General features: G+C 74.3%; 42 protein-coding genes and 2 riboswitches (2 of these 44 cut by a window edge). Of the genes, 20 read left to right on the forward strand and 22 right to left on the reverse strand.

What is annotated here, in order from left to right:
- The 3 genes in view from ACIBPC_RS11610 to ACIBPC_RS11620 are tightly spaced (at most 2 nt apart) and all read left to right on the forward strand, a layout consistent with a single transcriptional unit that may run on beyond the window.
- A protein-coding gene (locus ACIBPC_RS11610; protein WP_398843218.1) for an amino acid adenylation domain-containing protein crosses the window boundary here: on the forward strand, window positions 1–7,787 show its 3' portion. Its footprint begins 1,531 nt before the window's first position; the window shows 7,787 of its 9,318 coding nt (coding positions 1,532–9,318); its start codon lies off the left edge, out of view; the stop codon is at window positions 7,785–7,787.
- On the forward strand, window positions 7,777–9,567 hold the full coding sequence (locus ACIBPC_RS11615; protein ID WP_398843221.1) for a phytoene desaturase family protein: 1,791 nt from the start codon (window positions 7,777–7,779) through the stop codon (window positions 9,565–9,567). Before ACIBPC_RS11610 ends, ACIBPC_RS11615 begins: the two co-directional genes overlap by 11 nt.
- Before the next feature lie 2 nt (window positions 9,568–9,569).
- A complete protein-coding gene (locus ACIBPC_RS11620; RefSeq protein ID WP_398843224.1) occupies window positions 9,570–10,631 on the forward strand; it encodes a zinc-binding dehydrogenase in 1,062 nt (353 codons plus the stop codon).
- Between the two features lie 98 nt (window positions 10,632–10,729).
- Here ACIBPC_RS11620 and ACIBPC_RS11625 read toward each other — a convergent pair whose 3' ends face one another.
- Window positions 10,730–11,923, reverse strand: a complete 1,194-nt coding sequence (locus ACIBPC_RS11625; RefSeq protein WP_362959188.1) for a cytochrome P450 — start codon at window positions 11,921–11,923, stop codon at window positions 10,730–10,732.
- Window positions 11,924–12,144: 221 nt separating this feature from the next.
- Between ACIBPC_RS11625 and ACIBPC_RS11630 the strand changes: the two genes are divergently transcribed.
- Both ACIBPC_RS11630 and ACIBPC_RS11635 read left to right on the forward strand, forming a co-directional pair.
- Window positions 12,145–12,798, forward strand: a complete 654-nt coding sequence (locus tag ACIBPC_RS11630; RefSeq protein WP_398843228.1) for a bifunctional 4-hydroxy-2-oxoglutarate aldolase/2-dehydro-3-deoxy-phosphogluconate aldolase — start codon at window positions 12,145–12,147, stop codon at window positions 12,796–12,798.
- Entirely contained in the window at window positions 12,795–13,760 is a 966-nt protein-coding gene (locus tag ACIBPC_RS11635) for a sugar kinase (RefSeq protein WP_398843230.1), read from the forward strand. The genes ACIBPC_RS11630 and ACIBPC_RS11635 overlap by 4 nt, the downstream gene beginning before the upstream one ends.
- A gap of 617 nt (window positions 13,761–14,377) precedes the next feature.
- Here the strand turns inward: ACIBPC_RS11635 and ACIBPC_RS11640 are convergent.
- Window positions 14,378–14,752, reverse strand: a complete 375-nt coding sequence (locus ACIBPC_RS11640; RefSeq protein WP_398843233.1) for an ArsR/SmtB family transcription factor — start codon at window positions 14,750–14,752, stop codon at window positions 14,378–14,380.
- A gap of 147 nt (window positions 14,753–14,899) precedes the next feature.
- On the opposite strand from ACIBPC_RS11640, the gene ACIBPC_RS11645 reads away from it, so the two are divergent.
- On the forward strand, window positions 14,900–16,144 hold the full coding sequence (locus ACIBPC_RS11645) for an MFS transporter (RefSeq protein ID WP_398843236.1): 1,245 nt from the start codon (window positions 14,900–14,902) through the stop codon (window positions 16,142–16,144).
- 66 nt (window positions 16,145–16,210) lie between these two features.
- Here ACIBPC_RS11645 and ACIBPC_RS11650 read toward each other — a convergent pair whose 3' ends face one another.
- Together ACIBPC_RS11650 and ACIBPC_RS11655 are read right to left on the reverse strand one after the other, a co-directional pair.
- Window positions 16,211–17,494, reverse strand: coding sequence for an MFS transporter (locus tag ACIBPC_RS11650; RefSeq protein WP_398843239.1), 1,284 nt, complete (start codon window positions 17,492–17,494; stop codon window positions 16,211–16,213).
- The gene (locus ACIBPC_RS11655; protein WP_398843241.1) at window positions 17,491–18,030 is read right to left on the reverse strand and encodes an ArsR/SmtB family transcription factor; all 540 of its coding nucleotides are present in this window, start codon (window positions 18,028–18,030) and stop codon (window positions 17,491–17,493) included. Before ACIBPC_RS11655 ends, ACIBPC_RS11650 begins: the two co-directional genes overlap by 4 nt.
- 117 nt (window positions 18,031–18,147) lie before the next feature.
- Between ACIBPC_RS11655 and ACIBPC_RS11660 the strand changes: the two genes are divergently transcribed.
- Both ACIBPC_RS11660 and ACIBPC_RS11665 read left to right on the forward strand, forming a co-directional pair.
- Window positions 18,148–19,044: an ATP-grasp domain-containing protein gene (locus ACIBPC_RS11660; protein ID WP_398843244.1), complete on the forward strand. Its 897-nt coding sequence runs from the start codon at window positions 18,148–18,150 to the stop codon at window positions 19,042–19,044.
- Between the two features lie 244 nt (window positions 19,045–19,288).
- The gene (locus tag ACIBPC_RS11665; RefSeq protein WP_398843247.1) at window positions 19,289–19,768 is read left to right on the forward strand and encodes a hypothetical protein; all 480 of its coding nucleotides are present in this window, start codon (window positions 19,289–19,291) and stop codon (window positions 19,766–19,768) included.
- 240 nt (window positions 19,769–20,008) lie between these two features.
- On the opposite strand, the gene ACIBPC_RS11670 is transcribed toward ACIBPC_RS11665, so the two are convergent.
- The 3 genes from ACIBPC_RS11670 to ACIBPC_RS11680 all read right to left on the reverse strand — a co-directional run bounded on the left by ACIBPC_RS11670 (window position 20,009) and on the right by ACIBPC_RS11680 (window position 23,487).
- Window positions 20,009–20,674, reverse strand: a complete 666-nt coding sequence (locus ACIBPC_RS11670) for an SGNH/GDSL hydrolase family protein (RefSeq protein WP_362959167.1) — start codon at window positions 20,672–20,674, stop codon at window positions 20,009–20,011.
- A 74-nt stretch (window positions 20,675–20,748) separates the two neighbouring features.
- Window positions 20,749–21,366, reverse strand: coding sequence for a flavin reductase family protein (locus ACIBPC_RS11675; protein WP_398843250.1), 618 nt, complete (start codon window positions 21,364–21,366; stop codon window positions 20,749–20,751).
- 216 nt (window positions 21,367–21,582) lie between these two features.
- Window positions 21,583–23,487, reverse strand: a complete 1,905-nt coding sequence (locus ACIBPC_RS11680; RefSeq protein WP_398843252.1) for a glycosyl hydrolase family 28-related protein — start codon at window positions 23,485–23,487, stop codon at window positions 21,583–21,585.
- A gap of 525 nt (window positions 23,488–24,012) precedes the next feature.
- Between ACIBPC_RS11680 and ACIBPC_RS11685 the strand changes: the two genes are divergently transcribed.
- The 3 genes from ACIBPC_RS11685 (at window position 24,013) to ACIBPC_RS11695 (ending at window position 27,433) form a co-directional block, all read left to right on the forward strand.
- The gene (locus ACIBPC_RS11685) at window positions 24,013–24,636 is read left to right on the forward strand and encodes a TetR/AcrR family transcriptional regulator (protein ID WP_398843254.1); all 624 of its coding nucleotides are present in this window, start codon (window positions 24,013–24,015) and stop codon (window positions 24,634–24,636) included.
- The gene (locus tag ACIBPC_RS11690; protein WP_362959156.1) at window positions 24,633–25,232 is read left to right on the forward strand and encodes an SRPBCC domain-containing protein; all 600 of its coding nucleotides are present in this window, start codon (window positions 24,633–24,635) and stop codon (window positions 25,230–25,232) included. Before ACIBPC_RS11685 ends, ACIBPC_RS11690 begins: the two co-directional genes overlap by 4 nt.
- Before the next feature lie 89 nt (window positions 25,233–25,321).
- Complete coding sequence (locus ACIBPC_RS11695; protein ID WP_398843258.1) at window positions 25,322–27,433, forward strand: GMC family oxidoreductase; 2,112 nt, start codon at window positions 25,322–25,324, stop codon at window positions 27,431–27,433.
- Window positions 27,434–27,485: 52 nt separating this feature from the next.
- Here the strand turns inward: ACIBPC_RS11695 and ACIBPC_RS11700 are convergent, their stop codons facing one another.
- On the reverse strand, window positions 27,486–28,589 hold the full coding sequence (locus tag ACIBPC_RS11700) for a hypothetical protein (RefSeq protein ID WP_398843260.1): 1,104 nt from the start codon (window positions 28,587–28,589) through the stop codon (window positions 27,486–27,488).
- A gap of 68 nt (window positions 28,590–28,657) precedes the next feature.
- On the reverse strand, window positions 28,658–32,581 hold the full coding sequence (locus ACIBPC_RS11705; RefSeq protein ID WP_398843262.1) for a fibronectin type III domain-containing protein: 3,924 nt from the start codon (window positions 32,579–32,581) through the stop codon (window positions 28,658–28,660).
- A 108-nt stretch (window positions 32,582–32,689) separates the two neighbouring features.
- Window positions 32,690–32,819, reverse strand: a riboswitch (cobalamin riboswitch).
- Between the two features lie 239 nt (window positions 32,820–33,058).
- A riboswitch (cobalamin riboswitch) is annotated at window positions 33,059–33,206 on the forward strand.
- 190 nt (window positions 33,207–33,396) lie between these two features.
- Here ACIBPC_RS11705 and metE point away from each other — a divergent pair.
- The 3 genes from metE (at window position 33,397) to ACIBPC_RS11720 (ending at window position 38,668) form a co-directional block, all read left to right on the forward strand.
- Window positions 33,397–35,721, forward strand: a complete 2,325-nt coding sequence (gene metE, locus ACIBPC_RS11710; protein WP_398843265.1) for a 5-methyltetrahydropteroyltriglutamate--homocysteine S-methyltransferase — start codon at window positions 33,397–33,399, stop codon at window positions 35,719–35,721.
- Between the two features lie 357 nt (window positions 35,722–36,078).
- A complete protein-coding gene (locus tag ACIBPC_RS11715) occupies window positions 36,079–37,176 on the forward strand; it encodes a ferric reductase-like transmembrane domain-containing protein (RefSeq protein WP_398843267.1) in 1,098 nt (365 codons plus the stop codon).
- Window positions 37,177–37,462: 286 nt separating this feature from the next.
- On the forward strand, window positions 37,463–38,668 hold the full coding sequence (locus ACIBPC_RS11720; RefSeq protein ID WP_398843269.1) for an MFS transporter: 1,206 nt from the start codon (window positions 37,463–37,465) through the stop codon (window positions 38,666–38,668).
- Here ACIBPC_RS11720 and ACIBPC_RS11725 read toward each other — a convergent pair.
- The 7 genes from ACIBPC_RS11725 to ACIBPC_RS11755 form a co-directional block, all read right to left on the reverse strand.
- Window positions 38,635–39,393 (reverse strand): class I SAM-dependent DNA methyltransferase, encoded by a 759-nt coding sequence (locus ACIBPC_RS11725; protein WP_398843271.1) that lies wholly within the window; start codon window positions 39,391–39,393, stop codon window positions 38,635–38,637. The two genes, ACIBPC_RS11720 and ACIBPC_RS11725, sit on opposite strands and share 34 nt — an antisense overlap.
- Window positions 39,394–39,485: 92 nt before the next feature.
- A complete protein-coding gene (locus ACIBPC_RS11730; protein WP_398843273.1) occupies window positions 39,486–39,947 on the reverse strand; it encodes a PPC domain-containing DNA-binding protein in 462 nt (153 codons plus the stop codon).
- A gap of 111 nt (window positions 39,948–40,058) precedes the next feature.
- Window positions 40,059–42,077, reverse strand: coding sequence for a TIM-barrel domain-containing protein (locus ACIBPC_RS11735; RefSeq protein WP_398843276.1), 2,019 nt, complete (start codon window positions 42,075–42,077; stop codon window positions 40,059–40,061).
- Window positions 42,078–42,159: 82 nt separating this feature from the next.
- On the reverse strand, window positions 42,160–42,984 hold the full coding sequence (locus ACIBPC_RS11740; RefSeq protein ID WP_398843279.1) for a carbohydrate ABC transporter permease: 825 nt from the start codon (window positions 42,982–42,984) through the stop codon (window positions 42,160–42,162).
- Complete coding sequence (locus ACIBPC_RS11745; RefSeq protein ID WP_398843282.1) at window positions 42,978–43,844, reverse strand: carbohydrate ABC transporter permease; 867 nt, start codon at window positions 43,842–43,844, stop codon at window positions 42,978–42,980. Before ACIBPC_RS11745 ends, ACIBPC_RS11740 begins: the two co-directional genes overlap by 7 nt.
- A gap of 287 nt (window positions 43,845–44,131) precedes the next feature.
- Window positions 44,132–45,385, reverse strand: coding sequence for an extracellular solute-binding protein (locus ACIBPC_RS11750; protein ID WP_362959122.1), 1,254 nt, complete (start codon window positions 45,383–45,385; stop codon window positions 44,132–44,134).
- A 123-nt stretch (window positions 45,386–45,508) separates the two neighbouring features.
- Window positions 45,509–46,519: a LacI family DNA-binding transcriptional regulator gene (locus ACIBPC_RS11755; protein ID WP_398843285.1), complete on the reverse strand. Its 1,011-nt coding sequence runs from the start codon at window positions 46,517–46,519 to the stop codon at window positions 45,509–45,511.
- Window positions 46,520–46,869: 350 nt separating this feature from the next.
- Here ACIBPC_RS11755 and ACIBPC_RS11760 point away from each other — a divergent pair, with 350 nt between their 5' ends.
- Window positions 46,870–48,654 carry a beta-xylosidase gene (locus ACIBPC_RS11760; RefSeq protein WP_398843287.1) on the forward strand — a complete coding sequence of 595 codons (1,785 nt, stop codon included), beginning with the start codon at window positions 46,870–46,872 and terminating at the stop codon, window positions 48,652–48,654.
- A gap of 44 nt (window positions 48,655–48,698) precedes the next feature.
- Here the strand turns inward: ACIBPC_RS11760 and ACIBPC_RS11765 are convergent, their stop codons facing one another.
- Entirely contained in the window at window positions 48,699–50,027 is a 1,329-nt protein-coding gene (locus tag ACIBPC_RS11765) for a tetratricopeptide repeat protein (protein ID WP_398843290.1), read from the reverse strand.
- A gap of 119 nt (window positions 50,028–50,146) precedes the next feature.
- Between ACIBPC_RS11765 and ACIBPC_RS11770 the strand changes: the two genes are divergently transcribed.
- From ACIBPC_RS11770 to ACIBPC_RS11780, 3 genes are all read left to right on the forward strand, one after another.
- On the forward strand, window positions 50,147–50,308 hold the full coding sequence (locus tag ACIBPC_RS11770) for a hypothetical protein (protein ID WP_398843293.1): 162 nt from the start codon (window positions 50,147–50,149) through the stop codon (window positions 50,306–50,308).
- An 83-nt stretch (window positions 50,309–50,391) separates the two neighbouring features.
- A complete protein-coding gene (locus ACIBPC_RS11775; RefSeq protein ID WP_398843295.1) occupies window positions 50,392–50,670 on the forward strand; it encodes a hypothetical protein in 279 nt (92 codons plus the stop codon).
- A 376-nt stretch (window positions 50,671–51,046) separates the two neighbouring features.
- A complete protein-coding gene (locus ACIBPC_RS11780) occupies window positions 51,047–51,667 on the forward strand; it encodes a TetR/AcrR family transcriptional regulator (RefSeq protein ID WP_362959108.1) in 621 nt (206 codons plus the stop codon).
- A 10-nt stretch (window positions 51,668–51,677) separates the two neighbouring features.
- On the opposite strand, the gene ACIBPC_RS11785 is transcribed toward ACIBPC_RS11780, so the two are convergent.
- From ACIBPC_RS11785 to ACIBPC_RS11800, 4 genes are all read right to left on the reverse strand, one after another.
- On the reverse strand, window positions 51,678–53,018 hold the full coding sequence (locus ACIBPC_RS11785; protein ID WP_398843298.1) for an MATE family efflux transporter: 1,341 nt from the start codon (window positions 53,016–53,018) through the stop codon (window positions 51,678–51,680).
- The gene (locus ACIBPC_RS11790) at window positions 53,015–54,001 is read right to left on the reverse strand and encodes a phosphotransferase family protein (RefSeq protein ID WP_398843301.1); all 987 of its coding nucleotides are present in this window, start codon (window positions 53,999–54,001) and stop codon (window positions 53,015–53,017) included. Before ACIBPC_RS11790 ends, ACIBPC_RS11785 begins: the two co-directional genes overlap by 4 nt.
- Window positions 54,002–54,093: 92 nt before the next feature.
- Window positions 54,094–54,465, reverse strand: coding sequence for a hypothetical protein (locus ACIBPC_RS11795; protein WP_398843304.1), 372 nt, complete (start codon window positions 54,463–54,465; stop codon window positions 54,094–54,096).
- Window positions 54,465–54,593 carry a hypothetical protein gene (locus ACIBPC_RS11800; RefSeq protein WP_362959097.1) on the reverse strand — a complete coding sequence of 43 codons (129 nt, stop codon included), beginning with the start codon at window positions 54,591–54,593 and terminating at the stop codon, window positions 54,465–54,467. The genes ACIBPC_RS11795 and ACIBPC_RS11800 overlap by 1 nt, the downstream gene beginning before the upstream one ends.
- A gap of 252 nt (window positions 54,594–54,845) precedes the next feature.
- Between ACIBPC_RS11800 and ACIBPC_RS11805 the strand changes: the two genes are divergently transcribed.
- Both ACIBPC_RS11805 and ssuE read left to right on the forward strand, forming a co-directional pair.
- Window positions 54,846–56,054, forward strand: coding sequence for an MFS transporter (locus tag ACIBPC_RS11805; RefSeq protein WP_398843307.1), 1,209 nt, complete (start codon window positions 54,846–54,848; stop codon window positions 56,052–56,054).
- Between the two features lie 175 nt (window positions 56,055–56,229).
- On the forward strand, window positions 56,230–56,781 hold the full coding sequence (gene ssuE, locus ACIBPC_RS11810) for an NADPH-dependent FMN reductase (RefSeq protein WP_362959091.1): 552 nt from the start codon (window positions 56,230–56,232) through the stop codon (window positions 56,779–56,781).
- A gap of 77 nt (window positions 56,782–56,858) precedes the next feature.
- Here ssuE and ACIBPC_RS11815 read toward each other — a convergent pair whose 3' ends face one another.
- Window positions 56,859–57,671, reverse strand: partial view of an LLM class flavin-dependent oxidoreductase gene (locus ACIBPC_RS11815; RefSeq protein WP_398843310.1) — the 3' portion only. It continues 555 nt past the right edge of the window; the window shows 813 of its 1,368 coding nt (coding positions 556–1,368); its start codon lies off the right edge, out of view; it ends in the stop codon at window positions 56,859–56,861.

The following is a 57,671-nucleotide window of genomic DNA, read 5'->3' on the forward strand; positions in this document are numbered from 1 at the left end:
CGTCGCTGGACGAGGCACTGGCCGCCGCCGAGCGCGGCGCGCCGCACCCGCGCGTCCTGGCGGGCACGCGGCGCGACGGCCTGCGCGGCCGTCTCGTGTGGGTCTTCACCGGCATGGGCCCCCAGTGGTGGGGCATGGGCCGCGAGCTGTACGCGACCGAGCCGGTGTACCGCGACGTCGTGGACCGGTGCGACCGCGAGATCGCCGCGCTAACCGGCTGGTCCCTGGCCGCCGAGCTGGCGGCGGACGAGTCCGCGTCCCGGATGGGCGAGACATGGCTCGCGCAGCCCGCGAACTTCGCGCTCCAGATCGGCCTGGCGGCCCTGTGGCGCAGCCGGGGAGTCGTGCCCGACGCGATCGTGGGCCACAGCACCGGCGAGATCGCGGCGTTCTACGAGGCTGGCGTGTACAGCTTCGAGGACGCGGTGCGCATCGCCGTCCACCGCAGCCGCCTCCAGCACCGGCTGGCGGGCACGGGCACGATGCTCGCCGTCGACCTCAGCGAGGCCGAGGCGGCGCAGCGCGTCCGGGAGTTCAACGGGCGGGTGTCGCTCGCGGCGGTGAACGGCCCGCGTTCGCTGACCCTCGCCGGGGACCCCGACGACCTCGCCGCGCTGGCGGCCGAGCTGGAGGCGGAGGGCCTGTTCGCGCGGCAGCTGACCGTCGAGGTGCCCTACCACAGCGCGGCGATGGACCCGATCCGCGAGGAGCTGCTCAGCTCGCTGAAGGGCCTCAAGCCGCAGGAGCCGCGCGTGCCGCTGTACCTGACGGCGCGGCGGGGCGCGGTGGCGCTGGGGCCGGAGCTGGACGCCGACTACTGGTGGGAGAACGTCCGGGAGACCGTCTGGTTCCGCGCGGCCGTGGACCGGCTGGCCGACGACGGGTTCGAGCTGTTCCTGGAGATCGGCCCGCACCCGGTGCTGGGCCACTCCGTGCGCGAGTGCCTGGAGAGCCGGGAGGCGGAGGGCGTCGTGCTGCCGTCGCTGCGGCGCAAGGAGGACGAGCGGGAGCGGTTCGCGCTGTCGCTCGCGGCGCTGGCCTCGCTTGGCGTAGAGCCGGACTGGCACGTGCTCCAGCCGCAGGGCCGCCCGGTGGCGCTGCCGCGCTACCCCTGGCGGCGCGACCGCTACTGGACGGAGCCCGCGCCCGTGGAGCGGGTGCGTCTCGGCCGGGTGGACCATCCCCTGCTGGGCAGACGTCTCGACGGCGCCGAGCCCGCCTGGGAGGTGGCGCTCGACCCGGAGCGGCTGCCGTACCTCACGGACCACCGGATGCAGGGCAACGTGCTGTTCCCCGCGGCCGGTTACCTGGAGATGGCGGCGCAGGCGGTCCGCGCGCTGACCGGCGACGCGGCCTCGGCGGCGCTCGCCGACGTCGAGCTGCGCAAGGGCCTGTTCCTGCCGGAGGACGCGCCGAAGGCGGTGCAGCTGTCGTTCTCGACGGGGACGGCCGCGTTCCGCGTGGCGACCGTGCGGGAGGCGGGCGCGGCGCTGCCGGAGCCCGCGGTGCACGCGACGGGCGTGGTCCGCGCCGGCCAGCGCCGGAGCGGCGGCGCGCCGCTGGACGCGGACGCCGTACGGGCGCGGTGCGCGCGGCGGCTGTCGGGGCCCGAGTGCTACGCGGCGCTGGCCGGGCTCGGCTACCACTACGGGCCCGCGTTCCAGGGCATCGAGGAGGTGTGGATCGGTCCCGGTGAGGCGCTGGCGCGCATCCGGCCGCCGGAGGTGCTGGCCGGGGACGCGGCGGGGCACCACGTGCACCCCGTGCTGCTCGACTCCTGCTTCCAGGCGCTGCTGACCCCGGCGCTGCTGAAGGACGGGACGGCGGGCGACGGCATCCGGCTGCCGCTGTCCATCGGGGAGGTGCGGCTCGGGCCGGTGGGCGACCAGGAGATCTGGGCGCACGCGGTGGTGACCCGCGAGACCGGTGACGCGCTGACCGGCGACATCGCCCTGCACGGCGCCGACGGCCTGCCGCTCGGCCGGGTCGAGGGCTTCCGCGCGGGGGACGTCGAGCAGGCGTCCACGGCGGTCGGCCTCGCGACGGTCGACAGCTGGCTGACGGAGCCGGTGTGGCGCGAGCTGCCGGAGTCCGGCGAGGCGGCGCAGGACCCGCCGGGCTCGGTGCTCGTGCTGGCCGACCCGCCCGGCGGCGTCGGCGACGCGCTGGCGGCGCTGGTGCGGGAACGCGGCGGCCGCTGCCACCTGGTGCGCCCTGGCGCGGCGTACCGGACGGACGCGGCGGCGGGCGAGTCCGCGGTGGTGCCGGGCTCGGCCGACGACCTGCGGGCCGTCCTGGCGGACACCGGCGGCGGGTTCGACGCGGTGGCGCACCTGTGGAACCTGGGGCTCGGCCTGCCGGAGGCGGGCGCGGGCGGCACCGCGTTCCACACCGACACGGGCGCGTACTCGGTCGTCGCACTCGCCCAGGCGCTGCTGGACGGCGGGGGCGGGGCGCGGCTGCACCTGGCCACCCGTGGCACGCAGGCGGTCGCGCCCGGGGACGACGTGGCGCCGCTCGGCGCACGCGCCTGGGGCATCGGCCGGGTGCTGTGGCAGCAGGAGCTGACGCCGCACCGCGGCAAGCTGGTCGATCTCGACCCGGCGGCCTCCGGTGACCCGCGCGCCGACGCCGAGGCGCTGCTGCGGGAGATGTCCGGCCAGGCGGACGGGGACGAGCAGGAGATCGCGCTGCGCGCCGGACGGCGCCTGACGAGCCGGCTGGTGCCCGCCGAGGGGATGACGCGGCCGCTTCCGCTGCGGCTGCGCGCGGACGGCAGCTACCTGGTCACCGGCGCGTTCGGCGCGCTGGGCCGCCTGCTGTGCCGCACCCTCGTGCGGCGCGGGGCGCGGCGGCTGGTCCTGATGGGCCGCACGCCGCTGCCCGCCCGCGCCGGCTGGGGCGGCGAGCACGCGGACGACGGGCGGGTCGCGTTCGTGCGCGAGCTGGAGGAGCTGGGCGCGCAGGCGATCGTGGCGCCGGTGGACGTCACCGACGAGGCGGCGCTGCGGGGCTGGCTCGCGGCGTACCGCGCCGAGGCGGGGCCGCCGGTCCGCGGGGTGTTCCACCTCGCCGGGCAGGTGCGGGACACGATGGTGCCGCAGATGGACCGGGCGACGTTCGGCGCGGTGCACGACCCGAAGACGGTCGGCGCCTGGCTGCTGCACCGGGAGCTGGCGGACGAACCGCTGGAGCACTTCGTGCTGTTCGCGTCGGTCGCGGCCGTGCTGACGACGGCGGGGCAGACCAACTACGCGGCGGGCAACGCGTTCCTCGACGCGCTCGCGCACCACCGGCGCGCCCGGGGGCTGCCCGCGCTCAGCCTCGACTGGGGGCCCTGGGCCACCGGCATGATCGAGGAGTTGGGCCTGATCGAGCACTACCGGCGGCAGCGCGGCATGGGCTCGCTCACGCCGGAGGCGGGCATGGCGGTGCTGGAGCGCGTCATCGGCCAGGACAGGGCGCAGCTGCTGGTGGCGTCCATCGTGGACTGGCCGACGTTCCTCGCCTGGTACCCGGAGCCGCCGCCGCTGACGGCGGAGCTGGCCGTGGTGGGGGACGCGCCGGGGGCCGGGGCGGCGGACAGCTTCCTCGACACGTACCGGGCGGCGTCGGAGGGCGAGCGGCGGCGGCTGCTGACCGCGCGGTTCACGGCGCTGGTCGCGGCGGTGCTGCGGGTGGACGCCGAGCGGTTCGACCCGGCGGTCAGCCTGAGCAGGCTGGGGCTCGACTCGCTGCTGGCGATGGAGCTGCGCGCCCGGGTCCACAGTGACCTGGGGGTGTCGCTGCCGGTGGTGACGCTGCTGAGCGGCGCGCCCGCCGACGAGCTGATCGACCGGCTCGGGGAGGGGCTCGCCGCGCTGGTGGCGGCCGGGGCGGACGGCGGCGGCGAGGCGGCCGTCGAGGTCCACACCGACGAGACGCGCTTCCCGCTGACGCAGAACCAGAAGGCGCTGTGGTTCCTGCGGCACCTGCATCCGGACGGGTACGCGTACAACATCGGCGGCGCCGTCGAGGTGCGGACCGCGCTCCGGCCGGACCTGATGGCCGAGGCGTTCCGGCGGCTGCTGGGACGCCACCCGGTGCTGCGGGCGAACTTCGTGCTGGAGGACGGGCAGGCCGTCCAGCGGATCTCCGCCGAGGCCGTGCCGGACTTCGAGGTGTTCGACGTGGAGGGCAGGGCGTGGGAGGAGATCCACGCCATGATCATCCGGGAGTACCGCGAGCCGTACGACCTGGAGCGCGACCCGCTGGTCAGGTTCCGGCTGTTCCGGCGGGGCGAGGACCGGTGGGTGATCACCAAGGCGGTGCACCACATCGTCTCGGACGCCATCTCGACGTTCACGTTCATCGAGGAACTGCTGGCGCTGTACGAGGGGCTGCGGGCCGGTGAGGCGCCGGAGCTGCCGCCCGTCACCGCGCGGTACCTGGACTTCCTCAACTGGCAGAACAGGTTCCTGGCCGGTCCCGAGGCGCACGGCATGCTGGAGTACTGGCGCGGGCGGCTGCCCGACGAGGTGCCGGTGCTGACGCTGCCGACGGACAAGCCGCGTCCGGCGGTGCAGACGCACAACGGCGCGTCGGAGTTCTTCACGCTGGACGGCGACCTGAGCGCGCGGGTGCACGCGCTGGCGCGCGAGCACAACACGACCGTGTTCATGGTGCTGCTGTCGGCCTACTACCTGCTGCTGCACCGCTGGTCGGGGCAGGACGACATCGTCGTCGGCAGCCCGGTGACGGGCCGGACGCAGGAGGAGTTCGCCTCCGTCTACGGCTACTTCGTCAACCCGCTGCCGCTGCGCGTGGACCTGTCCGGCGGGCCGACGGTCGCGGAGCTGCTCGACCAGGTGCGCACGGTGGTGCTCGGCGGTCTCGACAACCAGGAGTACCCGTTCACGCTGCTGGTGGAGAAGCTGGGGCTCCAGCACGACCCGAGCCGGTCGGCGGTGTTCCAGGCGATGTTCATCCTGCTGCACCACAAGGTGGCCACCGAGAAGTACGGCTACCGGCTGGAGTACATCGAACTGCCGGAGGAGGAGGGTCAGTTCGACCTGACGCTGTCGGCGTACGAGGAGGCGGCCGACGGCCGGTTCCACTGCGTGTTCAAGTACAACACCGACCTGTTCGTGGCCGCGACGATGCGGCGCATGGCGGAGCACTACCGGCGGCTGCTCGACTCGCTGACGCGGGCCGGGGCGAGCCGGCCCGTGGCCGCGCTCGACATGCTGGGCGGGGCCGAGTACGACCGGCTGCTCGGCGAGTTCAGCGGCGCGGGGCGGCCGGTGGCGGCGGACGAGCCGGTGCACCGGCTGATCGCCGTGGCCGCCGCCGAGCGGCCGGAGGCGGTCGCCGTGACGGTCCCGGCGACGGGACGCGGCGCGGCCAGGCACCTCACCTACGGCGAACTGGACGCGCGGGCCAACGCGATGGCGCACCGGCTGCGGGAGCACGGCATCGGGAACGGCGCGGTCGTCGCGCTGTGCCTGGAGAAGTCGCCCGAGCTGATCGTGACGCTGCTCGCGGTCCTCAAGGCGGGCGGCGCCTACCTGCCGCTCGACCCGGGCCATCCGGCGGACCGGCTGGCGTACATGGTGGAGACGGCCGGCGCGGTGCTGACCGTCGTGGACGGCGACTACCCGGCGTGGCTGTCGGGCCCGGCGATCCCGCCCGCCCGGCTGGACACGCCGCGCGGCGCCGACCCGGGCGAGCCCGACGGCTTCCCCGGCATGGACTCCCCCGCGTACGTCGTGTTCACGTCGGGGTCCACGGGGCGGCCGAAGGGCGTGCGGGTCGCGCACCGCAACCTGGCGTCGGTGTACGAGGGATGGCGCCGCGAGTACCGGCTGGACACCGAGGTGCGGTGCCACGCGCAGCTGGCGGCGTTCCCGTTCGACGTGTTCACCGGCGACCTGGTGCGCGCGCTGTGCTCGGGCGGCCGCCTGGTGCTGATCGGGCGCGACCTGCTCTTCGACACGGCCGGGCTGTACGCGACGCTGCGCGACGAGCGCGTGGACTGCGGCGAGTTCGTGCCCGCCGTGGCGCGGGCGCTGATGGCGCACTGCGAACAGGAGGGCACCGGGCTCGGCTTCCTGCGGCTGCTGGTCGTCGGCTCGGACGCGTGGAAGGTCGCCGAGTACGAGCGGCTGCGCGCCCTGGCCGGTCCTGACACGCGCGTGGTGAACAGCTACGGGCTCACCGAGGCGGCCGTCGACAGCGCCTGGTTCGAGGGCCCGGCCGGGCACCTGGAGCCGAGCCGCATGGTGCCGATCGGGCGGCCGTTCCCCGGCAGCGAGCTGTACGTGCTGGACGCGCACGGCGTGCCCGTGCCGCCCGGTGTGACCGGCGAGCTGTGGATCGGCGGCGCGGGCGTGGCCCTCGGGTACGCGGCCGACCCCGCGCTGACCGCCGAGCGCTTCGTCACGCGCACGCTCGGCCGGGGCGGGGACGCCGCGCCCGTGCGGCTGTACCGCACCGGTGACCTGGCGCACTGGGACGACGAGGGCTGCGTGCACCTCATCGGCCGGGCGGACAACCAGGTGAAGGTGCGCGGGCACCGGATCGAGATCGGCGAGATCGAGACCCGGCTCGCCGCCTGGCCGGGGCTCGACCAGGCGGTGGTGACCGTGCGCGAGGACGCGGGCGGGGAGCGGGCGCTCGTCGCGTACTGCGTCCCGGCCGCCGGGACCGCGCTCGACAGCCGCGCGCTGCGCAACCGCCTGGAGGAGGAGCTGCCGACCTTCATGATCCCGGCGCGCTTCGTGGCGCTGCCGCGCCTGCCCCTGTCGCCGAGCGGCAAGGTGGACGTGGCGGCGCTGCCCGAGCCGGACCCGGACAGCGGCGGCACGGAGTTCGAGGAGCCGGTGACGCTGTACGAGGAGCGGATGGCCGCGCACTGGTGCGCGCTGCTCGGCCTCGAACGGGCCGGGCTGCGGCACGACTTCTTCGCCGAGGGCGGCAGTTCGATCCGGCTGATCGAGCTGATCCACCGGCTGCGGGGCGAGTTCAACGTGTCGGTGCCGGTGAGCGAGCTGTTCAAGGTGACCACGCTGCACGGCATGGCGCGGACCCTCGAGCACGTCATCACCGGGCGGCTCGACGGCGCGGAGCCGTTCCTGCGCTTCCACCAGGACCGCGAGCGGGTGCTGTTCGCCTTCCCCCCGGCGGGCGGGCACGGGCTGGTCTACCGGCGCTTCGCGCAGGGGCTCGCGGGGCGGCAGGTCGTGGCGTTCAACTATGTCGCGGGCCCGGGGAAGGTCGCGGCGTACGCGGACCTCGTCGGCACGCTCCAGCCCGAGGGGCCGTGCGACCTGCTCGGCTACTCGCTCGGCGGCAACCTGGCGTTCGAGGTCGCGCGGGAGCTGGAGCGGCGGGGCCGCGAGGTGCGGCACCTGGTGATCCTCGACACGTTCCGCACCCCGGAGGCGTACGACCTCGGGCCGGAGCACGTCGCGGCGTTCGAGGAGGAGCTGCGGGACCACCTGCGGCGGCACACCGGCAGTGACGAGCTGGCCGCCGAGACGATGGAACAGGCCCGCGAGTACCTGGAGTTCGCCGCCGCCACGCCCAACACCGGCACGGTCGCGGCGGCCCTGACGGTGATCGCCGACGAGGACAAGACGGATCTGTACGCGCCCGGCCTCGAACGCGGCTGGCACGGCAGTGCCACCGGCGGCACCGCGGTGCTGCGCGGCTCGGGCACCCACGCCGAACTGCTCGACGCCGACCACGCCGCGGCCAACGCCCGGCTGACCCTGGACATCCTGACGGACGGTGCGCATGACGACTGAGAAGACCGGGGGCGCCGCGCGGCGCCCGCGCGAGACGATGCTGATCATCGGCGGTGGCCTGGGCGGCCTCGCCACGGGCTGCTACGCCCGGATGAACGGCTACCGCACCCATGTGCTGGAGATGCACGAGATCCCCGGCGGGTCCTGCACCTCCTGGGACCGGGGCGACTTCACGTTCGACTGGTGCGTGAGCTGGCTGCTCGGCAGCGGCCCCGGCAACGAGATGCACCAGGTCTGGCTGGAGCTGGGGGCGCTGCAGGGCAAGGAGATGCGGCAGTTCGACGTGTTCAACGTCGTGCGGTCGCGCAGCGGGGAGTCGGTGTACTTCTACTCCGACCCGGACCGCCTGGAGGCCCACCTCCGGGAGATCTCGCCCCGCGACGGGCGGCGGATCAAGCACTTCTGCGACGGTCTGCGGACCTTCAAACGGGCGCTGGCCGTCTACCCGTTCCTGAAGCCGGTGGGGCTGATGGGGCGCCGGGAGCGGTGGCGGATGATGGCGTCGTTCACGCCGTACTTCAACACCATCCGCAAGTCCCTCACCGAGCTGATGACGGACTACTCGGCGAAGTTCGAACACCCGCTGCTGCGCGAGGCGTTCAACTACATGCTGTACGAGCGGCACGCCGACTTCCCGGTCCTGCCGTTCTACTTCCAGCTGGCGTCGCACGCGTGCGGCTCCGCCGGGGTGCCCGAGGGCGGGTCGATGGGCCTGGCGCGGTCCATCGAGCGCCGCTACCGGGACCTCGGCGGGGAGATCACGTACAACGCGCTGGTCGAGAAGATCCTCGTGGAGGACGACCACGCGGTCGGGGTGCGGCTGAGCGACGGGCGCGAACTGCGGGCCGACATCGTCGTGTCGGCGGCGGACGGGCGCGCCACCGTGCTGGAGATGCTGGACGGGCGCTACCTCAACGACACGTACCGCCGCCTGTACACGGAGACGATCGACGAGCCGGGCATGCTGTCGCCCGGGTACGTGAGCGTCTTCCTGGGGCTGCGGCGCCCGTTCCCCGAGGGTGATCCGTGCACCACGCACCTCCTCGACGAGGAGACGGCCGCGAAGATGGTGGGGATGCGGCACCCGAGCATGAACGTGCAGTTCCGCAGCATCCACTACCCGGAGCTGTCGCCGGAGGAGACCACGGTCATCTACGCGACGTACTTCTCGGAGGCCGCGCCGTGGCGGGAGCTGCGGGAGGGCCCCGAGCGGGCCAGCCGGCAGCGGCGCGGCGGGACGCTGCACACGCTGCCGGTGCGGCACGGCAAGGGGTACACGCTGGCGAAGCGGCAGGTCCGCATGACCGTCGAGAAGTTCCTCGACGAGCGGTATCCCGGGATGCGCGACGCGATCGCGGTGCGGGACGTGTCCACGCCGCTGACGCAGGTGCGCTACACGGGCGTGTACAACGGCGCGTTCCCGGGCTGGCAGCCGTTCATGGACGGCGGCGAGACCCTGGAGGTCGAGATCAAGAAGAACGGGCCGGTGCTGCCTGGCCTGTCCGACTTCTACATGTCGGGCGTGTGGGTCACGGTCGGCGGCCTCATCCGGGCCGTGGCCGCGGGGCGGCAGGTGATGCAGTTCGTCTGCCGCGACGACGGCAAGGAGTTCCGGGCGGAGATCGACGAGAGCCTGCCGCTCCCCACGCAGCGGATCATCGCGGTCGGTCCCAAGCCGCCGTCCGAGGACGCCACCCGGGTGCCGGGCGGCACCCCGTCCGCCGATGGCCCGCCCCCCACGAGCCCTGCCACCGTCGGCACCACATCGAGGAGCGCGTGACCATGAAGATCCAGAAGTGGGCCATCCGGGAGCGCGTCCCGGGCGTGCCGGACGTCGACCGGCTGTACGCGAAGGTCGCCGAGGACCTCGACACGTCGTCCCTCGCGGCGGACGAGATGCTGCTCGCGACGCGGTACGTGTCCATCGACCCGTACCTGGTGGGCCTCTCGCACGAGCTGCCGATCGGCTCCCACGCGGTGGGCGACTCGATCATGGAGGTCGTGACGGCCGGTCCCGACGCGGTGTTCCGGCCCGGGGACCTGGTGCGCGGCTTCGGCGGCTGGCGCACGCACCTGGTGAGCGACGGGAAGTCGTGGACGTGGGACGGCGGCGAGTTCCCGCTGCGGCTGCCCCCGCTGCGGAAGCTGGACCCGGCGCACTACGACGACCGGCTGCCGCTGTCCACGGCGCTGGGCATCATGGGCAGCCCGGGGATCACCGCGTGGGGCACGATGCGGCACTTCCTCGACGTGCGGCCGGGGGACACGGTGGTCATCAGCGGCGCCACGGGGATCGTCGGCACCCTGGCCGGGCAGCTGGCGAAGCGCGCGGGGGCGGCGCGGCTGATCGGGACGACCAGTTCGGAGGGCAAGGCGGCGTACCTGAAGCGCCTCGGCTTCGACGAGGTGGTGGTCTACCGGCACGGGGACGCGGTGGACGACGTGCACCGCGCGCTGGCGGCGGCCGCGCCCGACGGGGTGGACCGCTACCTGGACAACCTGGGCGGCGCGGTGACCGACGCGGTGTTCCGGATGCTGCGGGTGCACAGCAGGGTGGCGGTGTGCTGGCAGTGGTCCACGACGGTCAACGGCGACTGGACCGGGCCGCGGCTGCTGCCGTACGTGATGTTCCCGCGGACCACGATCCGGGGCGTGTTCGCCGAGGAGTGGTACACGGACGAGAACCTCGCGGCGCTGCACGAGGAGGTGGGCGGCCTGGTGCGTGCCGGGGAGATCGCCTTCGAGGAGACGGTCTACGAGGGCTTCGACAACCTGCCGGTGGCGTACCGCAACATCTACGTCAATCCGGCGGCGCACCGGGGGAAGGTGCTGGTGAAGCTGTGACGCCCTGACGGGCCGCGCCACGGGCGACGCCCCCGGTTCCCGCCGCTGCGGCGGGGACCGGGGGCGTTCCTCCTCGTGTCTCGGAGGGGGCGGGGCGTTCACCAGGCGATGGGCAGTTCCTCGGGGCAGTTGATGAGCCGGGAGGGCTGCCAGCGCAGGGTCTCGTCGGGGACGGCGAGGCGGATGCCGGGGAAGCGGGGGACGAGCAGTTCGAGCGTCACCTGCATCTCCATGCGCGCCAAGTGGGAGCCCATGCAGTAGTGCGCGCCGTGGCCGAACGTGAGGTGCGCGGGCCCTTCGCGGCGGATGTCGAAGCGGCCGGGGTCGTCGTACGCGTGGGGGTCGTGGTTGCCCGCCGAGATGGCGACCAGCACCGGGTCGCCGGCCGCCACGGTGACGCCGCCGAGTTCGACGTCCTCGGTCGCGTAGCGCGGCAGGGAGGTGGCGGTGAGGGCGGGGACGAACCGCATCAGCTCCTCGACGGCGCCGGGGACGAGTTCGGGCTTGTCCCGCAGCAGGCCGAACTGGTCGGGGTGGGTGAGGAGGACGTAGAGGAAGTCGGTCAGCTCGCTCGTCGTGGTGATGAACCCGGCGCCGAGCAGGTCGGCGGTGAGGCCGAGCAGTTCGCGCTCGGTGATCTGCCCGTCCTCGTCGCAGGCCTGGACGAGGGTGGTGAGCAGGTCGTCGCCGGGCGACCGCCTGCGCTGTTCGACGCCGTCCTTCATGTAGGCCATGAACGCGGCGAAGTGCGCGCCGACCTCCTCGGCCGTCGCGGTGTTGGACATGATGCTGTGGCCCCAGGCCCAGACCCGTTCGTGGTCCTCGGGCGGCATGCCGAGCAGGTCGCAGATCACCATGGTGGGCAGGGGGATCGTGTAGGCCGTCATGAAGTCGGCGGGCGGTCCCGCGGCGGCCATGGCGTCGAGGAGCCCCTCGGCCATCTCGCGGACGCGTTCGCGCAGCAGGTGGATGCGGCGGGCGGTGAAGTGCCGGGCGGCGGCGTGGCGTACTCGGGTGTGGTCCGGCGGGTCCATGGAGAACAGGCCGTCGCCGACGCGCGCCCCCGGGCGGGCGCGCGGCTGGTCCTGGCCGCGCGTCGCGACGATGCCGAAGCGCGGGTCGGAGAGCACCTGCCGGATGTCCGCGTGCCGGGTCGCGAGCCAGGCGTCGTCGCCGTACGGCATGCGCACGCGGACGAGGGGCTTGTCGTACAGCTCGGCGTAGCGCGGGTGGATGGCGATGCCGCCGGTCTCCTCGAACGGGAAGGAGAGGGGCTCGTTCTGCTCGGACATGGCGGTGGTGCCCTTCCGTGGGGGGAGCGCAGGCGTGCCTTGTCCCTTCAGGGTGTGCCGGGTCGGCGGACCGTACGAGACCCGGTCGTGAACATCACCCGATGGAGCGAAAACGCATCTCGTTGTCGATAAGCGCGGTGCGGCGGGGAACGGATCGTGGTTTTCCCCCGTTTCCCCCGTATCCTGCCCCGCGCGAACGCACCACTGGGAAGGAAGACCCCGTGAGCACCACCTATGACGGACAGTCACTCGGCGAGGCGCTGCGCCGCCACGGACTGATAGCCATCCTGCGCGCCCGCGCGGACGCTCCGCTCGTCGACGCCGTACGGGCGCTGGCGGAGGGCGGCGTGCGCCTGGTCGAGATCACCGTGCCGACGCCGGGCAGCCTGGCGGCGGTCCGCGCGCTGGCCGGGGAGTTCGGCGACCGGCTGTGGATCGGCACCGGGACGGTGACGACGGTGGACGAGGTACGGGCGACGGCGGAGGCGGGCGGGCGGTTCGTCGTCTCGCCGCACACCGACCCGGAGGTGATCGGCGCGGCGCGCGAGGCGGGCCTCGGGGCGTTCCCCGGCGCGATGACGCCGACGGAGATCCTGGCGGCCTGGCGGGCGGGGGCGACGGCGGTGAAGCTGTTCCCGGCGACGCGGCTCGGGCCCTCGTACGTGGCGGAGGTGCGGGCGCCGCTGCCGGACGTGCCGCTGGTGCCGACCGGCGGGGTGATGACGGCGGACGTCGCGGCGTACCGGGCGGCGGGCGCCGTCGCGGTCGGGGTCGGCTCGCCGCTGCTGGGGGACGCGCTGGCGGGCGGCCCGCTCGGGGCGCTGCGGGAGCGGGCGGCGGAGTTCGTCCGGCTCGCCGGGGAGGACGCGGCATGAGCGGCGGGAACGGCGTGGAGCTGACGGTCGTCGGGGAGACGATGGCGACGCTGTCGGCGGACCATGTGGGGCCGCTGCGGTACGCGCGGGGGCTCGGCCTGTCGGTGGCCGGTTCGGAGTCCACCGTGGCGGTGGGCGCGGCGCGGCTCGGGCACCGGGCGGCGTGGGTCGGCCGGGTCGGGGACGACGAGCTGGGGGCGCTCGTCAGGACGCGGCTGCGCGGGGAGGGCCTGGACGTGCGGGCGGTGACCGACGGGGAGGCGCCGACCGGGCTGATGCTGAAGGAGCAGCCGGTCGCGGGGCAGGCGCGGGTGCACTACTACCGTGCCGGATCGGCCGGTTCGCGGCTGTCCCCCGGCGACCTGCCGGACGACCTGCTGGACGGGACGCGCGTCCTGCACACCTCGGGCATCACGGCCGCGCTGTCCGCGACGGCGCTGGAGACCGTGCGGGAGGCGGCGCGCCGGGTGCGGGCGGCGGGCGGGATCGTCTCGTTCGACCTGAACCACCGGGCGCGGCTGTGGCCGCGCGAGCGGGCGCGGGAGACGCTGCTGTCGCTGGTGCCGCTGACGGACGTGCTGTTCGCCAGCGACGACGAGGCGGCCATGCTGACGGGGGACGACAGGGCGACGCCGGAGGAGGCGTGCCACGCGCTGCGGGCGATGGGTCCTGACACGGTGGTGGTCACCAGCGGGGCGGCGGGGGCCGTGTCGGTGTCGGCGGCGGGCACGGTGCGGACGGCGGCGCTGCGGGTGCGCGCGGTCGATCCGGTGGGGGCGGGCGACGCGTTCGTGGCGGGGTATCTGTCGGGGCTGCTGTCCGGTCTGGACGAGGCGGCGCGCATGGCGCGGGGGACGGCGGTCGGGGCGGTCTGCGTCGCGACGCAGGGCGACTGGGAGGGGCTGCCCGACCTGGCCGGTCTCGCGTCCGCCGAGGCGGAGGCGGGCACCGTGACGCGCTGAGGCGAAGGGGAGGGGCCGCCGCCGACGGGCGCATGCCCGGCCGGACACCGGGCCGGCCGGCGTCGGCTCCGGCCCGGGGCGGTGGGCGGTGGGTACGTCGTCCCCGGCGCCGTCCGCGTGACGGTCCGGGCGGTTCGCGCCCCTCCCCCGTCCGGCTGTTCACGCCCTCCGCCGACGGGTGGAGCGGACTCCGGAACCGGGGCATGCCTGGCGGCGGACGCACCGGCCGCCCGTCGGCGGCACGCCCATGCACCGGGGATCGGTCCGCCGTCTACGGCCGGACGCGGCCCGCAGCCCGCCTCGGGACGGCGGGCGGGCGGAACGCCGCCGCGCGCCGATGGGGCCGGTGCCGTCCCCCTGACGGCCCCCTGCCCGCTCCGTCGAGCCGGGCACCGGGCCGGAGCGGTTGGGGCGGTAGGCGGCCGGTGGCCGGGGACGGCCACGGCACGGTCCGCCAGGAACCGGAGCGCGGCGCGCTCCGGGCGCATGCCCGATGGCAGCCGGACCTGGCGTCCGTCAGGGGCGGGTCGTGCGGAACGTCCGCACGCCGGGGGGCGGTTCGGTGCGACAACCGCCGAGGCGGATGCCGGGCCCGGCTGCCGTGAGCGGCGCGCGGGTCAGGGGGTCCAGGCCGCGACGAGGGCGAGCAGGCCGGGGAAGCGTGCCTCCAGGTCGGCGATCCGCACCTCGCTGCGGCGTTCGAGCCCGTACTGCCGCTGCCGCAGGACGCCCGCGTCGCGCAGGGCGCGGAAGTGGTGCGTCAGCGACGACTTGGGGCGGTCGAGCCCGAACCAGCCGCAGGGGTGGTCGAATTCCTCGCGCTCCAGGAGCAGCGTCCGCACGATCCGCAGCCGCAGCGGATCGCTGAGCGCGCCCATGACGGTTTCGAGGCGCAGGTCGTCGACCACCGGTTCCGGGAGCGGGGCGGGCAGTCCCGCCGGTTCCGGCAGCACCTTGATGCGGCTGTCCTGCCGCGTCGTCGTGGACGGCATGGGATCTCCTCGCGCTGGCCCCCGACCCTGTCGGGTCGTCCGATCGTAGAGCCCCCATTGTACGACTCGACTCGTACTGCACGTGCTAAGTTCGACTTCACTCGTACAGGCCCCGACCTGGGCCGACCGTGAGTGAAGGGAACCGCCATGTCCTCGACCCGCCTGCCCCTGCCGCCCACCGGCACCCTGCGGACGCGGCCTGACGACCCGCCGCCACCCGACCGGTGGGTGTGGGCGGCGGCGTGGCCGGTGACCGCCGTCTTCACGCTGTCGAACGCCGCCACGCCGCTGTACGTCCTGTGGCAGCGGGACATCGGCTTCTCGAAGGGCACGCTCACCCTGGTCTTCGCCTGCTACATCGCCGGGCTGCTGGGCTCGCTGCTGGTGTCGGGCGTGCTGTCCGACCGGCTCGGCCGCAAGCCGGTGCTGCTCCCCGCGCTCGGGCTCGGCCTGGCCGCCTGCGCGATCTTCGCGACCGCGGGGTCGGTCGCGGCGCTGGCCGTGGCGCGGCTGTTCACGGGCGTCGCGGTCGGGGCGGTGGTGTCCGCCGGGATGGCGGCCGTGACGGATGTGGCGGGCGCGCCGCGCCGCAGGCTGGCCGCGCTGCTGGCGTCGTGCGCCATGGTGGTGGGGGCGGGGCTCGGTCCGCTGCTCGCGGGGGTGCTGTCCGACGTGGCGCCCGCGCCGACGGTGACCGTCTTCCTGGTGGAGGCGGTGGTGCTCGTGACGGCCGTGGTGACCGTGCTGCGGATGCCGCTGCCGCGGCCCGGGGGCGGCGGGGGCGGCGCGTGGGTGCGGCTGCCGCGTGTGCCGCGCGGCGCGGGGACGCCGCTGCTGCTCGGCGTCGCGGTGTTCGGTCCTGGGATCACCGCGACGTCGTTCGTGCTGTCGCTCGGGCCGACGCTGCTCGCCGACGTGCTGGGCACGAGCAGCAGGACGGTCGCGGGGGTGACGGCGTTCGTGATGTTCCTCGCGGCGACGGGGGCGCAGTCCGCCGTGCGCGGGCTGCGGCGGTCGGCCGTGCTGGCGGCGGGGGCGGGGGCGACCCTGCTGAGCATGGGCGCGCTGGCCGTCGCCGTGCAGGCCTCGTCCGCGCCCGCGCTCTACCTCTCGGCGGTCCTCGCGGGGGCGGGCCAGGGCATGGGCCAGCTCGGCGGTCTGTCGCTGCTCAACCAGGCGGTGCCGCCCACGCGGCTCGCCGAGGCCAACGCGGCGCTGAACGCGGGAGGTTACCTGCTGGCGGGCACGCTGCCCGTCGCCGCCGGCTACCTCAGCGACGCGGCCGGGACGGCGGTCGGGGCGACCGTCTTCGCCGCCGTCCTGGCGGCCCTCGCGCTGGCCGGGGGCGTCACGGTCGCCGCCGCGCGCCACCGGATCGCCGACCGGGCGTGACGCCCCCGCCGGGGCGCCCGTCGGGGGCAGGACATCCGACGTGCGGTGACGCCTTCGCGGCAGGCGTCACCGCACGTCGGCCGCTTCCTCGTGAACGGGGCTCCCGGGCGCCGGGGCCTCCGGGGCGGTGGCCCGCAGCGCCGCTTCGACCCGGCGGTTGCTGGTCATGGACGCGGTGACGGCCGTCATCGTCAGGAGGAGGCAACCGGCGGCGTACAGCGGGGTGCGCACGTCGTAGGCGGTCGCCAGCCAGCCGCCGAGGAAGGCTCCGAAGGGGGCGGCGCACATGGCCAGCATGCGGGAGGTGGAGGCGACCCGGCCCATCAGGTGGCCCGGGACGATCGCCTGCCTCAGGGACGGGCCGAGCACCATCGTGGCGCCCATCCCGGCCCCGCAGACGGCGAGCGCCAGCCCGGCCGCGTACGGGTTCGGGGCGGCGGCCAGGCCCAGGATGGCGAGCCCTTCGACGGCGGCCGTGCAGGTCAGCGCGGTGCCGGTGCCGAGCCGCCTGCCGAGGTGGGAGGCGATGGCCGCGCCGAGCAGGCCGCCGGTGGCCTCCGCCGTGAGCAGCAGGCCGAAGCCGGAGGTGCCGATGCCGAGGCGGTCGTGCGCGAAGAGGGCGAGGACGGTCTCCACGGCGAGGAAGGCGATGTTCCCGACCGCGGGGCGCAGCGCGAGCCCGAGCAGCAGCCGGTCCCGGAAGACGTACGAGGCGCCGGCCCGCGCCTGCCGGAGCAGCGGCTCGCGCGTCTCCGGCACGGGCCGGGGTACGGCGGGCAGCGACCGTACGAGCAGCGCGGAGAGTGCGAACGACACGGCGTCGGCGAGCAGCGGGACCGCCCGCCCGAGGGTGAGCAGCGCGCTGCCCGCGGGCGGCCCGGCGAAGCCGGACATGGCGGTCTGGGCGCCGCGCAGGCGGGAGTTGGCCCGTTCAAGAAGTGCCGGGTCGCGGTGGAGCAGGTCCGGCAGGTAGGCCGTGGCGGCCGTGTCGAAGAAGAGTCCGCCGAGGCCGAGGAGGAAGGCGACGGCCGCGAGCAGCGGGATGCTCAGGAGGTCGAGCAGGGCCGCCGCCGCGGGTATCGCGAGCAGCACGGCGCGCGCCATGTCGGCGGTCCACATCGTGCGCCTGCGGTCCCAGCGGTCCACCAGCGCCCCGCCGAGGACCCCGAAGAGCAGCCACGGCAGGGTCCCGGCGGCCGTGACGAGGGCGAGGGCCATCGGGTCCCGCGTCAGGGTCAGCGCGAGCAGCGGCAGCGCGGCGTGCGTCACGCCGTCGCCGAGGGAGGAGACCGTCTGCGCGGTCCACAGTCGTCCGAAGCCGGTCGGCAGCTTCCTGATGTCCGAGGTCATTCGGCGCCTCCCTGGGCCTGGTCGCGCGGTGCGGGGCGGAAGAGGGCGAAGGCCAGCGACACGTCGGGCAGGGACGGGTCGGAGAGTGCCTGGAACTCGTCGGCCAGCGCGTCCAGCCGCGCCCCCAGCTCGGTGAACTGCTCGTCGGTGAGTCGCAGATGCGCCATCCGCACGTGCCGCTCGGCGTCGGCCGGGGACGCCTCAAGGTCGGCCACCGCGTGCCGCATCAGCATGTCGGGGCCGCCCTCTCCGGGGTCGGGCAGCACGATCGACCGCGCGGCCATGGCGTAGTACCGCTCGGTGACGCCGCGCACCTTCCGCGTCCGCACGACCTTCACGAGGCCGGCGCGCTCCAGCAGCCGGACGTGGTAGCTGGAACTGCCTTTCGCGAGGCCGACGCGGTCGGCGATCTGCGTGATCGTCGCCGGTGCGAAGCGGAGGACGGCCATGATCCGGTGGCGCGTGAGGTTGGAGACGGCGCGCAGCTGCTCGTCGGTGGTGACGTGGAACGTCTCGGGAAGATCGTCGTCGGGCATGCGAGCAATGGTCAACGATTCTTGACCATTGCGCAAGGGGGTTCCCGCGCGGACTTCGGGACCTCACCCGTCCGGCCGCCCGACGGCGCGGGCGCGGGCCTCCGTACCGTGGGTCCCATGACTGTGCCGGTCCTCCACTGCGCCGACCCGCTCGCGCCCCGCCGTCCCGACCCGCATTTCGCGGCGGAGGCCGCCGCGTCCCGGGCGTGCGGCGCCCGGGTGGCGCTGATCGACCACGACGCCCTGCTCGCCGGAGACGCCGAACGCGCGGTCGCGCGGGTCCCCGCAGGGTTCGGCACCGCCTGGTACCGGGGCTGGATGATCCCCGCCGACCGGTACGCCGCGCTGGACGCGGCGCTCGCGGGGCGGGGCGCCGCGCTGCTCGTCGGCCCGGAGGCGTACCGCGCGGCGCATGAACTGCCGGGCTGGTACGCGGCGTTCGAGGGGCTGACGCCGCACGGCGTGTGGCTGCCCTCGGCGCCGGGCGAGGTGCCGTCCGCGGGGGCGCTGGCAGCGCTCGCGGCGGGTCTGCCGCCCGGGCCCGGCATCGTCAAGGACTACGTGAAGTCGCGCAAACACGAGTGGGACGAGGCCTGTTACCTGCCCGACCTGCGCGACACCCCGGGCGTGCTGCGCGTCGTGCGGCGGTTCGTGGAGTTGCAGGACGACTTCCTGGCGGGCGGGGTGGTGCTGCGCGCCTTCGAGTCCTTCACGCGGCCCGACGGCGCGGCGCACGAGGTGCGGGTGTGGTGGCTCGACGGCGAGCCGGTGCTCGTCACGCCGCATCCCGACAGCCCCGTGGAGGCGGTGCGCGCGCCCGCGCTCGACGCGGTGCGGGCCGCCGTACGAGCGCTCGGCCCGCGGTGGGTGACCACCGATCTGGCGCTGCGGGCGGACGGCGCATGGCGGGTGGTGGAGGTGGGCGACGGGCAGGTCAGCGACCTGCACCCGTCCGTCGCCCCGGAGTCCATGGCCGCCGTGCTGGCCGGCGCGCCGCCTGCGGTCCAGACCTGAACTTCGCTCGTCGTTGGATCGGTTGGGCTGGGCGTCGAGGCGGGATCCGAGGCGTGGACGCTGAGTGTGCCGCGTTGATCCGGGCTGTGTCGGCAGGCAGCGTCGGGGCCTCGCGGTCCGGCTCACCTCGCCGACGCCGCTGTTCCCTGCTGCTTTGATCTTGAGGTGAGCCCGGGGGCTCTTCCCCGCTGTACCCTGAGACCCCGTGTTGCCCCAGCGCTGAGCGAGCGCATGGAAGGCCGTGATGAGAGCGCCAGAGCTGCCGGGCGGCCAGCAGGCTGATGTGCTGGTGTACTTCGACGACGAGCTGCTCGCTGGAGTTGAACTCGATGCCGTGCAGGACACTTTCCCCTGGTACGGGGGGACGATCGTCGACGGGCCCGCTCTCGAGCGCTGGCGGGGCTTTGTCGAGATGTTCCACGAAGCCGACCTCGAGTTCGACTACTGTCCGCACCATCCGGACGAAGGACCCTACGAGGAGACAGACCTTGCCAGGTACGCCGAGGCGCTGACCAAGCTCGAGGGCCTTGAGGACGACATGTACGAGGGTGACCCCTGGCTCGCTCCGTGGAAGGCCGCCGATCCGGCGCGAGTAGAGAGCTATCTGCGGTTCCTCGACCATCGGCGCTGGCGGGCGGTGACCCGAGGCGGAGAGATTGTCGCCGGCATTCCGTTGCCGCCCAGTATCGATCTTCGGACCAGGCGCTTTTCCTTCCGGCCATGACCGGAGGTCACAGAACCTGCATCGACCGGCCCCCGGCTGCGGAATCCTCAGATCCTCAAGGCCGGGCCGGTGGAAACTCGGCACCGACAGGCAGAGCGCCCAGACGCTTCTCCACCACGGACGTCACCACGCACTCCGGACGCTGCCCCCCAGACCGTGGACGCGGAGACCGGGCATTCATCGACACACGCCCGCTACGACGACCAGATCATCCGAATCGATGACCTGCGACGTACGGGTCTAGACGCCGCCGACCGTGACCAGGCGGGCCCAGGCGTGTGCCAGGACCTCGTGGCCGTACGGCGTCGGGTGCACGCCGTCCGCCGCGACGCGCGCCGCGCCCCCGGCCGTGCGCGCCGCCTGGTTGAGCAGCCCGTCCGCCGCGAGCAGGCCCGCGCCGAACTCCTCGGCGAGCCGCCTGACGGCCTGGATGCGCGGATCGAGGTCCTCGCGCCATGTCCACTGCTCCGGCGTGACGGGCACGAGGAACGGTTCGACGAGCAGCAGGCGGGCGCCGGTCTCGTCGGCCGTCCTGGTGAGCAGGTGGCGGTAGTCGGCCTCGTACGCGGCGATGTCCGTGGTGAGGCCCGAGTCGTAGCGGCGCCACGTGTCGTTGACGCCGACGAGGACCGAGACGAGGGCGGGCTTGAGCGCCACGGCGTCGTCGGTCCAGCGTGCCCGCAGGTCGGCCACCCGGTCGCCGCCGACGCCGCGGTTGAGGAAGACGAGGCCGCTGCCGGGGTGGCGGTCGGTCAGCAGGCGGGCGGCGAGGGCGGCGTACCCGTCGCCGAGGCCGTCGCCCAGGCCGGTGCGGCGCCCCGCGTCGGTGATGCTGTCGCCCTGGAAGAGGACCGTGGAGCCGGGGGGAATGCTGAGCGTGCTGGCGCTGTGCGGGCTCTGCGGCATCGTGTGCTCCGGGGTTCGGTGGTCGTGTGCCGTCACATTGTGCGCCCGGTGCGCGCGCCCCCGGCTCCCGGCCGTCATATCGCCGTGCCGGAGCCTATGCGGTGGTAGGTGCGGTCGTGGAACACGAGGGGCATGGCGCCGTCCGGGCGGGTGCGGGTCTCCAGGACCCGCAGCGAGACGAGGTAGCTGCTGCCGACCGCCGTCCGCTGCTCGACGGCGCCGCGCAGCCAGGAGACGGCGCCGTCGATGACCGGCTCGCCGGTCGGCAGCGGCGTCCAGCCGCCCGCGGCGAAGCGGTCGATGCCGCTGGTGGCGAAGCGGGCGGAGACGTCGTCCTGGTGGTCGGCGAGGAAGCTGACGGCGACGGTGGGCGCGGCGGCGAGCGCGGGCCAGGACGAGGACGACGAGGCGATGGAGAACGCGAGGAGCGGCGGGTCGGCCGAGACGGATATGACCGACGTGGCGGTGAAGCCCGTGTGACCGCCCTCGTGGGCGAACGCGACGACGGCCACCCCGGCGGGGTGCCGGCGGAACACCGCCTTGTACGCCTCGGCGGTGACGGCCTGGCGGGCCGTCGCCTCCCGGGTCACCGGGCGGCTCCGGCGGGGCGGGGCGAACCGGTGCGCGGGGCGTGCGCGGGCGTGGGTCTGGGTGCGGTACGGGGCATGGGCTCCTTCTTCCTGGTGGTTCATCCGTTTCCTGTGCGTTCTACCGTGTTCGAGTGCGCGCCCGGTGGGCGGGGTACGGAAGGAGGATGCCCAGGGGAAGGGACCCGGCATTCGCCCGGCGGCGGTCCGTTGTGTGCGCGGGGGGACGGGGGCGTCCGGCGCGGGGGGCGGCGTACGCGCGGAGGGGGCCCGCCGGACGGCGGGCCCCCTCGTACGGTGCTGTGTGCCGGGCGGGTGCGGTCAGCGGGCCTGCTGCTGTGCCGGTCCGCCCGTGATGACGAACTGGGAGCCGGGCTCGACCACCACGTCGCCGTCGGCGGTGCCGCTGATGGTGACGTCAGTGAGCGTCGCGCTGCCGCGCGCGCCGCCGTGGGCGAGGATGCCCGCGCCGTTCAGCGACCCGTCGATGGTGACGTTGCTGATCTGCGCGCCGGGCACGGCGCCGCCGCCCGACTTGAACTGGATGCCGTCGTACGTCGAGTCGTGGATCTGCGTGTCGCGGATCACCACGCCGGGGATGTCCTGTCCGGCGGCGAACAGCGTGATGGCGCCGAACTCCTGTGCCTCGCCCCAGAACGCGCCGCCGGTGCGGTGCAGTTCGTTGCCCGCGATCAGGGTCTCGCCGGAGAAGGGCAGCGGGTCGTGGTCGGTGGCGAGCATGATGCCCGGGTAGTTCATGGTGTCGGAGATCAGGTTGTTCTCGATCGAGTTGCCGTAACCGCCGTAGACGGCGATGCCGTTGGCGCGCCAGGGCAGCTGGATGGTGTTGTCGCGGAAGGTGTTGTCGTGGCCGATGTCGGTGGAGGGGTCGCGCACGTAGCGGTTCGCCCAGACCGCGAGTGAGTCGTCGCCTGTGTTGCGGAACGACGAGTCGGAGACGGTCGAGTTGCGGGTGCCGTTGGTGAAGTTGATGCCGTCGGCGTAGGTGTTGCGGATGCGCATGCCGCTGAACTCGACGCCGTCGCCGGGGCCCCAGAGGTCGGGGATGTTGTCGAAGTCGCGCCCCGCCCAGACCGCCACGTTGGCGTGCTCGATCCACACGTTGGTGATCGCGGTGTTCTGCCCGAAGCGGCCGTTGAGGCCGACGCCGCCCTCCTGGTTGCCGTCGCCGCCCCTGATGGTGCCTGAGCCGAAGATGGCGATGTCGGAGATCTGGGTGTTGTCGTCGATGTCGAAGCCGAAGTTGCCCTCGTGCGGGTGGTTGATGCCACCGGCCTCGTGGGGCGGCGTGAGCGTGTAGAGCTGCGAGTGCCACATCCCGGCGCCGCGGATCGTGACGTCGCGGATGCCGACCTGGTTGTACTGGCCGCGGTCCAGCGGGTCGTCGGTCAGGATCTTCTGCTCCTGCCGCCACTGGCCCGCGGGGATCCAGACGCAGTCGATCTCGCCGTTCTGGTCGGCGGTCACCGCGGCCTGGAGGGCGTCGGTGTCGTCGTTCCCGTCGTCGGGGACCGCGCCGTACTCGGTGATGGACGTGCACTCGGCGGGCTGCTCGGCCGGGGGCGCGACCTCTTCGAGGTCGATGAGGTCGACGATGTAGAACTCCGCGCTGTCGTCGGCGTCCCGCTGGAGCCGGAACGTCGTGCCCGCCGGGTAGGTCTCCGCGAGCAGGGCGTGCGACTCGTCGAAGAGGCGCCGCGCGTCGCCGCCCGGGTTGTTGGTCAGGCCCTCGGGGTCGTCGGTGTTGCCGTACAGCCAGCTGTGCTTGGACGACAGGTCGAGCTTCCGCACGAACTCGCCGTCCGCGTACAGGCTGATCGTCGCCTCCTGGCCGCCGCCGCCCGGGGCGTCGGGGATGGAGTTGCGCACGACGATCGAGTTGGTGGCGTTCGTCGAGGTGAACTCCACGAACTGGCCGGTGCTGTCGAGGCGGACCGACTCGCGGCCCGAGGACTCGGTGGCGAAGTTGGTGTGCCCGAAGGTGCGCTCGGGGTCGCTCTGGAGCAGCGTGCCCTCGTAGTCGCCGTCCTCCGCCTCGTACTCGGTGTACGGCAGCGCCGCGCCGGTCGCCTCGGCGGCGGGGGCGGCGGTGGGCGCGGCACGGTCACCGGCGGATGCCGGGGCGGCGGGCACCAGGCCGAGGACGACCAGGCCGGCCAGGGGGACGGCGGCGGCGAGCCGCCGCCCGGGGTGGTGTCGTGTCATGTGGGGGTCCTCTTTCCGTGGGAGCGCCGTGTGGGGACGCCGCTCCGATCGGACCGGCCGCGCGCCGCGCGGTTGCCGCGGGGCGGTGGGCCGGGGCGCGGCCGCGGGACGACGGGACGCGGAGACGCCGGTGTGGGGGTGGTGGTGGTGCGGTTCGCCGTCTGTGGGGCTGACGGGGTGTGGGGGTGGACTGAGGTACCGACAGCCGGACTGCCGAAAAGTTGCGTTGCTTTGCGCAAGAATTTGAGTCGTCCAGTCGCTTCCTTGCGGTTCGGGTCAAGATTTCAAGCATGTCACGCACTTGTCAACGCTTCGCGCAGGGCGTGCACGAGATCCCCAGGACTCGCACGGACCCTCACGGCACGAGGCCGACAGGCCGCCCACATACGGGTCGGAGTTGTGCCCATGCGGTGCGGACGGCTCCGCGCCGCAGGCCTGGCGGCCATTTACGCTACGACAGTTGCGCAATGCGCGCGCCGGGCGTAGCCTCCTTTTCGAAACGGCAGTAGCGAAAAGGAGGCGGACGTGGCAGCGGCACAACCCGGCAGGCCCCGCGACGCGGACGCGGACGCGCGGATCCTCCGCGCCGCCCTCGACCAGCTGATGGCCCACGGATACGCGGGGTTCACCGTGGACAGGGTCGCGGAGCAGGCGGGCGTCGCGAAGACGACGCTCTACCGGCGCTGGCCCACCAGGGACCACCTGGCCATCGCGGTGGTCGCCCGTATGCAGGACGCGGTCGCCGTCCCCGACACCGGCGACATCGCCGCCGACCTCACCGACTACCTGGAGCAGATCGCCCTCGGTCTCCACCGCATGCGCCGCGCCGGACGGCACGGCGACGAGGACCCCCTCTCGTCCGGAGTGGTGGGCGAACTCGTCGCCGCCGCCGCGCGGCACCCCGACACGGGAGAGCTGGTACGCGACCTGTTCGCCCGCCGCAACGGACTCGCCATCGGCCTGCTCGAACGGGCCAGGCGGCGCGGCGCCCTGCGCCCGGACACCGACCCGGAACTGCTCTTCGACCAGCTCGCCGGAGCGCTCTACTACCGGCTGCTGATCACCGGCCGGCCCATCGACCGCGCCTACGCCGAACGCCTCGTCAGAAGCGCGCTCGACGGCGCCCTTCCCCACCAGGAGAACAGATGACCACGCTTCAGGTGACCGACACCGCGCACACCCCCGCGCAGGACATCCCGGCGGACGGTCCGCCCCGCCGGGGCCGCGGACGCCGGCGGCTGCTCACCGGACTCGGCGCCGCACTCGCCGTCCTCACCGCGTACACCGTCTGGACCAATACGGACGCCTACGAGCTGTCCGCCTCGCTGGAGATCGACGCCACCCCCGAGGAGGTCTGGGCGGTCCTCGCCGACCTGTCCGCGTACCCCGAGTGGAACCCCTACATCACGGAGGCCGAGGGTGTGATCGAGGAGGACGCGGGCCTGCGGCTGCTGATGCACGGCGAGAGCGGCGACGGCACCATGACCCCCACCGTGGTCACCGCCGACCCCGGCCGGGAACTCCTCTGGCGGGGAAGCATCGGCCCCGGCCTGCTGTTCGACGCGGAACACCGCTTCACCATCGAGCCCCTGGAGGGCGGCGGTGTGCGGCTCACGCAGAGCGAGGACTTCACGGGCGTGGCCGTCCCGTTCTACCGCGGCGTCCTCCACGGCGAGACCCTGCCGCAGTTCGAGGCGATGAACGAGGCGCTCGCCGAGCGGGTGGCCGCGCTGCGCGACGCCTGACCTGCGCGGTCGGGGGCGGGGGCGATTGACCGGGTGGGGCGGCGCCCGTATCGTCCCACCCGCCGCCGTCCCACCCCCCTGGAGCACGTGTGCCCGCCAGCGAGTCCCCGATACCCGTGCCGTCCGAGTCCGCCGCCTACGCGCCGCTGCTCGACACGCTCCTCCCCCGGGACGGCTATCCCTCGGCGGTGGACGCCGGGGGGCTCGCGTTCCTGCGCCGGGCGCTGGCGGAGGACCCCGCCAGGAGGGAACGCGCCGGACGGGTCCTCGCCCTCGTCGCCACCCGCGCCCGCGCCCGCCACGGCCGGGAGTTCGCCGCTCTGACGGACACGGAACGGGCCGCCCTCCTCGACGGCCTGGCCGGTGAGCCGGACCTCAGGTGGTTCGCCGGGCTCGCCGCCGAGGGCTACTTCGCGGACGAGGCGAACGGCGGCAACGCGGGCGCCGCCTCCTGGGCCATGACCGGCTGGCGGCCCGGCCCTCCCGCCTACCTCGCCGCGCGCCCCGCCCCCGAGCCGCGGCACGCCGCCGTCACCCCCGGCGGGCTCGCCGCGCGGTACGACGCCGTGGTCGTCGGCTCGGGCGCGGGCGGCGGCGCCGCCGCCTGCCGCCTCGCCGAGTCGGGCCGCAGCGTGCTGGTCGTGGAGTCGGGCGCCTGGCCGGGCGCGGAGGAGCTGGCCGCCGACCACCTGCGCAACCCCCGTACGACCTGGGGCTTCCCGCCCCTCAGCGGCCCGGCCCCCGAGGGCAACCCCCGGCTCCTCGACGACGGGACCCGGCTGCTGCCCCTCTCCCCCACCGACCCCCGGTGGAGCAACAACGCCATGACCGTCGGCGGCGGCACCCGCGTCTACGGCGCGCAGGCGTGGCGCTTCGGCCCCGTGGACTTCCGGATGGCGTCCCACTACGGCGTCCCCGAGGGCAGCGCCCTGGCCGACTGGCCCTTCGGGTACGAGGAGATGGCGCCGTTCTACGAGCGGGCCGAGTGGGAGATCGGGGTGAGCGGCGGCGCCGACGCCGGCCCGCACGGCGGCACGCGCGCCAGGCCGCTGCCGATGCCGGCCCTGCCCACCGGGCCCGCGCACGAGGTGCTGCGCGCGGGCGCGGGACGGCTCGGGCTGTCCCCCGTTTCGGTGCCGCTGCTGATCAACTCACAGCCCTACCAGGGCCGTTCGGGCTGCGCGCAGTGCTCGCTCTGCGTGGGCTTCGCCTGCCGCGTGGACGCCAAGAACGACAGCAGGAACACCCTGCTCGCCCGCGCGTTCGCCACCGGCAGGTGCCGCATCCTCACGGAGGCGACGGCGGCCCGGCTGCTTGTCGGGCGCGGCGGACGGGTGGAGGGCGTGGCGGTCGCCGGGCTGCGGGACGGCGCCGTGTGGCGTACGGAGGTGCGCGCCGGTGAGGTCGTCCTGGCGGGCGGCGCCGTCGAGACGGCGCGGCTGCTGCTCAACTCGGCCCACGACGGCGAGCCCCGCGGCGTCGGGAACGCGGCCGACCAGGTGGGCCGCCACCTCCAGGGGCACCTGTACGCGTCGGCCGTGGGGATCTTCGCCGATCCGGTGGAGGACATGGTCGGCCCCGGCCCGTCGATCGCGGTGACCGACTTCCGGCAGGACAACCCGGGGATCGTCGGCGGGGGCATCCTGGCGCGGGAGTTCGTGCCGACCCCGGCCGCCACGTACCACTACCTGGCGGACACCGGGATCATCCCGCCGTGGGGCGCGGAGGCCAAGCGCGGCATGCGGGACCTGTCGCTGCGGATGCTGCGGCTCGCCGCGCCGATCCAGGAGGTGACGACGGCGGACGCCCGCGTGCGCGTGGCCCCGGGGACGCGGGACCGGCTGGGGATCCCCGTCGCCGTGCTGGGCGGGCACCCGCACGCGGAGGACCTGCGCGGGCAGGCGTTCCTCGCCGAGCGGTGCGTGGAGTGGCTGACCGCCTCCGGCGCGCGGCGGGCCGTACGCGCCGGGCTGACGCCGCCGGACGCCGGGCCGAGCGGCGGGCAGCACCAGGCGGGGACCTGCCGGATGGGCACCGACCCGGCCTCCTCGGTGACCGACCCGTGGGGCCGCGTCTGGGGGCACGACAACCTGCGCGTGGTGGACGGCTCGGCCCTGGTGACCAACGGCGGGGTGAACCCGGTGCTCACCATCTTCGCCAACGCCCTGCGCGTCGCCGACCACATGACGGCCGGCCGGTAGCCGCGCCCGCGCCGGGGGCGTCCCGGCGCGGGCGCGGACGGCGCGCGGTCCGTCAGGCGGTGCAGGGCACCGGCGTCGGGGACGTGAAGGACGGGTCGAGCGGGAACGGCGTCCCCGCCGCGCCCCAGACGGCCTGCTGCGTGGCCAGCTGGTCGGGGGCGCCGGAGCTCCACGGCGAGGCGAACGCGCCGACGTCCGAGGCGGGGGCGTCGCAGCCGATCTGCCAGCTCAGCAGCGAGTCGTACGGGGTGCTGCCGCCGACCTGCCAGGCGGTCCCGGCCGGGTCCTCGCCCGCGGCCGCGATGGCCTGGACGACGAGGGCGGTCGAGTTGGGGTCGGAGCCGTAGCCGGGGGCGAACGGGAAGCCCGCGTCGGCCTCCTGGGCCCCGGCGAGGTAGTCGAGGGCGTCGTCCACGGCCGCGCCGTAGGCGGTCGCGTCGACGGCGGCGAACGCCTGGACGGCGAGGGCCGTCGAGTTGGTCTCGGGCCCGGACGCGGTGCAGGCGACGGTGGTGTCCGCGCGGTAGGACGGGAAGCCCCCGGCCGCGGCGGCGGGCGAGGCGGCGTCGCACTGCTGGTCCGCGAGCCAGTTGCGCGCGGTGGTGGGGACGGTCTCGCCGTGGGCACGCAGGCCGAGGAGGGCGAGGGACTGGCGGAACACGCCGTCCCACGTGGGATCGGCCGTGCCGTAGAGGCCGCTGGAGGTGAGGGTGCCGTCGAGGCGGTCGAGCAGGTCCACGCCGCCGAAGTCGGTGGGGTCCTCGCCCGCCGCGTCGGCGAGCAGCAGCAGGTAGCCGATGCGGCCGGGGTCGTCGGCGCCGCCGACGGCGATGATGTCCGCCGCGTTGGCGGTGAGCCAGTCCACGGCGTCGTCGAAGGTGGCCTCCTCGGCCCCCGCGGCGGCGAGCGCGAGCGCGGACTGCGCGGTGTCGGAGACGTTGGCCCCGCCCGCGGGGAGGGGGATGTACGCGCCGTCCGCGTCGGTCGCGAACTGGTCGGCGAGCCAGCCCGCGGCGTAGTCGGCGGCGGTCTGCGGGTCGTCGGTGGGCGGGTCGGCGTGCGCCGCGCCGACCGGGACGGACAGGGCGAGCGCGACACCTGCCGCGAGCGCGGTGAAAACGGATCTACGCGGACGAATCGCTGCGCGTATGGACACGTGTTCTCCTGTGATGGGTGGCCCGGGGCCGGTGTGGCCCCGGTGTCGGGGGGTCGTGTCGGGGGGTGTCAGGGAGTGCGTGCGGCCGGTGATCCGCGCCGCCGGGAGCGGCGCAGGAGGAGGCCGAGGGCGCTGAGCGCGGCGGCCAGGAGCAGGACGAGCGCGGGGTCGGCGCCGGTGGAGGGCAGGGTGCCGCCCGGGGCGCCGCCGGGCGGACCGCCGCCGCCCGTGGCGGGGTCGGTGACGATCTCGAACGCGGCCCAGGCCGCCGCGCCGTTGGCGAGGTCCACCAGTCCCGCGGTGACCGTGCCGGGCGCGGCGTCGGCGGGGACGGTCCAGGTGAACGTCACCCGGCCCCGTTCGTCGGCGGTGCCGTCCGGCAGCTGGGCCGTGGCCGCGCCGCTGAGTCCGGCGGCCACCGGGCGGCCCGGGGTGAAGCCCTCGCCGCCGAGGGTCACGGTCTCGCCCGGCCTGACGGCGGCGGGCGTGGCGGTGACGGCGGGTTCGGTGACGGGGTCGGGGCCGCCCGGGTCCTCGGGGCCTGGTTCGAGGGGGTCGACCGGGTCGACGGGCGGCGGCTCCGCGATGCCGATGGCGCCCATCGCGGGCAGGCCGAGGCCCAGGACGGCCTGGGTGGTGGAGCGGCGCCACTCGTCGCGGACGGTGCCGTCGAGCCCGTAGCGGCGGCCGTCGTCGTACGCCTCGGGGTTGTACGCGAGGGCGCCCGCGTCGTCGCCGCCGGTCAGCTGGAGCGTGCGCAGCCAGTCGGCGGCGCGGTCGGCGGCGCCGGTCTGCCCGGTGGCGGCGAGGGTCTGGGCGATGAGGCCGGTGGAGTTGGCGTTGGGTTCGCGGGTGGGTCCCGTGCCGCCGAACGCGCCGGTGGCGGTGTCCTGGCGGGAGAGCAGCCAGCCGACGGCGCGGCCGAGGACGCGGTCGAGCCCTTCGGTGCGCGGGACGGTCAGCAGGGCCTGGACGGCCAGGGCGGTGGTGTCGGTGTCGCCGGCGCAGGTGCCGCCGCCGGTGTCGGGGGTGAGGCGGAAGCCGCCGGAGGGGCACTGGCGTTCCGTCAGGTCGGCGACGGCCGCCTCGGGCACGCCGTCGCCGGTGCGGGCGAGGGCGAGGACGGCGAAGGACTGGCCGAACGTGTTGCCGCTGTCCTGGCCGCCCGGGGCGCGGTCGGCGAAGCGGCCGGTGTCGGGTCCCGAGGTGACCATGAGGCCGCGCAGGGCGGCCTCCAGGTCGAGGCCGTCGGCGTCGTGGATGTCGTGGCCGGTGGCGGCGAGGACGAGGGTGAGCTTGGCGAGCGGTCCCGACAGCAGCGTGCCGGGGGCGGGGGTGACGTAGCCGGCGGCGTGCCCGGCGAGGGTGTCGGCGGTGCGCTGCGCGGTGGCGCCCGCCGGGTCGGCCGCCGCGAGGGCGAGGAGCGCGTCGGCGGTCAGGCCCGGGTCGGGCGTACCGGCGCGGTCCAGGATGTGGCCGCCGCGCTGGAGTTCGCGGGTGAGCCAGGCGAGGGCGTCGGCGGCGTCGGGGTCGGTGCCCGTGAGGGGCACGACCTCCCAGGTCGCCCGCGCCGTACCGGAGTTGCCCGCCGGGTCGGTGGCCGTGACGGTGAGGGTGTGCGTGCCGTCGCCGAGGCCCTCGGCGCGCCAGGGCGAGGTGCACGGGGCGGGCTCGGCGCCGTCGAGCGCGCAGGCGGTGGTGGCGGCCGGGTCGTCCACGGTGAACTCGGCGGTCGCGTCGCGTTCGGTGCCGCGGGGCGCGGGGACGGCGGTGAGGCGTACGGTCGGCGCCTCGTCGTCGGGGCCGGTGATGCGGCGGACGCGGTGCTGCTGGCCCTCGGCGACGAGGACGTTCCCGGCGGGGTCGGCCGCGACGGCGTAGCCGCCCTGGACGCGGGCGCGCGTGGCGGGGAGGCCGTCGCCGCCGTATCCGGGTGTGCCGTCGCCCGCGACGGTGGTGATGGTCCCGTCCGGGTCGATCCGGCGGACGGCGCCCGGCTGCGAGACGTACAGCTCGCCCCCGGGACCGGCGGACACGCCGCCGGGCGAGAGGAGTTGCGCGCGGGTGGCGGGGCCGCCGTCGCCGCCGTGCCCGGCGGTGCCGTCGCCCGCGACGGTGCTGACGGTCCCGGTGGCGGTGTCCAGGCGGCGGACGCGCTGGTTGCCCGGGTCGGTGACGAGGACGCCGCCCGACGCGTCGACGGCCAGCGCGGCGGCCGAGCTGAACGAGAACGCGGCCTCGGTCGCGGGCCCGCCGTCGCCGGAGAACCCGGCGCGGCCCGTTCCGGCGAACGCGGTGACGACGCCGGTGTCCGGCGCGAGGGCGCGGACGCGCGACGCGTTGGTGTCGCTGACGTACGCCGTCCCGTCCGGGGCGACGGCGATGCCGCTGGGGGAGCCGATCCTGGCGTCGGTGCCGGGGCCGCCGTCGCCGGTGTCGCCGCGCGATCCGGTGCCGAGGACGGTGGTGATGGTGCCGGTGGCGGCGTCCACGCGGCGGACGCGGCGGTTGCCGGTGTCGGCGATCCACAGGTCGCCGTCGGGGCCGATCGCGACGGCGTTCGGGTCGCGGAGCGACGCGTCGGTGGCGGGGCCGCCGTCGCCGCCGTAGCCGCGTGTGCCGTTGCCCGCGACGGTGGTGACGGTCCCGGTGGCGGCGTCCACGCGGCGGACGCGCTGGTTGCCGGTGTCGGCGATCCAGATGTCGCCCGACGCGTCGGTGGCGACGCCGAACGGGTTGCTGAGCGCCGCGTCGGCCGCCGGGCCGCCGTCGCCGGAGAAGTCCTGGGCGCCGGTCCCGGCGAGGGTGGTGATCCGGCCGGGCACGAGGTGGGGGTCTGCCGCGGTGACGGCGACGGGCGCGGAGGGCGCCGAGGGCGCGGACGCCCCGGCGGCGTTCACCGCCAGGACGGTGAACGTGTACGCGTCCGCCGGGTCGAGGCCGGTGACGGTGGCGGTGGTGCCGGTGGCCGTGGCGGTGGCGCCGCCGGGCTCGGCGCGGACGGTGTACGAGGTGACGGGCGCGCCGCCGTCGTCGCCCGGCGCGCGCCAGGTGACGGTCGCCTCGCGGACGCCGCCGCGCGCCCGCACCTGGTCGGGGGCGGCGGGGGCGGTCGTGCCCGGCGCGGCGGGGACGACCGGGTCGCTGGGGGCGGACGCGGCGGACTCGCCCGCGCCGTTCAGGGCGCGGACGCGGAAGGTGTACGGGGTGCCGGGGGTGAGCCCGGGCACGGTGGCGGTGGTCGTGTCGCCGGGCACCTCCACGCGCGCGCCGCCGGGCGCGGCCTCGACGGAGTAGCCCGTCACGGGCGCGGTGCCCGCGGGGCGGTCCCAGGTGACGGTGGCGGCGGCGATCCCGGCGGCGGCGCGGACGCCCGTGGGGGCGGCGGGGACGCTCGCGGGGGGTGCCTCGCAGCACAGGACGTCCCAGTCGGGGGCCTGCCGTGGCTGCGGGGCCTGGGCCTCGGCGCCGCGTGTCTCGACGTAACGCCAGCCGTCCACCGAGCCGTTGGCGAGGCGGCGGGTGCCGGGGCCGACGCCGGAGTAGGCCCAGCCGGGGCCGCGGGAGGCGTCGTGCGCCCAGTAGGACCAGTAGCGGGTGGTGCCGTCCGGGCGGGTCTCGCCGCAGCCGGTGGCGGGGTAGCCGTCGATGGCGCAGACGAGGCCGTTGGTGTGGAAGCGCACGGTGTGGCCGGTCAGCGTGAACATCTCGGCGCCGGTGGGCGGGCGGCCGGTGCCCCCGGTCGCGGTGCTGACGCAGGACCAGGTGACGGCGGGGGCGGGGCGTTCGCCGGCCAGGGGGTCGGCGACGGTGCCGAAGTCGATCACGAGCCCGGCGCGGCCGGAGGGCGCGCACTCGGCGGCGGTGCCCGTGTCGGCCGTGGCGGGGACGGTCTGGACGAGGAGGCCGAGCAGCAGCAGGAGGAGGACGGCCGGGAGGGCCCGTCGCCGCGCCGGGGCGCGGTCGAGTCTTCGTGCGGCCGGTCCGTCCATGGGGGTCCCCTCCCGAGTGCGCCGCGCGTGTCCCGGGGAGGAGGGAAGGCATCCGGCGCGGGGGCGGCCGGGCGTCTTCGCTGTCCGCAGTCCACGACGGATGTCGACGAAGCATCACCGCGCCGAGGGCGATCCGACTCGCACCCCGCCGGGACGGCGGGATGCCCACGGTTGCGGGACAGTGCCGGAATTCGACCGGCTTCTCCCACGGCATGGCACCACATGTCCGTTCCGATGGCCGGGCGGTACCCGGGGGTGACCGTGAACTGACCGTCGCGCGGGCTGTCTTGCGCGGGTCCGATCGTCAACCGACCGTCGAATCGAACGGATGTCACTGTGGCACACTCCGATTCGCAGGACAACCGGCCCTGGCGCCGGGCGGTGTCCGCGATGCGAGCGGTGTGGTGCGCGGCCCCCGGCGGCCCTCTAGGCTGGCGGCAGCAGCTGGTCCGCCCTGCCCGCCAGGCAGGCGCGTCGTAAGAGGGAACCCGGTGGGAATCCGGGACTGCCCCGCAGCGGTGAACGGGAACGACCGCCGTCATACAGCACTGGGCCCCCCGGGCCCGGGAAGCGACGGCCAGTAGGAGTCCTCCCCGTGAGGACGCGCCCGTGAGTCCGAAGACCTGCCCGCTGCCCGTGCGCGGCCCGCCGCGCGCGGACATCCCGGTGACCCCGAGGGCGGGTCGGCGTGCACACCAGGCGGACGGCCGTGCCATGGCGATGGCACGCGGTACACCGTCGCCGCCAGGTCGTCACCCCTTCGCGCCCCTCCCCCGCCGGGATGGTCAGGACACACGCTCGCGAAGGAGAGATCCGTGACATCCGAGTCCGCAGCCGCGGCACCGCAGGCCACCGTCCACGGCTACCCCAGGCAGGGGCAGAACCGGGAACTGAAGAAGGCGATCGAGGGCTACTGGAAGGGCCGCGTCACCGCCGAGGCCCTCCGCGCCACCGCCGGAGAACTGCGCCGCGCCAACTGGCGGCAGCTCGCCGACGCAGGCATCCACGAGGTGCCCACCGGCGACTTCTCGTACTACGACCATGTGCTCGACACGACCGTCATGGTCGGCGCGATCCCCGAACGCCACCGCGCCGCCGTCGGGGCGGACGCGCTGGACGGCTGCTTCGCCATGGCGCGCGGCACGCAGGACGTGGCGCCGCTGGAGATGACCAAGTGGTTCGACACCAACTACCACTACCTCGTCCCCGAACTCGGCCCCGACACCGCGTTCACCGCCGACTCCGCCAAGCAGACCGCGGAGCTGCGCGAGGCCCTCGCCCTCGGCCTGGCCGCGCGCCCGGTGCTGGTCGGCCCCGTCACGTACCTCCTGCTCGCCAAGCCCGCGCCCGGGGTGGCCGACGGCTTCGAGCCGCTCTCGCTGCTCGACCGGCTGCTGCCCGTCTACGCCGAGGTGCTCGCCGACCTGCGGGCGGCGGGCGCCGCGTGGGTGCAGCTGGACGAGCCGGCGCTCGCCGCCGACCGCACGCCCGCCGAACTGGACGCCGCCGCCCGCGCCTACCGGGTGCTCGGCGGGGCCGCCGACCGGCCGAAGCTGCTGGTCGCCTCCTACTTCGACCGCCTCGGCGAGGCGCTGCCCGTGCTCGCGAAGGCGCCCGTCGAGGGCCTGGCACTGGACTTCACCGGACGGGCCGCCGCGAACCTGGACGCGCTCGCCGCCGCGGGCGGGCTGCCGGGCAAGCGCCTCGTCGCGGGCGTCGTGGACGGCCGCAACATCTGGATCAACGACCTGGAGAAGTCCCTCACCACGCTGGGCACCCTCCTGGGCCTGGCCGACCGGGTGGACGTCGCCCCCTCCTGCTCGCTGCTCCACGTGCCGCTGGACACGTCGGCCGAGCGCTCCATCGACCCGCAGCTGCTGCGCTGGCTCGCGTTCGCCCGGCAGAAGACGGCCGAGACCGTGACGCTCGCCCGCGCCCTGGCGCACGGCACGGACGCCATCGCCGCCGAACTGGCCGCCAACCGCGCCGACCTGGCCTCCCGCGCCGGGTCCCCCCTCACGCGCGACCCGGCGGTACGGGCCCGTGCCGCCGCCGTGACGGAGGCGGACGCGCGCCGCTCCGCGCCGTACGCCGAGCGGGCCGCCGCGCAGCGTGCCGCGCTCGGCCTGCCGCTGCTGCCGACGACGACCATCGGCTCGTTCCCCCAGACCACGGCCCTGCGCACGGCCCGCGCCGACCTGCGCGCCGGGCGGATCGGCACCGCCGCGTACGAGGAGCGCGTCGAGGCGGAGATCCGCGACGTGCTGGCCTTCCAGGAGGAGGCGGGGCTCGACGTCCTCGTGCACGGCGAGCCGGAGCGCAACGACATGGTCCAGTACTTCGCCGAGCAGCTCACCGGCTACCTGGCCACCGACCACGGCTGGGTGCAGTCCTACGGCACCCGGTACGTCCGCCCGCCGATCCTGGCCGGCGACATCTCCCGCCCCGAGCCGATGACGGTCCGCTGGACGCAGTATGCGCAGTCCCTCACCGACCGCCCGGTCAAGGGGATGCTGACCGGCCCTGTGACGATGCTGGCGTGGTCGTTCGTCCGCGACGACCAGCCCCTCGGCGACACCGCGCGGCAGGTCGCCCTCGCCCTGCGCGACGAGGTGGCCGACCTGGAGGCGGGCGGCGCGGCGGTGATCCAGGTGGACGAGCCCGCGCTGCGCGAGACGCTGCCGCTGCGCGCCGCCGACCGCCCGGCGTACCTCGCCTGGGCCACCGAGGCCTTCCGCCTGGCCACCTCGGGGGTCGCGGCGGCCACGCAGATCCACACGCACATGTGCTACGCCGAGTTCGGCGACATCGTGGGGGCCATCGACGACCTGGACGCCGACGTCATCAGCCTGGAGGCCGCCCGTTCCCACATGCAGGTGGCCCGCGAGCTGGCCGCGCACGGCTACCCGCGCGAGGCGGGGCCGGGCGTGTACGACATCCACTCGCCGCGCGTGCCCGGCGTCGAGGAGGCGGCGGCGCTGCTGCGCGCGGGCCTGGACGCGATCCCGGCGGAGCGCCTGTGGGTCAACCCGGACTGCGGGCTGAAGACGCGTGACTGGCCGGAGACCCGCGCGTCGCTGGAGAACCTGGTCGCCGCCGCCCGTACCGTCCGCGCCGGACTGCCGGGGCGCGGCGCCTGACCGGCGGCCGGGGGCCGGACTGCTCGGGGTCCGGCCCCCGGCACGCCACCACCGCCCGTGCCGTCGCGCGGAAGGGCCGGTGAGTTCCCGGCGGCAGCGGAATTTCCCGGTTTTCCTCCGCGAAGGGAAACGCGCGCATTTCGTACGGCGAATCCCGTCGGCGCGTACCGCGAGCTGCCGCGAGAACGCCGGACGTCCTTTCCCCGATACCGGAATCCGGAACGGAAACAATGTCTTCCGCGCCGGGTGAATTGTCGTTACCCTCCACCGCAGGGAGCGCCTGACCGACGAAGTCGCCAGGGGCCGTCCGGCAGTTGGCGGCCCGTCGGCGAGCCGTACCGAAACGGGAGTGGTGTGATGGCAGAGGTCTCCGGTCCGGCGGTGTCCCCTCCACGGCAGGGGAAGCGGCGCGGGGAGGGTTTCGACTGGGCCGGTCTCCGTGCCGACCTGCGCGGCGCGGTGCCCGACGCCACGATCGCCCTGGTGCTCACCGGGCTCATCTACTGGCTGTTGTACGCGCGCGTCGAGAACGGCTCGTCGGCGACGACCCGGATCATGCCGATGCTGGCGGACGCCGACCTGTTCTGGATGTACTGGATGTCCCAGGCGTTCGGCTGGACGGCGATGCTGTGGGCGTACGTGACGGTGGTCTTCGGCCTGCTGCGCTCCGGGCCGCGTCCGCGCTGGAACTGGCTGCCGGCCGCGCGGCTGGAGAAGTGGCACCGCACCACCAGCCTGACGACCATCGGGCTGATGTTCATGCACGCGCTGTTCTTCTTCACCGACCAGATCAGGGACAACAGGACCCGCTGGTCGTTCGGGCGCAGCCTGTGGACCGCGTTCGTCGACGTCTTCGTGCCGGGCGGCTACTCCACGGGCACCGGGCGCGTCGCCATCCTGGTGGGGCTGCTGGCCCTCTACCTGGCCATCCCGCTCGGCCTCGCCTTCTACCTGCGGCACCGCACCGGGGCGCGCATGTGGCTGGCGCTGCACCGGTTCGTGATCGTGGTCTACATCCTCAGCGCCTGGCACACGCTGCTCTACAGCAGCCAGGCGTGGTACGACGGGCCGTTCCGCACGATGATCTGGCTGCTCCAGATACCGCTCGCCGCCCTGCTGCTGGCGCGCCTGATGGCGCCAGCGCGGCCGGGTGAGCGGCTGAGGCAGCGCGGCGGGGCGAAGCGGGACCGGGCGCTGCCGGTGCCGGCGCGGCTGGTGGGCAGGCTCGTGGTGGCCGCGACGCTCGTCGGTCTCGTCGCCGTCGTCGTGACCGGCGTGGACGGCGGGCGGCCGAGGGACGGGGCGTCCGCGCCGCCGTGGCCGGACCAGTGGGTGCTGTGGCTGGGGCTGCTGCTGTTCGTCGCGGCGGTCGTCGCCGTCGTCGTGCGGCTGCGGCCGAGGGGCGGGGCCAGGGACGCGGCGGCGGCGGACGGGCGGGCGGCCGACCGCGTGTGAGACAGAGGGACGGCGGCCGGGGAAATACGGTCCGGCCGGGCCGGGATATGGTTTCCCGCAGAGAAGTCGTCCGCGAACGGGCTCCGGTTCCCGGGAATGCGCAGCGGGTTGACGAAATGGCCGCGACGCGGCCCGAATTGGCGGGCGGAATGCGCGGCCACCGGTTTTGCGGCCGCCCCGCCGCACGGCCCGATTTCCGTCGCACCGGGGAACTCCACGCCCGCCCAGCGCGACAGGTCCGGTGGCGGAACTCCCCTTTTCGGGGAACGGGAGGAACGGAGGCGGGATGAGTGCGGGTACGGTCGCAGGGCCGCGGGCCGCGCTGACGGGACCGCACATCGCGCTGCTCGCGGGCGGCTTCCTCGTGAACACCGGCACGTTCGCGGTCTACCCGTACCTGGCCGTGCTGCTGCGGGAGCGCATGGGCATCGGCATGGCGGCGGTCGGCGTCGTCCTCGGCGCGGCCACCTTGCTCCAGTTCGCGAGCGCGCCGTTCACCGCCGCGTTCGCCGAACGGGCCGGGCTGAAGCGGTCCCTCGTGCTCGCCACCTGCCTGTACCTCCTGGGCGCGGTGACCTACCTGGCGGCGGTGGGGCGGCCGGTGCTGATGGTGCCCGCGCTGTTCCTGAGCTGTCTCGCGGGCGCGCTCTACTCCCCCGCCTACCGCGCCTACCTGGTGCACTCGGCGTCCACCGCGCAGCGGCCGCGCCTGGTCTCGGCGGGCAGCGCGGCGGGCAATGTGGGCATCGCGTGCGGCCCGGTGGCCGGTGCCCTGTTCCGCGACGACCCGGGGACGCTGTTCGCGCTCACCACGGGGCTGTACGCCGTGCTCGCGGTGGGCCATCTCCTGCTGCGCCCCGAACGGCCCGCCCGTGACGGGGCGGCCGTCGAGCCGTTCCGCCGGGTGCTGCGCGGGCTGGCGCGGGTGCCGTTCGCGGTGACCGTGCTCACCCACTACCTGTACATGCAGTTCTACCAGTACCTCGCGCTGTTCACGGAAGGGCGGCTGGCCACGGCCGTCTTCGGCGTGATCATGATGGGGTACTCGCTGGGGCTCGCCGTGCTCCAGCCGCTGCTGGCCGGGTGGGTCGGCCGCGCGCGGCACACGGTGGCGATGGCGGTCGGCTTCTCCTGCATGGCCGCCGGGACGGCCGCGTTCGCCGGCGGGCACACGGCCGGTGTGGCGGCCGGTGCCCTGGCGATGAGCGCGGGGACGGCCGTGCTGTTCCTGAAGAACGACCTGGAGGCGCTCGCGCTGTCGCGGCGGTCGGCGGCGGTGACGTTCGGGCAGCAGCGCCTCGCGGTCGGGGTGGGGGCGATGCTGAGCGGCGTAGCCGGCGGCGCGGTGTACGGGGCGTTCGAACGGGCGGGCGCGCTCCCGGGGTTCTGGCTGGCCGTGGCCGCGCAGTGCCTCGTCCTCCCGCCGCTGGTGCTCGCGGCGCTGCGCGGCCGGGGCGGTCAGGAGGGTGGCGGCGGCGCGGGCTTCTCGTAGACCGTCACATACATGCCCTCGGCGCGGAACGGCTCGCGCCGCCAGCCGCCCCACCGGTCGCGGCGCTCCAGGCCCGCGAGGCGGGCCATCAGGTCCAGTTCGCCCGGCCACGCGTAGCGCATGAACGCCGGTGCCAGGCGGATGCCCTGCTCGCCGATCAGCACGTGCTGCCCCTCGAAGCGCTGCTCGACGGGGTCGTGCCGGACGGCGGTGAGCCGCACGTGGCCGAGGCCGACCTGATGCGCCTCGACGCGCTGGTTCCGGTCGTACCGCGCCACGTCGGGCATCGGGCACTCCAGGACGAACCTGCCGCCGGGCACCAGCCGCCGCGCGGCGTTCGCGAAGCAGCGGACCTGCTCCTCCTGCGTCTGCAGGAAGAAGAAGGTGGAGAAGACGACGAAGACCATGGCGAACCGGTCGCCGCTGTCCGGGGCGACGTCCGCCATGTCGCCGATGGTGACCGGTATCCGCTCGCCGCCCGGCTTGGCGCGCATCCGCGCCACCATCGCCTCGGACGCGTCGATGCCGTGCAGCTCCACGCCGCGCGCGGCCAGCGGGAGCGTCACCCTGCCGGTGCCGACGGCCAGTTCGAGGACCGGTCCCGGCGGGCCCTCGCCGATCAGCGCGGCGAGGAGGTCGACGGCGGGGGTGGGGTCGATCCGGTGCCACTCGTCGTAGACGTCGGCGTTCAGCTCGCCGTAGGTCTCCGGTCCGTGCTGCTCCATGGGCGTCCCTCCCGGTGGCGGCGTGCCGTGCTGCGGCACACTCCACTGGTCGGGCGGGGCGGCGGCGGAGTTCCCGGCACCGCCCGTGCCGGTCAGGCGGCCGGGCCGTCGGAGGACGCGTGAGGGGCGATCAGCGCGAGCCCTGTCTCGGGATCGACGCGTTTGCGCAGGTGGGTGGGGGTCTCCGTGACGATGACCTCCATCGTCGGGAAGACGACGGCCCGCTGGAGGTGGCCGCCGACGGCCGAGGAGTCCCGGCGCCCGAGCACGATGTGGGCGTGCAGCGCGGGCCGGTCGTCCTGGAGGGCGATGTCGCCGAGCAGGGAGAGCACCTCCATCTGCTCGGTGAACGAGGTGGCGCGGTAGTCGGCGGCCTCCGGGTCGAACCAGCCGAGCGTCGCCTCGCGGCAGGCCCCGACGGCGGTGAGGCCAGCCCCGGTGACGCGCTCGGCGCGGGCGAACGCGGAGATCTCCGCGAACGCCTCGTCGCCCTTGGCCAGGACGAGGAGATACGTCCGCAGTCCGTTCGCCTCGAAGATCTTCCTGGTCTGCATCCGGTCCTCGCCTCCGCGCCCCTGGCCGTCCCCGCCACGGTAGGACGGCCCCCGGCGGCGCGCACGGCGGGCGCCGCCGGGCGGGCGCGCGGGCCCGCCCGGCGCGGCCCGTCAGTCCCCGGCGGGGGCGCGCAGCGGCAGGTCCGCGCCCTCGGTGGTGAACACCGGTATGCGCTCGATCGGCGCGGCGGCCGTCAGCGTCGTGCCGCCCGCGTACACCTCGCCCGTCCACGCGTCGGTCCACGTGCGGCCCAGCGGCAGCCGCACCGTGCGCTCCGTCGCGCCGGGCTCGGTGACGGGGGCGACGAGGATGTCCGGGCCGAACATGAACTGGTCCTCCACCTCCCACGCCGCCGGGTCGTCGGGGAAGTCGACGAACAGCGGGCGCATCGGCGGGACGCCCTCGGCGGCGGCCACCCGCATCTGCTCCTGGATGTACGGCCGCAGACGCTCGCGCAGGCGGAGCTGCTCGGCGATGACGCCGTACGCCCGCTCGCCGTACGACCACACCTCGTTGGGCCCGCCGGTCTGCGCGTGGCCGGTGGGGGTGCGCGGCTCGCGGTCGCCGTGCAGGCGGAACAGCGGGCAGAACACGCCGTACTGGAACCAGCGGACCATCAGTTCCTGGTATGCCGGGTCGCTCGCGTCGCCGCCGTGGAAGCCGCCGATGTCGGTGGTCCACCACGGGATGCCGGAGACGGCGACGTTGAGCCCCGCCCTGACCTGGACGGCGAGGGACTCCCAGGTCGCGGGGATGTCGCCGGACCAGACGGCCGCCCCGTACCGCTGCGAACCGGCCCATGCCGAGCGGCTGAGCAGCACGGTCGGCGCGCGCCCCTCGGCGGCCATGCCCTCGGCGAACAGGCGGGCGTTCTCGCGCGGGTAGATGTTGGCCACCTCGGCGCCGGGACCGGCGTGGAGGACGAGGTTGCCGGGGTGGGCGGGGGCGAGTTCGGGCTCGGAGGCGTCGAGCCAGAAGACGTCGATGCCGTGCTCCAGGTAGTTGCGGCGGACCAGGTCCCAGACGAACGCGCGGGTGTCCGGGTTCGTCGGGTCGTAGAACGCGACGGGCATCGGCGTCGCCATGCCCTTGTCCTGGATCATCTGGTGCACCTCGACGCCCTGGTCGGTGCCGGTGAGCAGCCCCCGGTCGCGGTACTCGGCGAAGTGCCGCGACAGCGGGGAGACGGTCGGCCATATGGAGACCATCAGCTTGACGCCCAGCTCGGCCAGTTCGTCCGCCATCGCGCGCGGGTCCGGCCACTCGGCGGGGTCGAACGCGTAGTCGCCCATCGCCGTCCAGTGGAAGTAGTCGGCGACGATCACCGACATCGGCAGGCCGCGCCGCTTGTGCTCGCGGGCGACGCCGAGCAGCTCCTCCTGGTCGAGGTAGCGCAGCTTGCACTGCCAGAACCCGCTGGCCCACTCGGGCAGTTCGGGGCTGTGGCCGGTGGCGTCCGCGTACCGGCCCAGGATGCCGCGCGGCGTGTCCGCGGCCGTCACCCAGTAGTCGATCTCGCGGGCCTGCCCGGCGTGCCAGCGGGTGGCGTCCGCGCCGAACTCGACGCGCCCGACGGCCGGGACGTTCCACAGGAAGCCGTAGCCCCTGCTGGAGAGGACGAACGGGATGTTCACCTCGGCGTTGCGCTGCACCAGGTCGAGCCCGAGGCCCTTGACGTCGAGCCGCCCGTGCGTGCGCTGGCCGAGGCCGTACAGCCGCTCGCCGTCGTACGCGGCGAACTGCGCGGTGATCCCGTACGCGCCGGAGCGGTTGCCCTGGTAGGAGCGCGCGCCCGGCATCCAGAAGTGCTGGCGGCTCTCGGCGAGCAGCGGCTCGCCGGTCGCGGTCCTGCTGAACGTGAGCAGCGGCTCCGGGTAGGCGGCCGACGTGTCGTGCTCGACGGTGACGGTCAGGCCGCCGTTGACGAGCGTGGCGCGGTGCGCCTCCGCCGTGATCAGGGGCTCGCCGCCGGGCGGCGGGACGTCGTCCAGGGCGCCGTGGCTCTCGGCCGGTATCCGGTACTGCGCGGCCCTGACCCGGACGCTGTCGGCCCCCCAGGCGGCGATGCGCAGGACCTCGTGCCGGTGCCTGACCTCGAGGACGCCGTCGGTGGTACGGAAGGTGACCACGGAACTTTCTCCGAACGTGTGCGTGGTGGAACGGGCGGCACGGCGTCGTACCGCCTGACAGGGCAAGGAGGGTGATTGTCCGTCAGTTCTTGACGGCCCCGGCGGTGACGCCCGCCGCGACGTAGCGCTGCGCGACGACCAGCAGTACGGCGGCCGGGATGGACGCGACCACGGCGGTGGCCATGATGGAGTTCCACTCCTGGTTGTTGTTGCCGATGTACCGGTAGATGCCGAGCGTGATGGGCCGGCTGTCGCCGCCGCCGTCGAGCGTGCTGGCGAAGATGAAGTCCGACCACGCCCACAGGAAGGCGAACAGCGAGACCGTCACCATCGCGTTCCTGCTGACCGGCAGGATCACCGAGCGGAACGTCCGCCACGGCCCGGCGCCGTCGATCTTCGCGGCCGAGATCAGCTCCTGCGGGATGCCCGCCATGAACGCGGTGAAGATCAGCACGCCGAACGGGACGGCGATCGTGGAGTCCGCGACGATCAGGCCCCACCAGGTGTTCAGGATGCCCAGGTTGAGGAAGATCCCGTAGAAGCCCATCGCCATGATGATGCCGGGGATCATCTGCGCGATCAGCAGCAGGAAGCTGAGCAGGCCGCCGCCGCGCGGGCGGAGCTTGGCCAGCGCGTACCCCGCCGGAGCGGCTATCAGCAGGGTCAGCGCCACGGTGCCGAAGCCGATCAGCAGGCTCGTGCGCAGGTACGGCAGCTGGTCGTCGAGGACCGCCGTGTAGCCGTCGAACGTGGGGTGCAGCGGGAACCAGTCGGGCGGGTCCTTCCGCATGTCCTGCGACCTGGTCAGCGAGACGTTGACCATCCAGTACACGGGGAAGAGCATGACCGCCGTCAGGACGAGGCCGACCGCGGTCCGCCAGGAGGGGCGCCGTGTCGTGTTCACCATTCCTCCTGGCGCTTCTGCACGCGGATGTAGACCAGTCCGAAGACCAGCGCGATGACGATGAGCAGGTTGCCGACCGCGGCGCCGGGGCCGAAGTGCGGGAGCAGCGAGCCGAAGCCCAGCTCGTAGGACCAGGTCGACAGGGTCGTGGACGAGGTGCCGGGGCCGCCGCGCGTCATGATCCAGATGATGTCGAACACCTTGAGCGTGTAGACGAGTCCGAGCAGCACGGTGATCGCCGACACCGGGCGCAGCAGTGGGAACGTGATGCGCCGGAACTGCTGCCAGGCGGACGCGCCGTCGAGCGACGCGGCCTCGTACAGCTCGTGCGGGATGTTCTGGAGGCCGCTGTAGAGCAGCACGAGGTTGAACGGGACGCCGATCCAGATGTTCGCGACGACCACCGCGACCAGCGACCAGTGCGGCGACGTCAGCCAGTTGATCTGGCCGATGCCGAACGCCTCCAGGGCGGCGTTGACGACGCCCGACTCGCTGTTCATCATCCAGGACCACACGGACCCGGACACGATCAGCGGCAGCAGCCACGGGACGAGGAACAGCGCCCGCAGTGTCCCCGCGAGGCGGAAGTTCTTCTGGAAGAACACCGCGAGCGCCAGCCCGATGCCGTACTGGAAGACCAGGGACGCCAGGGTGAAGACGAGGGTGTTGCGCAGCGCCGGGCCGAGCGTGGGGCTGTCGAGCACCTCTGCGAAGTTGTCCCAGCCGACGAACGGGGCGTCGCCCCGGACGAAGGACGCGACGGTGTAGTCCTTGAAGCTCAGCTCGATGTTGCGGTAGAGCGGGTAGGCGTAGAACGTCACCAGGTAGATCACCAGCGGTGCCAGGAAGCACCAGGCGACCACGCCCGTCGCCGTGGGGCCGCGGCGCCCTCGCCCGTTCCCCCGCCTGTCTCGCCACCTTCCGGTGGCCGGTACGGCTGTCATCGGTCTTTCCTCGCTGTCGTGCGCTGTCCGGCTCGCCGTGTCAGGGCGCGTCTTTCGGGTCTTGTCGGGTCAGGCCGCGTTGTCGGATGCGGTGCCTCGCAAGGCGGAGCATCGCAGCTCGTACTCGGTCGTACTCGCGCGATGCGACAACGCAGCGAGGTGCCGTAGCCGGCAGCGCGGCCCCGGCAAGACCCGGAAGACGCGCCCTAGTCGCCGGTGCCGGACGCGGCGGCCTGCTGGGCGGCTTCGAGGGCGTCCTGCGGGCTCTGGCTGCCGGAGAGCGCGTTCTGCACGGCGGTCCACAGCTGCTCGGATATCACCGGGTAGTCGGTGCCCAGGTCGGTGGTGCGGCCGCGGGCGGCGCCGACGGCCTCGACCCAGGGGGCGAGGGCCGGGTTGTCCTCGACCTGCTGGGCGCGCAGGTCCTCGATCGGCGCGATGTAGGAGAGCGCCGTGTCGGTCTCCAGCAGGTTCTCCGGGTTCACCAGGCAGTCGACGATGGCGGCGGTCGTCTCGTACCGACCGTCGTCGCCCTGCACCGGGGCGGTGACGAACTCGCCGCCGGTCGCGCCGGGGGCGGGGCCGCCGGCGGCGGACGGGATGGTGAGGACGCCGTAGTCGATGCCGGACGCCTCGGCGGCGGCGAGCTGCCAGGTGCCGTTCTGGGCGAACGCGTAGTCGCCGGTCTCGAACTCCTGCCAGCTGACCTGCTGGCTGTTGCTGATGACGGAGTTGGGCGCGTAGCCGGCGTCGAGCCAGCCCTTCCACAGCTCCAGCGCGGAGACGGCCTCGGGCGACGCGATGTCGTGCAGGTCGGCCCCGGCGCCCCACAGCCACGGGAGGAACTGGAAGGAGCCCTCCTCGGTGCCGATGCCCGCGAAGGTGATGCCCTTGTGCCCGGCCGCCGTGACCTGCTCCAGCGCGTCCGTGAGGGACTCCCAGTCGGTGACCGAGGCGGGGTCGACACCGGCGTCGGCGAGGACGTCGGCGTTGTAGTAGAGGGCGGTGGTGTTGGCGCCGATCGGCACGCCGTAGGAGGCGCCGTCGCTCTGGCCGGGCGCGAGCAGGTTCTCGGCGAAGGCGGAGGTGTCCAGGCCGAGGTCGTCGGTGCTCGTCAGCAGGCCCGCCTCGGCGAGGGTCGAGACGACCGGGTTGTCCAGCACGATGATGTCGGGCGAGTTGCCCTGCTGGCCGGCGAGCAGGGCCTGGGTGGTGAGGTCGGACGTGTCGTAGCCGGTGCGGTCGATGGTGACGCCCGTCTCCTCGGCGCAGTGCTGGACCTGCTGCCCCCACGCGCTGTCCTCGTCCCACTGGGGGTACGGGTCCCAGAAGGTGAAGGTGCCGGACGCGGAGTCCGAGCCGCCGCCCGAGCCGGAGTCGGAGCAGGCGGTGACGCCCGCGAGCACGCCGATGGCCATGGCGGTCGCCCCGGCGGAGCGGAAGGTGAGGTGTCGTCTCATGACGGGTGTCTCCGAACGTTCGTGGTGCCAGTGGTGTGTCGTGTCGAACCGGTTCGACGGCCAGGGAAGGGCCGGCGGCTCCTCCGGTGCGGTGGGGTCGTGCGGTGCCGGGCGGGGCCGGGATCAGACGCGGGCGGTGCTGGCCCGGTCGGTGAGGTGCGGGGCGGCGAGGTGGACCCCGTACGGGCCCGCCCGTTCGCCGTCCTCCATGCGCTTGACGAGCTGGTGGATCGCCAGGCGGCCCAGCTCGGCGGGCGAGGTGTCCACGGCCGTGTACGGCAGGGAGAACGCCCGCCCGAACGCCCGCGAGTAGAGGCTGACGACGGAGAGCCGCTCCGGCACGGACACGCCGTGCTCGTGCAGCGTCATCGGCAGGGGTGCGGCCGAACCGTCGTTGTGGACGACCAGCGCGGTCGCGTCGGGGTGCGCGTCCAGCACGGCGCGCAGGGCGCGTCCGCTGGAGGGCTGCTCGTTCTCGCCGTAGTGGGTGTGGATCTCGACGCCGAGCCGCGCGGCGTGCTCGACGGCCGCGTCACGGAAGCGCCAGCTGTAGGAGACGCCCCGGTCGAAGACCTCCTGCGCGGGGGTGATCAGGATGATCCGGCGGTGGCCGAGCCCGTGGAGGTGGTCGAGCAGGACGCGCGCGGCGGCCGCGAAGTCGAGGTCGAACACGTCGAGTCCCGCCGGATCGTTCGGCAGGCCGACGAGGACGCCGGGCTTCCCCGAGGCGCGCAGCGGTTCGAGGCGGGGGTCGTCGTGCGTGACGTCGAGCAGGACGACGCCGTCCACCATGCCGGTCTTGGTGACGCGCCGCAGCGCCTCGGGCCCGTCCACGTCCGTGACCATCAGGATGTCGTAGCCCAGGTCGCGGGCGGTGTCCGTGATGGGCAGCAGGTACTGGAGCACGGCGGGGGCGAACTCGTCCTCGTGGAAATGCAGCATCAGCCCGATGACCTTGGTCCTGGACGTCGCGAGCGCCTGCGCCCCGGCGTTGGGGGTGAAGCCGAGGGTGGTGATCGCGTGCTCGATGCGGCGGCGGGTCTCGTCGGAGATGGCGCGCTTGCCGGAGAGTGCGTACGACACGGTGCTGCGGGAGACACCCGCCGCCCGTGCCACGTCCCCGATGGTCGCCATCTGTGTGCCCTCGCTCGTCGTCGAACGTTCGTCGAACCGGTTCGACGGAACCTAGCACCGCCTCCCCCGGAGCACAACACCCTTGCGCGGACTTGCGTCAGCGGGCGGGGGACGGCCGGGCCCGGCGCGGCGAACCGGTTCCGTCCTTCCCCTTGACCGCCCTCCCGCCACGCCTTTAACTCTCTTCGAAGCGGTTGGCGAACCGGTTCGACAGCGCCGCCTGCCCGTGAGCCGCCGGGCAGGACGGCCGGCGCGCCGCCGGGTACGCCCGGGGGTCACGCGCCCACGATGGCGGCCCGACTCGTGCGTCCCCGCGTCAGCGCCGGGGCGCCGCCGGAAGGGATGACGTCTTGCCGCGACCACCAGCGAGAAAGCGACGACTCCGTGCCACCACCACCCTGCTCACCCTCCTCTCCACCGCGCTGGCCGTCGCCGTGAGCGGGCCGGGCACCGCACAGGCCGCCGCACCGCGGACCGTCACCGTCGACTTCGCCGCGTCGGTCGGCCCGGCCGAGGGCGTGGGCTCCGGCTTCCTGTACGGGCTGACCGAGGACGGCGCCGGGCCGGACGACAGCCTGCTCGCGCCGCTCGCGCCCCGCTCGGCGCGCGGCGGCGGCGCCCGCCTCGACGGCGGCGGCTGGGCCGGGGACGGCTACGCGGCCGGGTCCGGATACCAGCGGCGCGTCGAGTCGGCCCTCGACCAGGCACGGCGGCTCAGCACGCCGCCGTACGACGCGACGTACGACCTGCTCGTCAGCGACGTGTGGGGCGCCGACACGACCCAGGCCGCCGACACCGTCTACCCGTGCACGAACGGGGACTGCGCGAACTGGGAGCAGTTCGTCGAACGCCTCGCCCGCGACGTGACGGCCTCGGGGCTCGACGTGCGCTTCGACATCTGGAACGAGCCGGCGGGCGCGTTCTTCCCGCCCGGCTTCAACACCGAGCAGTACTACCGGATGTGGGACAGCGCGGTGCGGACGCTGCGCCGCGTCGTGCCGGACGCGGAGATCGTCGGCCCGTCCCTGTGGGACTTCAGCCCGAACAACATCGCGCCGTTCCTCGACCACACGAAGGCGGCGGGCACGCTGCCGACCATCCTCAACTGGCACTTCAGCAACGACCCGGCCGCCGACGCGCAGACGGCCCGCGGCCTGCTGTCCGAGCGCGGCATCACGGGCGTCGGGCTGACGATGAACGAGTACATCCACGCGCACGAGCAGCACGCCGGGTTCTCCGCCTGGTACCTGGCCCGCATCGCCAGGTCGGGCATCGACTCGGCGTCGCACGCGATCTGGGACGAGTGCTGCGCGGCCGGTCTGCTCGACGGCCTGCTGACGCGCGGCGGCGACGGCGCGCTGCGGCCCACCGGCCGGTGGTGGGTGTACCGGTCGTACGCCGAGCTGACGGGCGACCTGGTGCGGGCGGACGGTTCCGGCACCACGGACGCGGTGGCCGCCGTGGACCCGGCGCGCCACCGGGCCGCTGTGCTGATCGGCGACTCGGGCGGTGACGTCCCCGAGGTGAACCTGACGCTCGACGGGCTCACCGCGGCGGGCATTCCCGGCCTCTCGCAGGTGACGGTACAGCGCATCCCCGACGCGTCGCCGCTCGGCCAGCCGGAGACGGTGACCTCGCAGTTCGTGGGCGCCGGGCAGGACACGGTCGAGCTGTCGTTCGCCGGGCAGGCGGCGCAGGACGCGTTCTTCGTGACGGTGACGCCCTACAGCGCCCAGGTGACGGGCGACGCGGCGGTGACGGCACCGGCCGACACCGCGGACTTCACGTACGGCGTGAACTGGGGCCGTACGGACGGCGTGCCGGACATGTACCAGGGCACGGCCAACTGGAGCTGGAAGCCGGGCTCGACGGCCGTCGTGCGCTTCGCCGGGACGCAGCTGTCGCTGTTCGCCGTCCGTGACGTGGACCAGGCCCGGATGCTCGTCAGCGTGGACGGCTCACCGCCCACGCTGATCGACAACTACCTCCCGGTACGGCGGGCCCAGTCGTCCGTCTGGACGAGTCCGAGGCTGCCGCGCGGTCCGCACACGGTCGTCATCACCGTGGCCGAGGGCAGGAACCCGGCCAGCGTGGGTGCCTCGGTCGCACTGGACAGCGTGCTGGTGACCCGCTGACCCACCGGCGCCCCGCAGCCGACCCCACTGCGGGGCGCCACTCTTCACCCGGCGACCTGCCGCGCACGGTCATAGGTGTCCCGCGCCAGGCCGTTCCCCAGATAGGGCCGCAACAGGCCCTTCATCCGCGCGACTTGCTCGTCCACCCGGCCGGACTGCACCGCCGGGTAGTCGTCCAGCATCCTGTTCCACGAGGCACACGCGGCTTCGAGGGAACCGGTCCCGAGCTGGCGCTCGGCCAGGATCGCCCTGAAGCGCACCCCGGACCGCTTGCTGTCGGTCTCGTCCCTCAGCCGGAAGTGCGCCTGGAACGACGCCACGCTGCCGGCGAGGTCCCCGATCCCGTGGCGCACCTGGGATGTCGCGTAGGCCAGGGTCGCGGCGGAGAATCCGCCGTAGGGGGAGGGGCGGCTGTCCGCCCTGCTCAGGGCCCTCTCCGTCTCGGAGAGGCTGCGCAGGGCCCGGACGCGATCCCCGGCGACGGCGTGGGCGTACGCCTGCTGTCCCGCGAGGAAGGCACGCACCCGGTGTCCCGGATCCCGGGACTCCGCCGCTGCGGCGTCCGCCAGCCGCACGGCCGTGGCGCCGTGGCCGAGGTCCGCCGCCTGGACGGACATGCCCCGCAGGATGTGGCAGTAGGTGGCATGGTCCTCACCGGCGCCCGCGAGTTCGAGGCCTTTGGCGTAGTACCGCTGCGCGAGCCCTTGCAGTCCTTCGTCGACCGCCATCCATCCGGTGACGTAGCAGAGGAAGGCCGCCGCCGAGACCATAGCCTTGCGGACTTCACCGTGGGCGTCCGCCCGCAGGTAGGGGGCGACGTTGTTCGCGAGGAACGCGGCGGCCATGGGACGCGCGTAGCGGCCCCCGAAGTGGTCGTCCAGCTCGGCGAGCCGGTCGGTCATCAGCTGTACCGCGGTGACGTCGGCCATGCCGATACGGCGCGCGCGACCGGAGCCCGCCGCCTCCATCCGCCCGACGACATCGGGCCACGCCGGGATCGTCATCGCGACCGAGTACAGCCCGGCGCCGATCACTCCCCTACGGGACGGGTCCATGTCACTCCTCACCAGATCCATCAACTCGGCGACGTACGACGGCGCATCCGGCGCGGGCGTCCGGGGTGTGGGGAACCCCAGCTCGCCGGGGGTCACCGGACGGCCCAGCCGCCGTGCGAACGCCTCGGCGACGAACGGGCGTACCAGCGGCCTGGGCATCGTCCCCCCGAGCCACTGGCTGACCGACGGCTGGTCGTACCGGATCGATACCCCTGCCTCACGTGCTACCCGGTTCACCGCACGGGCAAGTTGTGTACCGCTCCATCGCGACTCGGCGAAGACCCGGGCGAATGCAGCGTTCGGCCGACGTCCGGCCATGGTGCCCCCGAACTCTTATGACTCTCATGACGTACCGCTCGTCCCACGCTACCGGGCCACGGGTGCGCTGCGTTGTGCTTGATGCGCAACGAGTGACCGTGGAACGAGAGGAGCGTGGCATGACGGAATCGCCTGAGCAGGACGGCCCGACGCGTAACAACCGGCCAGGCACGGGACGTACGGACGGCGTGGGGATGCACGTGCCCACCGCCGAGCGGCCCGGCCTGCCGCCGCTCACCGCCCGCGAACGCGCCTCCACCCAGCAGTGCGCGGCGCGGTAGCGGTCGCGTTCCGGACGGAGGCTTCCCGGGTCGGCCGACGGCGGCCCGGGACCGGGGCAACTGACAGGGAGAGGCGAACGAGGATGGACGAGGTCGAGGCGGCGGGAGCCGGAGAGGACGCCGCACCGGTCCTCCGGCCGGGCCTGTTGGCGGTGGACGACCAGGGGCGTGTCGGGCGGGTCATGGCTGTCGAGGCCGGTGCCGTGTTCCTGCGTCCGCCGGGCGGCGGGTGTGAGTGGGATGTGGCCGCCGACCGTGTGCGGCCGGTGCTTGGGAGCGGTGGTGACGGGCGGCTGATGGCGCGTCTCCGCGAGCTGAACGCGTACAGCCGGTGGGCGCGTTCCTGGGACGGCCGTGGCTGAGCGGGACGCGCGGGGCGCGGGCGTTCGGGGAGCGATGCGGCCGGTCGTGCCGTGCAGTCGTATGTCGGTGAGTGGGGAGATCGCATGGTGAGCAGTCGTTCGCAGAGGGGCGTGGCGCTCCGTACGCGGGTCGTGGAGAACAAGGAGGAGGTCGTCGCCGCGTACCGTGACGGGGAGAGTTTGAACTCCCTCTGCCGCCGCTGGCAGGTGTCGGGTACGTGGCTGACGCAGCGGTTCCGCGAGTGGGGCGTTCCCGTGCGTGGCCAGGCGGAGGCGTTTGCCGTCCTGCGTGCCCGTCGCCGCCGAGGGGCGGATTCCGTCGTGTGCGGGCGCGGGCGTCCGTAGAGTTCTCGGTCTGGCGCAGGGAGGGGTGCGTATGTCCGCTGTCGGCTCGGACGCGGGGGCTGGTCCCGAGGGGTATGCGAAGGGGCGTGCGCGGCGTGAAGGGATCGTCGCCGCCGCGGCCGAGGTGTACGCGGAGGCCGGGTACCACGGGGCGTCCGTACGGGAGATCGCCAAGCGGGCGGGCATCAGCCACGCCGGACTGCTCTACTACTTCCCCGGCCGCGAGGCCCTGCTCGCGGCCGTGCTGGAACGCCGGGACGAGCGGGACGCCGCACGGTTCGGCCCCGGGGACGCCTCGCCGACGGCCCTGGTGGAGCGGCTGCTCGACCTGGCGGGCCACAACGCGCGGAATCCGGGGATCGTCGAGCTGTACGTGCGGCTGTCGGCCGAGGCGTTCGCGCCCGACCATCCCGCGCACGGGTACTTCACGCGGCACTACGCCGACGTACGCCGCTTCGCGCACTCCGCGCTGCTGGAGCTGGAGCGTCAGGGGCTGCTGCGCCGGGGAATCGACGCGTGGGCCGCGGCGGTCAGTCTCGTGGCGCTGATGGACGGGCTGCAGGTGCAGTGGCTGACCAGTCCCGCGGAGGTGGACATGGTCGGTTCGCTGCGGTTCTTCGTCGGGCAGTTGATGGTGGCGCCGCCGGAGTAGCGGGCGGTGGTCAGCGCAGCACCCGCAGCAGGACGAGGGCCACGGCCGCCGTGGCGATCTCCCCGGCGGCCAGGCCGATCCACACGCCGGTGGTGCCGGTGGGGCCGAGCGCGGCGACCAGCGGCGCCTTGATCAGCAGCAGGGTGCCGATCGACAGGACGTACGCGGGCCGGGGGCGGCCGAGCGCCTGGAAGTACGCGGCGGCGAGGGGCGCGATCCCGGCGACCGCGAGGCCCGCCGCGATGATCCGCAGGGCGTCGCCCGCCTCGGCGGCGGTGGCGGGATCGTTGAGGAACAGTCCCACGAGCGGGTCGGCGAGCAGCGCGAACACGGCGGCGGTGGTCAGCCCGTACAGGAGCGAGCCGCGCAGGGCGAGGGCGCGGGTGCGGGCGACGCGGGCGGTGAGGCCGCTGCCCGCGTTGAAGCCGACGATGGGCTGCATGCCCTGGCCGATGCCGGTGTGGGGCATCATCGCGAACGTCTGAAGGCGGGCGCAGACGGCGTACGCGGCGAGGGCCGCCGCGCCGGACGCGGCCAGCGTCGCGTTGACGAGGACGGCGAGCAGCGTGACGCCCGTACCGGCCAGGAAGGACGGCAGGCCGACGCCGACCAGGGCGCGGAGCGTGGGGCCGTGCGGGAGCAGCGCCCGCGCGGGGACGCGGTAGGGGCGGTCGCGCTGGAGGAAGAAGAACCACAGGGTCATGGCGACGGAGACGGCCTGCCCGCCGACCGTGCCGAGCGCCGCGCCGCGCACGCCCATGCCGAGGCCGAAGATCAGCAGCGGGTCGAGCATGATCTGCACGGCCACCGCGACGACCCACACCATCATCGAGTAGCCCATGCGTCCTTCGGCGCGCACGAGGCTGGAGAAGCCGGTGGACACAAGCGCGCCGCACAGCAGGATGAACGCGTAGTCGCGGGCGTCGTCGCGCAGCGGGCCCTGCGCGCCGAGAAGTATCAGCAGCGGGTCGAGGAAGAGTAGGCCGAGGACGGTCGTGGTGGCGGCGGTGATCCAGAAGAGGGTGAACGCGTTGCCCGCCGCGCGGGCGGCGGCCCGGTGGTCGCCCGCGCCGAGGGCGCGGGAGATGAGGGAGGCGCCGCCCGCGCCGACCGTGGTGGACACGGCGCCGAGCAGGAGGAGCAGCGGCGCGGCCAGGTTGACGGCCGCCATGGCGGTGTCGCCGACGCCGCGGCCGACGAACCAGGCGTTCGTCAGCGCGTAGACGCCGTAGACGCCGACCGCGGCGGTGGTCTGGAGGCAGTTGCGCCACAGCAGCTGGCCGACCGGCCGGGTGCCGAGGCGTGCGGCGTGGTCGGCGGGGGCGAACCGGGCGGTGCCGAGTGTCCTCACGGGCGGGTGCGGCCCAGCAGCCCCATCGTCTCGGTCAGCCGCTCGCGCGCCCAGTCGTACTGCGTGCTGTCGGTGTGGCCCCGGTAGACGGTCTCGATGACCATGATCAGCACGAGGTGCAGGCAGTAGAGGCGGCGGCGCACGGTCTCGGTCTCCGTCAGCGGGCCGTGCCCGTAGCCGCGCATGAAGGCGGTGGCGTCGCCGAACGCGCCAAGCTGCGTGGCGGTGAAGCCCGCCTCGATCAGCGGGTCGCCGTAGAAGGCCCGTTCGTGGTCGATGACGCACGCTATCCGGCCGTCGCGGATCATCACGTTGCTGTCCCACAGGTCCCACTCGACGAGGCACGGCTCGGTCACCTCGTCCAGGCTGTCCGCGTGCTCGGCGAGGACGGCGCGCACGGTGCCGTAGTCCCAGCCGAGGTCCACGGCGCGGCGTTCGCCGTCGCGCAGCACGGTCTCCACCATGCCGGTGAACACCCGCCGCCAGCTGGGGTCGCCGGGGCCGGCGAGCGGGCCGAACGCGTCGCCCCTGATGCCGTTCAGCGCGCGGTTGGCGGCGCCGACCTGCTCCATGTACGCGGCGCGCTCCGCCTCGGGCAGGCTGTCGCCGACGATGCCGAGGTTGTCGCCCTGGACGAACGGCATGAAGAACCAGTCGGCGTCGCACAGTTCGCGGCTGGTGTCGGCGAAGTGCACGGCGGGGACGGGGACGTCCGTGTGCTTGCGGATGAGGTCGAGCGTGGCCAGTTCGATGCCCATGGCGCCGCGTTCGTACGTCATCACCTCGACGCCGGGCGGCGGGGCGATCTTGAGGACGACGTCCTCGCCGTCGCGCAGCCGTATGCGGTAGGCGACGTTGAACCAGCCGTGGCCCAGTTCCTCGGCCCAGCCGTCGCCCTCCGGGACGCGGGCGGGCCCGTAGGCGCGCTCCACCATCGCCCGCAGTGCCTCCGGCGTCTGCCGGTTCTTCGTGATGCTCTCCACGCCCTGACCCTCTTCCCGACTCGCCCCGCGCAGAATTTCTACCAGGCGGTCGAAATCTCGGCCAGGGCCCCCCGGTCCCGGAACCCGCGCCGTCAGTCGGTGACGCGGGCCAGGTCGTCGTCGGAAACGGAGTAGGGAGCGGCGACGACCTCGACCCAGGCCCGCCGCGCCTCGGCGTCCAGCGAGTCCCAGTCGGGGTGACGCCGCGCGAACTCCCGTACGAACGACAGCCGTTCCTCGTGGCTGCCCAGCCGGTAGAGGTCGAGCCAGCGCTGCGCCGTCCCCGCACGGCCCGCGGCGCGGTGCGCGTCGGCCACGGCCGCCAGCAGCCGGCGGACGGCGTGGGCGTACGGCGGGCTGCCCGCGTACGGCTCCGCGTCGCCACCGCCGTCGAACTTGAACAGGACGGCCGCCCGGAGCAACGCCTCGGCGGCGACCGGCGTATCGAAGGAGACGGTCGTCATCAGAACGGATTCCTTCCGGCGAAGAGGATGTCCTCCATCGGGATCTTGAGACCGCCATGGTGGATCACCTCGTTGGGCTGCTCCCCCTGCCGGAAGTACGCGCCCTCCGGTTTCCGGAAGGCCACCATGAAGTCTCCCTTGCCCCGGAACAGAGGGCTCCTCAGGGTCACCCAGCGTCGGGTCCGAGTCCATCCCGACCGGAGACCAGTCAGCCGGCCGCGCCATGTTCACCCCACGTTCCCCTGGTGCCTGTGCCCCTCGTCCCGTCGCTGCCAGGACACCGGCGGTTGTCCACGATCGTTCCCGCGAGAACACGCTCCCCGGCGCGCCGTGGTTCCGCGTACCGTGGCGTGGGTGGCTGAAGGGACGGGAGAGGTGTGATGGCCGAGCTGACCGGCGCGGTGATACGCGCGCGGGTCGCGGTGGCGGCGCTGTTCTTCGGGAATGGCTTCGTGTTCGCGAACGTCGTGCCCCGCTATCCCGAGATCAAGGCCGCGCTCGACCTGTCCAACGCCCAGCTCGGCACCGCCATCGCCGCCATGCCGCTGGGCGCGATCCTCGTCGGCCTGCTGGCCAGTCCCCTGATCAAGCGGTTCGGCTCCGCGCGGACGTCGACGATCGCGCTCGCCCTGATGGGCGTGAACGTCGTCTTCATCGGCACGGCGCCCGGCTTCGGGCTGCTGTGCGCCGCGCTGTTCGTCGCGGGGAGCCTCGACGCGGTCACCGACGTCGCGATGAACGCGCACGGCCTGCGCGTGCAGCGGCGCTACGGGCGCTCGATCCTCAACTCGTTCCACGGCGTGTGGAGCATCGGCGCCGTCCTCGGCGGCTTCGCGGGCGCGGGCGCGGCGCAGGCGGGCCTGTCGCTGACGGCCCACCTCGTGGTGACGGGCGCGCTCACGGCGGCGTCCGCGCTGGTCGCGCTGCGGTACCTGCTGCCGGGGCCCGAGGACGCCGAGCGCGCCGGGGCCGCCGACGGGGAGGCGGAACGGGACGGGCGCGGCGCGCGGCGGCCCGTGCTGCGCGTCGCCGGGTTCCTCGCGCTGCTCGGCCTGGTGAGCGCCGCCGCCGCGTCCGTCGAGGACGCGGGCGCGTCGTGGGGCTCGCTGTACCTGCGGGACGAGCTGGGGGCCAACGCGTTCGTCGGCGGCCTGGCGTTCGCCTCGCTCCAGGGCGCGCAGACCGTCGGCCGCCTGCTGGGCGACCGCGTCGTGCGGCGGCTCGGCGACCGGCTGACGGCGCGGCTCGGCGGCGCGCTGGTGCTGGCGGGCATGGGCGCGGCGCTGCTGTGGCCCTCGGTGCCCGGCACGGTCGCGGGCTTCGGACTGGCCGGTCTCGGCATCGCGACGGTGATCCCGGCGGCGTTCCACGCGGCGGACGAACTGCCGGGCCTGTGGCCGGGAGCCGGGATCACGGTGACGGCGTTCCTGCTGCGGATCGGTTTCCTGCTGCCGCCCCCGCTGGTCGGCCTGGTCGCGGACGCGGAGTCGATCCGGCTCGGGCTGGTCGCGGTGCCGCTGGCGGGCCTGGTGATCCTGCTGACGGCGGGGGTCCTCGAAGGCCGGGCGGCGTCCGCCGCGCCGAGGTGACATACGACCGACACGGATGGACGGGTGCCGTCAATGTTCGGCTGCCAGCATGGCTGGACGAGCGGCCGTGTCCGTGGCCGCCGTGCTCTGGACCGTGACCGGCCGCCGTCCCCGGGGCCGCTCCCCCGACGGCGCGGCGCGGTCCTCACCCGACCACCGAGACCCGAGGTGACGCATGTCCGTCGTCCTGTCCCTCTCCGGCAGCCCCTCCCCCACCTCCCGTACGGCCCGCCTGCTCCGCCACCTGGACGCGCGGCTCGCGCTCCAGGGGCACGACGTCATACCGCTCGACGTACGGTCGCTGCCGCCCGAGGCGCTGACCGGCGCGGACGTGCGGCATCCGGCGATCGTGGAGGTGGCGCGGCTGATCGAGCGGGTGGACGGCCTGGTGATCGGCACGCCCGTCTACAAGGCGGCGTACTCAGGGCTGCTCAAGTCGCTGCTCGACCTGCTGCCGCAGTACGCGTTCGCGGGGAAGACCGTCCTGCCGCTGGCGACGGGCGGGACGGTCGCGCACGTGCTGGCGATCGACTACGCGCTGCGGCCCGTTCTGTCGTCGATGGGCGCCTCGCATGTGACGCCGGGCTGGTTCGTGCTGGACCGCGACATCGTCGTGGGCGCGGACGGCGCGGTGGCCGTGGAGGCGGGGGCGGCGGGGCCGCTTGAGGAGATCGTGGACGGTTTCTCGGCGCAGCTGCACGCGGGGTTCCAGCGCGCGGCGGCCTGAGGCCTGACCCGACGACGGCGCCGCCCGCCGTCCCCGTCAGCAGGGTGACGGGGACGGCGGGCGGCGCTCCGCGCGTCCTAGCGCGCGGTGGCGGCGGGCTCGGGCCGCTGGGGCGACGGGGTGCTGAACGAGCTGCGCGGGCGCGGCAGTCCGTAGTGCTCGCGCAGGGTGGTCCCCGTGTACGCGGTGCGGAACAGGCCGCGCCGCCGCAGGATCGGCACGACCTCGTCGGCGAACACGTCGAAGCCGCCGGTCAGCCAGGGCGGCATGATGTTGAAGCCGTCGGCCGCCCCGTTCTCGAACCACTCCTGCACGCGGTCGGCGATCTGCTCCGGCGTGCCCCACACCACCTGGTGGCCGCGCGCGCCCGCCAGGCGGTGCAACAGCTGCCGGACGGTGGGCCGTTCGCGGTCGATGATGTCGAGGATCACCTGGAAGCGGCTGCCGGCGCCGCGTTCCCCGCCGGTGTCGATCAGCTCGCGCGGCAGGCGTTCGTCGAGCCGGTCGGCGGTCAGCCGCAGGCCGAGCATCCGCTCCAGCAGGTCGAGCGAGTAGGCGGGCTGCGTCAGCTCGTTGAACTCGTCGTGCAGCGCACGCGCCTCGGCCTCCGTGGAGCCGATGAACGGGCTGATGCCGGGCAGGATCAGCAGGCCGTCCGGGTCGCGGCCGAGGGCGGCGGCGCGGCGTTTGAGGTCGGCGTAGAACTCCTGCGCCGACGCGAGCGTCTGGTGCGCGGTGAACACGGCCTCGGCGTGCCGCGCGGCGAACGCGCGCCCGTCGTCCGACGACCCGGCCTGCACGTACACCGGCCTGCCCTGCGGCGTGCGCGGCGTGTTGAGCGGTCCGCGTACGCGCAGGTAGGGCCCTTCGTGGTCGATGGGGTGGATGCG

The sequence above is a fragment of the Streptomyces sp. NPDC049879 genome (assembly GCF_044461265.1).
Taxonomy (GTDB): Bacteria; Actinomycetota; Actinomycetes; order Streptomycetales; family Streptomycetaceae; genus Streptomyces.

Excerpts from the sequence above, each read along its gene's own strand:
- ACIBPC_RS11615 (WP_398843221.1), top strand. The coding sequence starts at position 7,777 with ATGACGACTGAGAAGACCGGGGGCGCCGCGCGGCGCCCGCGCGAGACG.
- ACIBPC_RS11620 (WP_398843224.1), top strand. The coding sequence starts at position 9,570 with ATGAAGATCCAGAAGTGGGCCATCCGGGAGCGCGTCCCGGGCGTGCCG.
- ACIBPC_RS11625 (WP_362959188.1), bottom strand. The coding sequence starts at position 11,923 with ATGTCCGAGCAGAACGAGCCCCTCTCCTTCCCGTTCGAGGAGACCGGC.
- ACIBPC_RS11635 (WP_398843230.1), top strand. The coding sequence starts at position 12,795 with ATGAGCGGCGGGAACGGCGTGGAGCTGACGGTCGTCGGGGAGACGATG.
- ACIBPC_RS11640 (WP_398843233.1), bottom strand. The coding sequence starts at position 14,752 with ATGCCGTCCACGACGACGCGGCAGGACAGCCGCATCAAGGTGCTGCCG.
- ACIBPC_RS11645 (WP_398843236.1), top strand. The coding sequence starts at position 14,900 with ATGTCCTCGACCCGCCTGCCCCTGCCGCCCACCGGCACCCTGCGGACG.
- ACIBPC_RS11650 (WP_398843239.1), bottom strand. The coding sequence starts at position 17,494 with ATGACCTCGGACATCAGGAAGCTGCCGACCGGCTTCGGACGACTGTGG.
- ACIBPC_RS11655 (WP_398843241.1), bottom strand. The coding sequence starts at position 18,030 with ATGCCCGACGACGATCTTCCCGAGACGTTCCACGTCACCACCGACGAG.
- ACIBPC_RS11660 (WP_398843244.1), top strand. The coding sequence starts at position 18,148 with ATGACTGTGCCGGTCCTCCACTGCGCCGACCCGCTCGCGCCCCGCCGT.
- ACIBPC_RS11665 (WP_398843247.1), top strand. The coding sequence starts at position 19,289 with ATGAGAGCGCCAGAGCTGCCGGGCGGCCAGCAGGCTGATGTGCTGGTG.
- ACIBPC_RS11670 (WP_362959167.1), bottom strand. The coding sequence starts at position 20,674 with ATGCCGCAGAGCCCGCACAGCGCCAGCACGCTCAGCATTCCCCCCGGC.
- ACIBPC_RS11675 (WP_398843250.1), bottom strand. The coding sequence starts at position 21,366 with ATGAACCACCAGGAAGAAGGAGCCCATGCCCCGTACCGCACCCAGACC.
- ACIBPC_RS11680 (WP_398843252.1), bottom strand. The coding sequence starts at position 23,487 with ATGACACGACACCACCCCGGGCGGCGGCTCGCCGCCGCCGTCCCCCTG.
- ACIBPC_RS11690 (WP_362959156.1), top strand. The coding sequence starts at position 24,633 with ATGACCACGCTTCAGGTGACCGACACCGCGCACACCCCCGCGCAGGAC.
- ACIBPC_RS11705 (WP_398843262.1), bottom strand. The coding sequence starts at position 32,581 with ATGGACGGACCGGCCGCACGAAGACTCGACCGCGCCCCGGCGCGGCGA.
- ACIBPC_RS11715 (WP_398843267.1), top strand. The coding sequence starts at position 36,079 with ATGGCAGAGGTCTCCGGTCCGGCGGTGTCCCCTCCACGGCAGGGGAAG.
- ACIBPC_RS11720 (WP_398843269.1), top strand. The coding sequence starts at position 37,463 with ATGAGTGCGGGTACGGTCGCAGGGCCGCGGGCCGCGCTGACGGGACCG.
- ACIBPC_RS11725 (WP_398843271.1), bottom strand. The coding sequence starts at position 39,393 with ATGGAGCAGCACGGACCGGAGACCTACGGCGAGCTGAACGCCGACGTC.
- ACIBPC_RS11730 (WP_398843273.1), bottom strand. The coding sequence starts at position 39,947 with ATGCAGACCAGGAAGATCTTCGAGGCGAACGGACTGCGGACGTATCTC.
- ACIBPC_RS11740 (WP_398843279.1), bottom strand. The coding sequence starts at position 42,984 with ATGGTGAACACGACACGGCGCCCCTCCTGGCGGACCGCGGTCGGCCTC.
- ACIBPC_RS11750 (WP_362959122.1), bottom strand. The coding sequence starts at position 45,385 with ATGAGACGACACCTCACCTTCCGCTCCGCCGGGGCGACCGCCATGGCC.
- ACIBPC_RS11755 (WP_398843285.1), bottom strand. The coding sequence starts at position 46,519 with ATGGCGACCATCGGGGACGTGGCACGGGCGGCGGGTGTCTCCCGCAGC.
- ACIBPC_RS11765 (WP_398843290.1), bottom strand. The coding sequence starts at position 50,027 with ATGGCCGGACGTCGGCCGAACGCTGCATTCGCCCGGGTCTTCGCCGAG.
- ACIBPC_RS11770 (WP_398843293.1), top strand. The coding sequence starts at position 50,147 with ATGACGGAATCGCCTGAGCAGGACGGCCCGACGCGTAACAACCGGCCA.
- ACIBPC_RS11775 (WP_398843295.1), top strand. The coding sequence starts at position 50,392 with ATGGACGAGGTCGAGGCGGCGGGAGCCGGAGAGGACGCCGCACCGGTC.
- ACIBPC_RS11780 (WP_362959108.1), top strand. The coding sequence starts at position 51,047 with ATGTCCGCTGTCGGCTCGGACGCGGGGGCTGGTCCCGAGGGGTATGCG.
- ACIBPC_RS11795 (WP_398843304.1), bottom strand. The coding sequence starts at position 54,465 with ATGACGACCGTCTCCTTCGATACGCCGGTCGCCGCCGAGGCGTTGCTC.
- ACIBPC_RS11800 (WP_362959097.1), bottom strand. The coding sequence starts at position 54,593 with ATGGTGGCCTTCCGGAAACCGGAGGGCGCGTACTTCCGGCAGGGGGAG.
- ACIBPC_RS11805 (WP_398843307.1), top strand. The coding sequence starts at position 54,846 with ATGGCCGAGCTGACCGGCGCGGTGATACGCGCGCGGGTCGCGGTGGCG.
- ssuE (WP_362959091.1), top strand. The coding sequence starts at position 56,230 with ATGTCCGTCGTCCTGTCCCTCTCCGGCAGCCCCTCCCCCACCTCCCGT.